Annotated in this window: 56 protein-coding genes (1 of these 56 running past the window's edge); 32 read left to right on the top strand and 24 right to left on the bottom strand. The window is 59.3% G+C overall.

Going from position 1 to position 55,505, the window contains the following annotated elements; all coding sequences use genetic code 11:
• Positions 1-215: hypothetical protein (locus J7394_RS16080; RefSeq protein WP_209254427.1), on the top strand; the 215-nt coding region annotated here is incomplete at its 5' end.
• Between the two features lie 216 nt (positions 216-431).
• Here the strand turns inward: J7394_RS16080 and J7394_RS16085 are convergent.
• A complete protein-coding gene (locus J7394_RS16085) occupies positions 432-1,007 on the bottom strand; it encodes a GcrA family cell cycle regulator (RefSeq protein ID WP_209254429.1) in 576 nt (191 codons plus the stop codon).
• Between the two features lie 125 nt (positions 1,008-1,132).
• On the opposite strand from J7394_RS16085, the gene J7394_RS16090 reads away from it, so the two are divergent.
• On the top strand, positions 1,133-1,936 hold the full coding sequence (locus J7394_RS16090; RefSeq protein WP_209254431.1) for an ABC transporter permease: 804 nt from the start codon (positions 1,133-1,135) through the stop codon (positions 1,934-1,936).
• Here J7394_RS16090 and J7394_RS16095 read toward each other — a convergent pair.
• Positions 1,918-2,808, bottom strand: a complete 891-nt coding sequence (locus tag J7394_RS16095; protein ID WP_209254433.1) for a DMT family transporter — start codon at positions 2,806-2,808, stop codon at positions 1,918-1,920. The two genes, J7394_RS16090 and J7394_RS16095, sit on opposite strands and share 19 nt — an antisense overlap.
• Positions 2,809-3,110: 302 nt before the next feature.
• On the opposite strand from J7394_RS16095, the gene J7394_RS16100 reads away from it, so the two are divergent.
• Together J7394_RS16100 and argF are read left to right on the top strand one after the other, a co-directional pair.
• Positions 3,111-4,298: an aspartate aminotransferase family protein gene (locus tag J7394_RS16100; RefSeq protein WP_209254435.1), complete on the top strand. Its 1,188-nt coding sequence runs from the start codon at positions 3,111-3,113 to the stop codon at positions 4,296-4,298.
• A 74-nt stretch (positions 4,299-4,372) separates the two neighbouring features.
• A complete protein-coding gene (gene argF, locus J7394_RS16105; protein ID WP_209254437.1) occupies positions 4,373-5,299 on the top strand; it encodes an ornithine carbamoyltransferase in 927 nt (308 codons plus the stop codon).
• On the opposite strand, the gene J7394_RS16110 is transcribed toward argF, so the two are convergent.
• Together J7394_RS16110 and J7394_RS16115 are read right to left on the bottom strand one after the other, a co-directional pair.
• Positions 5,296-5,892, bottom strand: a complete 597-nt coding sequence (locus J7394_RS16110; RefSeq protein ID WP_371812058.1) for a ferric reductase-like transmembrane domain-containing protein — start codon at positions 5,890-5,892, stop codon at positions 5,296-5,298. The two genes, argF and J7394_RS16110, sit on opposite strands and share 4 nt — an antisense overlap.
• Positions 5,893-5,900: 8 nt before the next feature.
• Positions 5,901-6,380 (bottom strand): twin-arginine translocation pathway signal, encoded by a 480-nt coding sequence (locus J7394_RS16115; protein WP_209254441.1) that lies wholly within the window; start codon positions 6,378-6,380, stop codon positions 5,901-5,903.
• Between the two features lie 283 nt (positions 6,381-6,663).
• Here J7394_RS16115 and J7394_RS16120 point away from each other — a divergent pair, with 283 nt between their 5' ends.
• Entirely contained in the window at positions 6,664-7,626 is a 963-nt protein-coding gene (locus tag J7394_RS16120; protein WP_209254443.1) for a pirin family protein, read from the top strand.
• 74 nt (positions 7,627-7,700) lie between these two features.
• Entirely contained in the window at positions 7,701-8,675 is a 975-nt protein-coding gene (locus tag J7394_RS16125; RefSeq protein ID WP_209254445.1) for a 2-dehydropantoate 2-reductase, read from the top strand.
• A 62-nt stretch (positions 8,676-8,737) separates the two neighbouring features.
• Here the strand turns inward: J7394_RS16125 and J7394_RS16130 are convergent, their stop codons facing one another.
• From J7394_RS16130 to hrpB, 3 genes are all read right to left on the bottom strand, one after another.
• Positions 8,738-10,216, bottom strand: coding sequence for an inorganic phosphate transporter (locus J7394_RS16130; RefSeq protein ID WP_209254447.1), 1,479 nt, complete (start codon positions 10,214-10,216; stop codon positions 8,738-8,740).
• A gap of 81 nt (positions 10,217-10,297) precedes the next feature.
• Positions 10,298-10,756, bottom strand: a complete 459-nt coding sequence (locus J7394_RS16135; RefSeq protein WP_209254449.1) for an NUDIX hydrolase — start codon at positions 10,754-10,756, stop codon at positions 10,298-10,300.
• Positions 10,757-10,919: 163 nt separating this feature from the next.
• Positions 10,920-13,370: an ATP-dependent helicase HrpB gene (gene hrpB, locus J7394_RS16140; protein WP_209254451.1), complete on the bottom strand. Its 2,451-nt coding sequence runs from the start codon at positions 13,368-13,370 to the stop codon at positions 10,920-10,922.
• A gap of 120 nt (positions 13,371-13,490) precedes the next feature.
• Between hrpB and meaB the strand changes: the two genes are divergently transcribed.
• The 4 genes from meaB to J7394_RS16160 all read left to right on the top strand — a co-directional run bounded on the left by meaB (position 13,491) and on the right by J7394_RS16160 (position 16,259).
• Positions 13,491-14,462, top strand: coding sequence for a methylmalonyl Co-A mutase-associated GTPase MeaB (gene meaB / locus J7394_RS16145; protein WP_209254453.1), 972 nt, complete (start codon positions 13,491-13,493; stop codon positions 14,460-14,462).
• Between the two features lie 221 nt (positions 14,463-14,683).
• Entirely contained in the window at positions 14,684-14,971 is a 288-nt protein-coding gene (rpmB, locus tag J7394_RS16150) for a 50S ribosomal protein L28 (protein ID WP_085794823.1), read from the top strand.
• Between the two features lie 409 nt (positions 14,972-15,380).
• Entirely contained in the window at positions 15,381-15,719 is a 339-nt protein-coding gene (locus tag J7394_RS16155) for a hypothetical protein (protein ID WP_371812051.1), read from the top strand.
• 45 nt (positions 15,720-15,764) lie between these two features.
• A complete protein-coding gene (locus J7394_RS16160; RefSeq protein WP_209254457.1) occupies positions 15,765-16,259 on the top strand; it encodes a copper chaperone PCu(A)C in 495 nt (164 codons plus the stop codon).
• A 97-nt stretch (positions 16,260-16,356) separates the two neighbouring features.
• Here the strand turns inward: J7394_RS16160 and J7394_RS16165 are convergent, their stop codons facing one another.
• The gene (locus J7394_RS16165; RefSeq protein ID WP_209254459.1) at positions 16,357-16,965 is read right to left on the bottom strand and encodes an HdeD family acid-resistance protein; all 609 of its coding nucleotides are present in this window, start codon (positions 16,963-16,965) and stop codon (positions 16,357-16,359) included.
• 67 nt (positions 16,966-17,032) lie between these two features.
• Positions 17,033-17,719 (bottom strand): NAD-dependent deacylase, encoded by a 687-nt coding sequence (locus J7394_RS16170; RefSeq protein WP_209254691.1) that lies wholly within the window; start codon positions 17,717-17,719, stop codon positions 17,033-17,035.
• A gap of 28 nt (positions 17,720-17,747) precedes the next feature.
• Between J7394_RS16170 and J7394_RS16175 the strand changes: the two genes are divergently transcribed.
• Entirely contained in the window at positions 17,748-18,191 is a 444-nt protein-coding gene (locus J7394_RS16175) for a low molecular weight protein-tyrosine-phosphatase (RefSeq protein ID WP_209254461.1), read from the top strand.
• Here the strand turns inward: J7394_RS16175 and J7394_RS16180 are convergent.
• Together J7394_RS16180 and J7394_RS16185 are read right to left on the bottom strand one after the other, a co-directional pair.
• A complete protein-coding gene (locus tag J7394_RS16180; protein ID WP_209254463.1) occupies positions 18,188-19,141 on the bottom strand; it encodes a LysR family transcriptional regulator in 954 nt (317 codons plus the stop codon). The two genes, J7394_RS16175 and J7394_RS16180, sit on opposite strands and share 4 nt — an antisense overlap.
• Before the next feature lie 66 nt (positions 19,142-19,207).
• The gene (locus J7394_RS16185) at positions 19,208-19,516 is read right to left on the bottom strand and encodes a hypothetical protein (protein ID WP_209254465.1); all 309 of its coding nucleotides are present in this window, start codon (positions 19,514-19,516) and stop codon (positions 19,208-19,210) included.
• 175 nt (positions 19,517-19,691) lie between these two features.
• Between J7394_RS16185 and J7394_RS16190 the strand changes: the two genes are divergently transcribed.
• Together J7394_RS16190 and lepA are read left to right on the top strand one after the other, a co-directional pair.
• Positions 19,692-20,315 carry an RNA ligase family protein gene (locus tag J7394_RS16190; protein WP_209254467.1) on the top strand — a complete coding sequence of 208 codons (624 nt, stop codon included), beginning with the start codon at positions 19,692-19,694 and terminating at the stop codon, positions 20,313-20,315.
• A gap of 87 nt (positions 20,316-20,402) precedes the next feature.
• Positions 20,403-22,202: a translation elongation factor 4 gene (gene lepA / locus J7394_RS16195; RefSeq protein ID WP_209254473.1), complete on the top strand. Its 1,800-nt coding sequence runs from the start codon at positions 20,403-20,405 to the stop codon at positions 22,200-22,202.
• 48 nt (positions 22,203-22,250) lie between these two features.
• On the opposite strand, the gene J7394_RS16200 is transcribed toward lepA, so the two are convergent.
• Positions 22,251-23,192, bottom strand: a complete 942-nt coding sequence (locus tag J7394_RS16200; protein ID WP_209254474.1) for a DUF2806 domain-containing protein — start codon at positions 23,190-23,192, stop codon at positions 22,251-22,253.
• 515 nt (positions 23,193-23,707) lie between these two features.
• On the opposite strand from J7394_RS16200, the gene J7394_RS16205 reads away from it, so the two are divergent.
• Positions 23,708-23,887: a CTP synthetase gene (locus J7394_RS16205; RefSeq protein ID WP_170377967.1), complete on the top strand. Its 180-nt coding sequence runs from the start codon at positions 23,708-23,710 to the stop codon at positions 23,885-23,887.
• Between the two features lie 114 nt (positions 23,888-24,001).
• On the opposite strand, the gene J7394_RS16210 is transcribed toward J7394_RS16205, so the two are convergent.
• Positions 24,002-24,778 (bottom strand): Bax inhibitor-1/YccA family protein, encoded by a 777-nt coding sequence (locus tag J7394_RS16210; protein ID WP_170377970.1) that lies wholly within the window; start codon positions 24,776-24,778, stop codon positions 24,002-24,004.
• A gap of 178 nt (positions 24,779-24,956) precedes the next feature.
• Positions 24,957-25,172, bottom strand: a complete 216-nt coding sequence (locus J7394_RS16215; RefSeq protein ID WP_170639372.1) for a DUF1127 domain-containing protein — start codon at positions 25,170-25,172, stop codon at positions 24,957-24,959.
• A gap of 123 nt (positions 25,173-25,295) precedes the next feature.
• On the opposite strand from J7394_RS16215, the gene J7394_RS16220 reads away from it, so the two are divergent.
• The gene (locus tag J7394_RS16220) at positions 25,296-26,177 is read left to right on the top strand and encodes a LysR family transcriptional regulator (protein ID WP_209254475.1); all 882 of its coding nucleotides are present in this window, start codon (positions 25,296-25,298) and stop codon (positions 26,175-26,177) included.
• Here J7394_RS16220 and J7394_RS16225 read toward each other — a convergent pair.
• Positions 26,174-27,130, bottom strand: a complete 957-nt coding sequence (locus tag J7394_RS16225; protein ID WP_209254476.1) for an NADPH:quinone oxidoreductase family protein — start codon at positions 27,128-27,130, stop codon at positions 26,174-26,176. The two genes, J7394_RS16220 and J7394_RS16225, sit on opposite strands and share 4 nt — an antisense overlap.
• Before the next feature lie 326 nt (positions 27,131-27,456).
• On the opposite strand from J7394_RS16225, the gene J7394_RS16230 reads away from it, so the two are divergent.
• The 3 genes from J7394_RS16230 (at position 27,457) to J7394_RS16240 (ending at position 30,117) form a co-directional block, all read left to right on the top strand.
• A complete protein-coding gene (locus J7394_RS16230; protein ID WP_170471837.1) occupies positions 27,457-27,828 on the top strand; it encodes a helix-turn-helix domain-containing protein in 372 nt (123 codons plus the stop codon).
• Between the two features lie 45 nt (positions 27,829-27,873).
• Positions 27,874-28,665 (top strand): histidinol-phosphatase, encoded by a 792-nt coding sequence (gene hisN / locus J7394_RS16235; RefSeq protein ID WP_209254477.1) that lies wholly within the window; start codon positions 27,874-27,876, stop codon positions 28,663-28,665.
• Positions 28,666-28,779: 114 nt separating this feature from the next.
• The gene (locus J7394_RS16240) at positions 28,780-30,117 is read left to right on the top strand and encodes an 8-oxoguanine deaminase (RefSeq protein ID WP_209254479.1); all 1,338 of its coding nucleotides are present in this window, start codon (positions 28,780-28,782) and stop codon (positions 30,115-30,117) included.
• Between the two features lie 48 nt (positions 30,118-30,165).
• On the opposite strand, the gene guaD is transcribed toward J7394_RS16240, so the two are convergent.
• On the bottom strand, positions 30,166-31,455 hold the full coding sequence (guaD, locus tag J7394_RS16245) for a guanine deaminase (RefSeq protein WP_209254481.1): 1,290 nt from the start codon (positions 31,453-31,455) through the stop codon (positions 30,166-30,168).
• A 143-nt stretch (positions 31,456-31,598) separates the two neighbouring features.
• Here guaD and mgtE point away from each other — a divergent pair, with 143 nt between their 5' ends.
• A complete protein-coding gene (mgtE, locus tag J7394_RS16250; RefSeq protein WP_209254483.1) occupies positions 31,599-32,990 on the top strand; it encodes a magnesium transporter in 1,392 nt (463 codons plus the stop codon).
• Positions 32,987-33,544, top strand: coding sequence for a 5-formyltetrahydrofolate cyclo-ligase (locus J7394_RS16255; RefSeq protein WP_209254486.1), 558 nt, complete (start codon positions 32,987-32,989; stop codon positions 33,542-33,544). Before mgtE ends, J7394_RS16255 begins: the two co-directional genes overlap by 4 nt.
• Positions 33,545-33,554: 10 nt before the next feature.
• Here J7394_RS16255 and J7394_RS16260 read toward each other — a convergent pair whose 3' ends face one another.
• A complete protein-coding gene (locus J7394_RS16260) occupies positions 33,555-33,788 on the bottom strand; it encodes a DUF333 domain-containing protein (protein WP_209254487.1) in 234 nt (77 codons plus the stop codon).
• 89 nt (positions 33,789-33,877) lie between these two features.
• Between J7394_RS16260 and J7394_RS16265 the strand changes: the two genes are divergently transcribed.
• The 3 genes from J7394_RS16265 to J7394_RS16275 all read left to right on the top strand — a co-directional run bounded on the left by J7394_RS16265 (position 33,878) and on the right by J7394_RS16275 (position 37,378).
• The gene (locus J7394_RS16265; protein ID WP_170377991.1) at positions 33,878-34,690 is read left to right on the top strand and encodes a TIGR00282 family metallophosphoesterase; all 813 of its coding nucleotides are present in this window, start codon (positions 33,878-33,880) and stop codon (positions 34,688-34,690) included.
• Positions 34,691-34,767: 77 nt separating this feature from the next.
• Positions 34,768-36,546 carry an SLC13 family permease gene (locus J7394_RS16270; RefSeq protein ID WP_209254488.1) on the top strand — a complete coding sequence of 593 codons (1,779 nt, stop codon included), beginning with the start codon at positions 34,768-34,770 and terminating at the stop codon, positions 36,544-36,546.
• A gap of 97 nt (positions 36,547-36,643) precedes the next feature.
• The gene (locus tag J7394_RS16275; RefSeq protein WP_209254490.1) at positions 36,644-37,378 is read left to right on the top strand and encodes a YbaY family lipoprotein; all 735 of its coding nucleotides are present in this window, start codon (positions 36,644-36,646) and stop codon (positions 37,376-37,378) included.
• A gap of 4 nt (positions 37,379-37,382) precedes the next feature.
• On the opposite strand, the gene J7394_RS16280 is transcribed toward J7394_RS16275, so the two are convergent.
• The 4 genes from J7394_RS16280 to J7394_RS16295 form a co-directional block, all read right to left on the bottom strand.
• Positions 37,383-39,044, bottom strand: coding sequence for an FAD-binding dehydrogenase (locus J7394_RS16280; protein WP_209254492.1), 1,662 nt, complete (start codon positions 39,042-39,044; stop codon positions 37,383-37,385).
• Positions 39,045-39,055: 11 nt separating this feature from the next.
• Entirely contained in the window at positions 39,056-39,913 is an 858-nt protein-coding gene (locus J7394_RS16285) for a bile acid:sodium symporter family protein (RefSeq protein ID WP_209254494.1), read from the bottom strand.
• A gap of 73 nt (positions 39,914-39,986) precedes the next feature.
• Positions 39,987-40,721: a glutamine amidotransferase gene (locus J7394_RS16290; protein WP_209254496.1), complete on the bottom strand. Its 735-nt coding sequence runs from the start codon at positions 40,719-40,721 to the stop codon at positions 39,987-39,989.
• 16 nt (positions 40,722-40,737) lie between these two features.
• Positions 40,738-42,510, bottom strand: a complete 1,773-nt coding sequence (locus J7394_RS16295) for an SLC13 family permease (RefSeq protein WP_209254498.1) — start codon at positions 42,508-42,510, stop codon at positions 40,738-40,740.
• Positions 42,511-42,620: 110 nt separating this feature from the next.
• On the opposite strand from J7394_RS16295, the gene J7394_RS16300 reads away from it, so the two are divergent.
• Complete coding sequence (locus tag J7394_RS16300) at positions 42,621-43,361, top strand: YebC/PmpR family DNA-binding transcriptional regulator (RefSeq protein WP_170352472.1); 741 nt, start codon at positions 42,621-42,623, stop codon at positions 43,359-43,361.
• A gap of 156 nt (positions 43,362-43,517) precedes the next feature.
• Positions 43,518-44,798, top strand: coding sequence for an MFS transporter (locus tag J7394_RS16305; RefSeq protein ID WP_209254500.1), 1,281 nt, complete (start codon positions 43,518-43,520; stop codon positions 44,796-44,798).
• A gap of 60 nt (positions 44,799-44,858) precedes the next feature.
• On the opposite strand, the gene J7394_RS16310 is transcribed toward J7394_RS16305, so the two are convergent.
• Complete coding sequence (locus J7394_RS16310) at positions 44,859-45,737, bottom strand: ArgP/LysG family DNA-binding transcriptional regulator (protein ID WP_209254501.1); 879 nt, start codon at positions 45,735-45,737, stop codon at positions 44,859-44,861.
• An 86-nt stretch (positions 45,738-45,823) separates the two neighbouring features.
• On the opposite strand from J7394_RS16310, the gene J7394_RS16315 reads away from it, so the two are divergent.
• The 6 genes from J7394_RS16315 to J7394_RS16340 all read left to right on the top strand — a co-directional run bounded on the left by J7394_RS16315 (position 45,824) and on the right by J7394_RS16340 (position 51,597).
• Positions 45,824-46,423, top strand: coding sequence for a LysE/ArgO family amino acid transporter (locus tag J7394_RS16315; RefSeq protein ID WP_209254503.1), 600 nt, complete (start codon positions 45,824-45,826; stop codon positions 46,421-46,423).
• Between the two features lie 79 nt (positions 46,424-46,502).
• The gene (locus J7394_RS16320) at positions 46,503-47,372 is read left to right on the top strand and encodes a DMT family transporter (protein WP_371812059.1); all 870 of its coding nucleotides are present in this window, start codon (positions 46,503-46,505) and stop codon (positions 47,370-47,372) included.
• Positions 47,373-47,459: 87 nt separating this feature from the next.
• Complete coding sequence (gene betI / locus J7394_RS16325; RefSeq protein WP_170462042.1) at positions 47,460-48,032, top strand: transcriptional regulator BetI; 573 nt, start codon at positions 47,460-47,462, stop codon at positions 48,030-48,032.
• Positions 48,029-49,537, top strand: a complete 1,509-nt coding sequence (gene betC, locus J7394_RS16330) for a choline-sulfatase (RefSeq protein ID WP_209254505.1) — start codon at positions 48,029-48,031, stop codon at positions 49,535-49,537. The genes betI and betC overlap by 4 nt, the downstream gene beginning before the upstream one ends.
• Before the next feature lie 82 nt (positions 49,538-49,619).
• Positions 49,620-51,278 carry a choline dehydrogenase gene (gene betA / locus J7394_RS16335; RefSeq protein ID WP_209254514.1) on the top strand — a complete coding sequence of 553 codons (1,659 nt, stop codon included), beginning with the start codon at positions 49,620-49,622 and terminating at the stop codon, positions 51,276-51,278.
• A 79-nt stretch (positions 51,279-51,357) separates the two neighbouring features.
• Positions 51,358-51,597 carry a YdcH family protein gene (locus J7394_RS16340; protein WP_170378021.1) on the top strand — a complete coding sequence of 80 codons (240 nt, stop codon included), beginning with the start codon at positions 51,358-51,360 and terminating at the stop codon, positions 51,595-51,597.
• 57 nt (positions 51,598-51,654) lie between these two features.
• Here J7394_RS16340 and J7394_RS16345 read toward each other — a convergent pair whose 3' ends face one another.
• Together J7394_RS16345 and J7394_RS16350 are read right to left on the bottom strand one after the other, a co-directional pair.
• The gene (locus J7394_RS16345) at positions 51,655-53,055 is read right to left on the bottom strand and encodes a short-chain fatty acyl-CoA regulator family protein (RefSeq protein ID WP_170378023.1); all 1,401 of its coding nucleotides are present in this window, start codon (positions 53,053-53,055) and stop codon (positions 51,655-51,657) included.
• A 67-nt stretch (positions 53,056-53,122) separates the two neighbouring features.
• On the bottom strand, positions 53,123-54,328 hold the full coding sequence (locus tag J7394_RS16350; protein ID WP_209254516.1) for a multidrug effflux MFS transporter: 1,206 nt from the start codon (positions 54,326-54,328) through the stop codon (positions 53,123-53,125).
• Positions 54,329-54,509: 181 nt separating this feature from the next.
• Between J7394_RS16350 and J7394_RS16355 the strand changes: the two genes are divergently transcribed.
• On the top strand, positions 54,510-55,505 hold the 5' portion of the coding sequence (locus J7394_RS16355) for an acyl-CoA carboxylase subunit beta (RefSeq protein ID WP_209254517.1). 537 nt of this gene lie beyond the right edge of the window; the window shows 996 of its 1,533 coding nt (coding positions 1-996); it begins with the start codon at positions 54,510-54,512; its stop codon lies beyond the right edge, outside the window.

Genomic DNA, 55,505 nt, shown 5'->3' on the forward strand with positions numbered 1-55,505 from the left:
AAGTCGTTGTTGTAGGCTTTGCTGACGCTACCAGTTTGTTGGATGTAGCGAGTTGGAGTGAGCTAGCGCGCACCCCTTCAAATCCGCCGCTCAACAGCAAGACGCAGTGGCTCGCAAGTCAAAACAAACAATTCATGATTGACCGAGATAGTCTTTCGATAACCGAACCAAGGTTCCTCCGTCCGTTACCCAAGAAACTGGTCTATTTGAGTTAGTGGCCATTCGCGCAATCGCCGCGAATTGACGCTCCTTCCGCACATCCGACGCTCTGATCTAAAACACCCTTGCAAAAAGCTGCGAGGGTGTTTTTCTCGTAAGTGTCCGTTACGCCAAGCGTTGTTTTGACTTCGCAAAACTTCCGATAAGAGGCTCGGAGAAACCCCGTACCCTTCCCACATTCCAGAATAGAAATATGGTTCTGGCGTTCCAAATCACCGACGGCGGTCGCGGCGAGAACTCATCGGCTGAAACGCCACTCCGACATGCGCCTCGCAATAGGGCTTGCCCGCTTCAACCGGCAGGCCGCAGAACCAGAAATCCTCGGTTGCGGGGTCGCCGACGGGCCATTTGCAGGTCTTTTCGGTCAGCTCCATCAGCGTCAGCTTTTTGGCTTTCTTCTCAACCTCATTGACCTTGGCCAACGCCTCGGGGCTGATCTCATTCGCCGAAGGCTGCGGCGGCAGAGGTTGACCCGCCGGGATAATCTGACGACGGGCGGGAACCGCGGGCTTCGTCTCCGCTGCCGGGGCAGGGGCGGGACGCGCGGGTTCGGTCTTGGGGGCGGGCTTTGGTTTCGCCTCGGCCTTGGGCGGGGGGGCTGGTTTTTCCTTGGGCTCGGCCTTGGCGGGCGTTGCTCCGGTTGCACGGTTGGACAGGCCCAGACGGTGGACCTTGCCGATCACCGCGTTGCGGGTCACGCCGCCCAGTTCCTTGGCGATCTGGCTGGCCGACTGGCCCTCGCCCCACATTTTCTTCAGCAGTTCTACGCGCTCGTCAGTCCAGGACATCGGTTGCCTTTCAAAAGCGGAAAGCGGCCCCGGATTCGGGCCGCCTTGGGAATTCGTCTCAGCGCCCTATTCTAATCACTGCGGGCCGAGTTACAAGCGGTCTTCGAATCAGTTAAGAGGCTCTCATGCAGAATCTTATGGATCAGGACGCGCGCCGGTTTGGCGCGGTCAATTGGATGGGCCTCTACACGCTGGCCAAACGCGAAACCCTGCGCTTTATGGCGGTGTGGACCCAGACCTTGCTGGCCCCGCTTGTGACGGCTGGATTGTTCCTGTTGATCTTCACCATAGCCATCGGCCCAAGTCGGCCTGATGTGATGGGTGTGCCGTTTCTGATCTTTCTGGCACCTGGCATCATGATGATGACGGTGATCCAGAATGCCTTCGCCAATACCTCGTCCTCAATGGTGATCTCGAAAGTTCAGGGGAACATCGTGGATACCCTGATGCCGCCGCTTTCCCCTCTGGAGATCCTGCTTGGCTATTTGGCAGGAGGCATCGCGCGCGGGGTTCTGATCGCTTGTGTTGTGGCCCTCGCGTTTCTGGTGTTTCTGTCGATTGCGCCGCAGAACCTGTTCATCACCCTGATATTCGTCATCTTGGGCGGTGCTTTCATGGGCGCCTTGGGCCTATTCGCCGGTATTTTTGCCAATAAATTCGACCAGATGGCCGCGATCACCAACTTCATCGTCACGCCTTTGGCCTTCCTGTCGGGGACCTTCTACTCGGTCGAGGCGCTGCCGCCGGTGCTGAACAAACTCAGCCACTTGAACCCAGTTTTCTATCTGATTGACGGTCTGCGCTATGGGATGATCGGAATGTCCGACAGCTCTCCGTGGCTGGGAATGGCAGTTTGCACCGGGGCGACGCTGTTCGTCGGTGCCGTGACCTGGCAGATGTTGCGGACGGGCTATCGGCTCAAGGCCTGACGGTGCAGGGTCTCGCGCCAGACCAGTATCAGCGCGCCTGTCAGGATGATGGATGAGCCGATGATGCTGATCCGATCCGGGATCACGCTAAAGATCGCAAAGTCGTAGAATGCCGCGAAGATCAATGTGGCATAGCTGATGGGTGCAACGAATGAGGCATCGGCGCGGGCCATTCCGTTGACGAAACAGGCCTGTGCGCAGGCCATCAGCCCCCCGATTCCGGCCAAAGCTGCCCATTGTGCAGGGGTCGGCGCCTGCCATACTGCAATCACCGCGACCGACGCGATGGATAGACCCAATCCGTTGTTCACCAAAAGAATCTGGATCGGAATCTCGCGGCCTGAGAGTTTTTTGATGAAAATCAGCTCCATCCCGATCACCGCGGCCGCCGTCAGGGCCAATAGGGCGGCTGGTTGGAAACTGGCAGGCGTTGGGCGCAACAGAATCAGTGCCCCGGTCAAAGCCACCGCTGCGGCCAGCCAACGCCAAGGGCCGACACCTTCTTTGAGCAGCGGGATGGCCAGAACCATCGCAAAAACCGGGTTCAGGAAGGAAATCGCCGTGGCGTCCGCGATCGGGATATAAGCAACGGATGCAAACATCAGCGTGATCCCCAGCCATCCAAAACTTGTTCGGCCAATATGCAACCCCCAATGAGGACGCCTTAGTACCGGGCGCAGAACGGCCGTGGCGGTCACGATCACCACAAAAGCAAACAGAAACCGCCCGTGGCTGATCTGCATCGGATGCAACGCAGGGCCAAGCGTATCTGTCCCCAACGCTTTGGCCAGCAATGTTGTCCCTGCCAGCAGGGCGCTGGCGGCAAAGATCAAAAGGGCCGCAAGGGGCGGATTCTGAGGTGTAGGCGTCATGGCCAAGCGGTGCGCCACAGGAGTTGAAATAGCAAGCGTGAAATGGCGGCTTCTCATCTCATTATGAGAATTCAGGGCTTTCCAATTATTGGTCTTCCCAGACAGATCGAACCTCGCTATACGAGCCGACATGATCAAAACCGCACATATCCTGCGCCTCCGACGCCGACGCCTGACCGCGTAACCGGCCCGTTTGATCTATTTGCGCTGTCCAAATCCGCGCATTCTCCACCAAATCAGTTGACGACCATGGCCCGGGTGTATCACTCACAGGGCTTAAGCTATCTTAAAAGGATGATCCGATGATCCCGTCCGTTCTGCCGACCTATAACCGTGCGCCCCTGACTTTCGTGAAGGGCGAAGGCGCCTGGCTGACCGAGGCGGATGGCCGACGTTTTCTGGACCTCGGAGCGGGCATCGCGGTGAACGCGCTGGGCCACGCGCATCCAGCGCTTGTGAACGCGCTGACCGAGCAGGCGCACGCGCTGTGGCATGTCTCGAACCTTTACCACATTCCGCAGCAGCAGGCGCTGGCCGACAAGCTGGTGGAACATACTTTTGCGGACACGGTGTTCTTTACCAACTCGGGCACCGAGTCCTGCGAACTGGCCGTGAAAATGGCCCGCAAGTATTTCTATGACAAAGGCCAGCCCGAGAAGGTCGAGATCATCACCTTCGATGGCTCGTTCCACGGACGGTCTTCGGCTGGTATCGCCGCCGCCGGGTCCGAGAAGATGACTAAAGGTTTCGGCCCCTTGTTGCCCGGCTTCGTGCATCTCACTTTCGGAGATTTGGACGGAGTCACCGATGCGATTACCGAAAAAACAGCGGCAATAATGATCGAGCCGGTGCAGGGCGAAGGCGGCATCCGCCCCGTTCCCGACGCCGAACTCAAAGCCCTGCGTCAAATCTGTGATGAAAATGGCCTCCTGCTGATCCTGGACGAGGTCCAGTGCGGCGTGGGCCGGACTGGTAAGCTTTTTGCCCATGAATGGGCGGGTATCACGCCAGATATCATGATGGTCGCCAAAGGCATCGGCGGAGGCTTCCCTCTGGGCGCGGTGCTGGCCACCGAAGAGGCCGCCAGCGGCATGACCGCAGGCACCCATGGCTCCACCTACGGGGGGAACCCGCTAGGCTGCGCCGTTGGCTGCGCCGTGATCGACCAAGTTGCCACGCCCGCCTTCCTCGAAGGTGTCAACCGTAAGGCAGGCCTGTTGCGCCAGAAACTCGAAGGCCTAGTCGCCGACCATCCCGAGGTTTTCGAAGAGGTGCGCGGCGCCGGCCTGATGCTGGGCCTGAAGTGCAAAGCGACCAATATCGACGTCGTCAACGCGGGCTATGACAACGAGGTCATCACAGTTCCCGCCGCCGACAACGTCATCCGCCTCTTGCCGCCACTGACCCTGACCGAGGACGATATTGCCCAGGCGATGATCCGCCTCGACAAGGCCGCGACGCAAATCGAAGCCAATCTGGCCACCGCCTGATTCTTCTTCTGTTCACAAATACCTCGGGGGTGTGGGGGCTGGCCCCCACGCACCACAGCCAAAAGCGAAACGATATGAACCATTTCCTTGATATCCACAAAACCGGCGCAGCCGACCTCCGCAACATGATTGATCAAGCGGGCGCGATGAAACACGCCCGCCTTGGACGGCCAAAAGCCGCGCTGGATGATGAACAGCCGCTCAAAGACCACATGGTCGCGTTGATCTTCGAAAAACCCTCGACCCGGACGCGCGTGTCGTTTGATGTCGGTGTGCGTCAGATGGGCGGTCAGACCATGGTCTTGTCCGGCAAGGACATGCAACTGGGCCATGGTGAAACCATCGCGGACACGGCCCGTGTCCTGTCACGCTATGTGGACATGATCATGATCCGCACTTTTGACGAAACCGTCCTGACCGAGATGGCCGAATACTCGGACGTACCTGTGATCAACGGCCTGACAGATCGCACCCATCCCTGTCAGATCATGGCCGATATCCTGACCTACGAGGAACACCGCGGCCCGATTGCGGGCAAAAAAGTGGCCTGGACCGGCGACGGCAACAATGTATGCGCCTCGTTCCTTCACGCGGCAGGGCAGTTTGGCTTTGACCTGACATTCACCGGCCCGGCACAGTTTGACCCCGAGGAAGAATTCATGGGTTTTGCCCGTCAGAAAGGTTCTCAAATCGTTGTCGAGCGTGATCCCTACAAGGCCGTTGAGGGCGCAGATCTGGTGGTTGCCGACACCTGGGTCTCGATGCATGACAGCCAATCTGCGAAAGAGCGTCGTCATAACATGCTGCGCCCATATCAGGTCAATACTGAGCTGATGTCCCATGCCAAGCCCGACGCGCTGTTCATGCACTGTCTGCCCGCCCACCGCGAGGAAGAGGCGACCTCTGAGGTCATGGACGGCCCGAACTCCGTGATCTTTGATGAGGCAGAAAACCGCCTTCATGCGCAAAAAGCAGTGATGCGGTGGTGTCTGGGCGTCTAAGCGCGTCTCCTCACGTCCCAAACACGCAGTTTGGCGAGCGCCCGCCCGCTCGCCAATAGCACCAAAACGCAGAGGGCTGTCTTGGTCATGATCTCCATCGTGCCCTCGATCAGCACAGCGTGCACAACGCTTCCGACGATTGTCACAGAAGCCAGCGTCGTATGCGTTAGCCGCCAGACACGAAACCGCAAGGCCATGCGTTGTCGATAGATACCCAGAAACGCCGCGAAAAAAGCCGCCCACATCGCGATCACTCCCCACGCGGAAAACGGGGTCGCCGAGACGAAGAGCAACGCATCCACCACATCCGGAGGGCTGGTAATCCAGAGGCCGCCAACATGGATGCAGATCGCCGCAATCAACGTAGTCCCGACCCATCTGTGCAGGCGACGGCTGGTCATCGGGGTAAGTCCCGGCAAAATTCTGGCCGCCAGCAGAGGTTGCAGCAAAAGCAACCCAAGGCTCAGAACCCCGGCAAACCCTGCCAGAATGTAGATGGGGTCACGCCAAGCGAGATACGGGCTGGTTGCAGCCGCGATCAACGGAACAAGCAACGCCGCCCCAATCCCCAGCCAAATCAGAGCGCTGCGGATCACGTGGCTCAGGCAGGTTGCAGCACGAAATGTGCGGCCAGCGTTTTGTCTTTCGCGCTAGACATCACGGGCCGCAGGAACACCGTCTGGAACTCACCGCTGTCATAGGCCAGATGCCCATGCGGTTGCCCGAAGGCAGGCACGATCTGCGGCATCTCCAGCCGAAACTCGCCATTGGCGTCGGTCAAGGTCGCTCCGTGACTGTGAGGATCGCGCTCGTGCCCTTCGGTCGTGTGTGCCCAGATCTGGATGCGTTGACCGGGCAGGGGCGCTCCGTCCCCGGCGCGCCGCACGGTGCCTGTCATCCAGAACCCTCCGCCACCGATCCGGTCGACGATCGGCGCGCCGGGGCGATAATTGTTGGATCCACCGCGCATAGACGGGGTCGCAGCAAGCCCGCTGGCATGCGTTCCGCCCGATAGACCCGTCGCGAGGGTGCCAATGCCGGCAACAATTAAAGACCGGCGGGTTATCTGAAGGCGCGTCATGGAAACTCTCCTGTCATCTGGCCCACATTCTAGCCCGACCTGACTAGCCGGGTTCGCCTACCACAAAATATAGCACGCTTGATTGGAAAACCGAGCGCGCGCCGTCCAAGCGTGGACGATTTAATGTTCACTGCTATGTGAGGGTGCATGGCCCACCGAGCTTTACCGAACCAGACGCCGCACCAAATATGTGCGCAGGTGCGCGATACATGTAGCGAACTCTGCGCTACAGTGCATCCAGGAACGTTAGAAAGTTAGCCCGTCCGACCAAAGGAGATCAGGCATGAGCTGGAACCCGACTCACACCCCCGACTGCGTCACGGAAAACCCGGCGCTTGAGACGTTGATCATCCCGCGTGCCCGCGATCTGGGCGGGTTCGAAGTGCGTCGGGCGCTGCCATCGGTCGAACGCCAACTGGTCGGGCCGTTCATCTTCTTCGATCAGATGGGTCCAGCCGAGTTCATCACCGAAGGCGGCATAGATGTCCGCCCGCATCCTCACATCGGGTTGGGGACCGTGACCTATCTGTATCAGGGCGAGTTTGAACATCGAGACAGTCTGGGCACCCACCAAATGATCTACCCCGGTGAGGTCAACTGGATGGTCGCCGGTCGCGGCGTGACCCACTCTGAACGCACAAGTGCTGAGACACGCGCCCGCGAAAATAAGCTTTTTGGTATCCAGACCTGGATCGCTTTGCCCGAAGCGCATGAGGATATGGCACCGGATTTCGAACATCACAAACAAGGCGCGCTGCCCCATATTCAGGACAAGGGCGTGAGCGCCCGCCTGATCCTCGGCTCGGCTTATGGTGAGACAAGCCCGGTTACCATGCTGTCCGAGACTTTCTATCTGGATGTCGAACTGGATCCTGGTGCCTCGTTCCCGCTGCCGGACGATCATGAGGATCGGGGCGTCTATGTCACCGAAGGCTCGGTCGAGATTGCGGGCGATAAATTCGAGGCCGGGCGCATGATGGTCTTCCGTCCGGGCGACAAGCTTTCGGTCACGGCCGGGCCAATGGGGGCGCGGCTTATGTTGCTCGGCGGCGCGACCCTCAACGAAGAGCGGTATATCTGGTGGAATTTCGTGTCTTCGTCGAAGGAAAAGATCGAACACGCAACGCGGGAATGGAAGAACGCCGACTGGGCGAACGGAGCCTTCCACCTGCCCCCCGGCGATGATCAGGAGTTTATTCCGATCTCGCCGGAACTGGAACGCACGAAACCCAGACTGGCCCGCTGAACGCCACGTTACCTCGCGCTGGGCTTGCCCCGACACGCTAACCCGGTGATCCTTCCCGCAACGGAGGGATCACTATGAAGATCGTCATTGCAGGTGCGGGTAGTATCGGCTGCTATTGCGGCGCGCTGTTGGCTGATGCCGGGCATATGGTCACTCTACTCGGCCGCGCCCGCGTTTTGGACCCGATCCGACAGCAGGGGCTGACGGTCACCGATTTCTCAGGTCTCAATCTCACGGTTCCGGCCACATCGCTAACGCTCAGCACAGATCCTAACTGTCTGGCCGAAGCCGATCTGATCATCGTCACTGTGAAATCTGGCGCGACCGAAGAAATGGCGGCGCTGATCGCGTCGCATGCGCCGCAGTCGACCCCGGTCCTTTCCTGGCAAAACGGGATGGGAAACACCCGAACCCTGCGCGCCGCATTGCCCAACCACGACGTCCGCGCAGGCATGGTACCTTTCAACGTGGTTCCAACCCGCCCAGCCGCCTATCACCGCGCCACTTCCGGGGATATCGTCATTCAAGCGGGCCCCGGGTCTTTGGCCGAACACCTGACCAGTGCCCATCTTCCAATCACCGAGAGCGACCAGATCGAGGCTGTTCAATGGGGCAAGCTTGTCATCAACCTCAACAACGCGCTGAATGCGCTATCTGGCCTTACGCTGGTCGAACAACTGACGGATCGAGATTGGCGTCGCCTGATGGCTGATCAGATGGCCGAAGCACATTCGGTTCTGAAAGCTGCCGGTCACCCGGTCGCCTCGACCACACCGCTGCCCGCGTGGATGACGCCGCATATCCTGCGCCTTCCGACACCTTTGTTCAAGCGCATCGCCGCTAAAATGCTGACCATCGACCCCAGTGCGCGAACCTCGATGGCCTATGATCTCAGCGCTGGTCGCCCTACGGAAATCGACAGTCTGCAAGGCGAGATCATCCGTCTTGGCCAGTCCCTGAACAAACCAACTCCAATCAACAGCCGGGTCGCCGAATTGATCCGCGAAACCCCCGCAGAACCTATGCGCCCGGCCCAGATCAGACCCTGATCCGCTCTTCATCTGGCTAAAAATATCCCGGAGCGCGAGGCAGAGCCTCGCAAATCCCCAGCTTACCCAAATGCAGTCAGCATCCAGAAAATCACAGCGGACAACACAGCCGCTGCCGGAACGGTCACCACCCAAGCGGCCACGATCGTCATGAAATGCGAGCGGCGAACCAGCTTGCGCCGCTGATGCTCTTCCCGCGCCAGTCGCTGCTCGGGCGGGCGTTGGCGGTTGGAGTGTGCCCAGCGTCGGTCAGAATGCCATTCACGATAGAAACCCACACCAAAAACGGCGCCCACGGTGATGTGGGTCGAACTTACTGGCAGGCCCAACCAGCTGGCCAGGATCACGGTGATGGCGGCAGACAGCGCGACGCAAAAGGCGCGCATCGGGTTCAACTTGGTGATCTGACTGCCCACCATTCTGATCAGTTTCGGCCCAAACAAGAACAGACCAAAGGAAATCCCAAAGGCTCCGATCACCATGACCCATGTGGGAATGGTGACTTTGGCGGCAAAATCTCCGAACTCGGCTGCGTGCACGATAGCGGCCAGAGGGCCGACCGCATTTGCCACGTCATTGGCTCCATGCGCAAAGCTGAGGAAGGTCGCTGAAATCACCAAAGGCAACCCGAACAGGGTTTTCAGCGACCGCGTTCGGTTCTCTAGCCCTTGCGAGCGGCGTCGCACCCATGGCACCGTCACGGCCCATGCAAGCAGACCAGCGCCGAGACCGATCAGAACGGCCGTGTTCAGATCAATCGCAACGATTTTCTTCAGCCCCTTCACCGCCAGATAGGTGGCGAAGGCACCAGCCATTAGCCCCACGAGGATGGGCACCCAGCGCTGCGCGGCTGCAATCTTGTCGTCCTGATACTGGATTTTGGCCTTGATCAGCGCCAGAAATACAGCTGCAATCACGCCACCCAGAACCGGAGAGATCACCCAGCTGGCCGCGATCGCCCCCATGGTGCCCCAGCTGACCGCGCTCAGCCCTGCCGCAGCGATGCCAGCACCCATGACCCCGCCCACGACAGAATGAGTGGTCGAAACAGGCGCGCCCAGCCAAGTCGCAAGGTTGACCCACATGGCCGAGGAGATCAGCGCCGCCATCATCGCCCATATGAACACATTGCTGTTCTGGACCGAGGCCGGATCAATGATCCCCTTGGAGATGGTTGAGACCACATCCCCACCCGCCAGCAACGCGCCTGCGCTTTCGGCGATGGCCGCGATGGCAATCGCGCCGCCCATAGTCAGGGCATTTGCACCCACGGCCGGGCCCATGTTGTTGGCCACGTCATTGGCGCCGATATTGATTGCCATATAAGCCCCGAACGCAGCCGCTGCGACGACGATCACGCCACCATCCGCCTGCCCAAACAGAACCGCCGCCGTCAGCCCGGCCAATGCCATGAAGGCCAGCGCGATGCCCGGCGCCAGCAAGGGGCGGGCGACATGCGCATTTGCCGTCTCGACCCGCGAGATGCGATGCAGGTCGCTGTCCAGCGCCTTCCAGCGCGGTTTGGAGTTCGTGTTCGACATGGGTGTGATAAGGTCCAAAAAGATTGACGCCGGTTCCTACAGGTTTCACGACCTGAGGGCAACCGTGACGCCACTTGACCTTTACAGATGCCTGAGTAGGGCCTTGAGTTCAGGCTCATCCACACGTTCAGCTGCTATCTTCGGCGTCACCCAGTTCCGCTGCCGCTGATCAACTTCGGGGAAGTCATCCAGCAGTTTCGTCACGCGCAGATGGTAGACGCTGGTCAACACTGCCTCGACCGAGCCGTCTTTGAGAACCTTGTCATAGGTGAAGTGACCCACCGGCTCTTTTTTGGCTTTGGCCTCGCGAACGCCGGCCTCTTCCCAGGCCTCTTGCAGGGCAGTTCCGGCGCCGTCCAGCCCGTCGATCGGCCAACCTTTGGGAATGATCCAGCGCCCAGTGTCGCGGCTGGTCACCAAAAGAACCTCGTGGCCCGATTTGGTCTGACGCGTACAGAGGGCGGCCACCTGCACGCGCTTGGGTCGCTGTATCATAGGTCGTCCGACCTCATCCCAGATTCTCTGCAACTGCGCTTTCATTGTTCTGCCGCTCGGGAAGCATTTTACCTCAATGTATGTTCAAATAGTGGCCGAGATTGTTTAATGCAACGTAACCCCGGAAAAATGGCTTTTCTTGGGGGTTTGGCGGCAATTTTGTCGCGATTTTGGGGAAATTCGACAGAACTTAGCGCTTGGTGATGCCTCAGCCGGGCCTTCGTTTGGCCCGCAACGTCGGATCGGCCTGCGTTGGATCTTCGGGCCAGGGATGTTTGGGGTATTGCGCGCGCATGTCTTTGCGGACATCCGCGTAAGAGCCAGCCCAGAACCCCGGCAGGTCGCGGGTGATCTGGATCGGGCGTTGTGCGGGAGACAGCAAGGTGATCTTCAACGGTGTGCCTCCGACCACCGGATGGCGCGTGACACCGAACAGTTCTTGCAGACGCACCGAGATTTCAGGCGCGTCGCCCCCGTAGTCGATGGGAACCTTGCGGCCCAGTGGGGTAACGAAGGATCCCGGAGCACGGCGGTCCAGCTCTTGCGTCTGCGCCCAGTCCAGACGGGCCCGCAGTGCGGGCAGCAGGTCAAAGCGCTTCCAGTCCTCCGCACTGCGCACGCCCGAGAGCATGGGAAACAGCCAATCTTCCCGCGTGTCGATCAGCCCTTGGTCCGAGAAGTCGGGCAGGTCCACCCCATCAGCGCGCACCAGTTCAACCCGTGCGGCCAGCCGGGCGGCTGCGCCCTCCAACCGCAGCCCTAGATCGCGCACGCCGTCCAACATGGCACGGGCGATCGCGTCCTCGGGGACGTCTTTCCAGATCCGGTCCTCGAGCGCGATTGCGCCGAGGCGTTCTTGCCGCCGTGCAATGACCCGTCGGTCGCGTTTTGACCAGACACAGCTAGTCTCCCATCCGATCTGATCTGCGAACAGGGCGCGAATTTCACTTTCGCTGATCTGAACGGCCATGCGCGCCTTCGCCTCGCGCGGGTTGCCGTCGGTATCTATGACCACCAAATAGGGCGCGCCTGCCAGCGTATCGCCACTGTCCAGCACAACGCCCTTGCCGCCGGACAGCACATAGCGCGGTGCTTCGCCCTTACGCCTTTGGCCAATGCGGTCGGGATAGGCCAGCGCGGCCATGGAGGCGGTGCTGAGGTTTTCAGCCACAGATCCGGCCTGCGTTCGCAGCCGTTTGGCCTCGGCCTTGACCCGGTCCAACACGCCCATATTGACCTGCCAGACCCGGTTGCGCTGAAACGCACGGGCGTCGCGCAGAGCTTCAAGCCGCAAGGACAGGTCAACCGGAGCGCCCTTTAGTGGGTCACGTTCCGCCATCAGTGCGGCCAGAGGGGCTGCCTGCGCCCCCGCCGTAACCAGCATATGACCCAAGCGGGGATGTAGGGGCAGGGCAGCCAGCGCGCGTCCATGATCCGTGATCCGTCCCTTGCCATCCAAAGCGCCCAGTAAGGTCAGCAGCGCCTGCGCCTCAGCCAGAGCGCCCTCGGGCGGAGCTGTCAGAAATGCCAGATCACCGGCTTCGGCCCCCCAGAGTGCCAGTTCCAGCGCAAGCCCGGTCAGATCGGCGGCCTCAATCTCGGCAGGCGGGTAGGCGGCCAATGCCCCCTCTTCGCCTTTCGACCATAGCCGATAGCACAGCCCGTCTGAAACCCGGCCCGCCCGGCCTGCGCGCTGGGTTGCTTCGGCGCGCGTGACTCGTTCCGTCACCAGCCGCGACATGCCCGAGCCGGGATCGAACCGCGCCCGCCGTGCCTGTCCCATATCAACCACGACGCGGATATCGGGGATCGTCAGCGAGGTTTCGGCAATCGAGGTTGCCAGCACCACCTTACGTCCGCTCTCAACCGGTGCAATTGCCGCGCGCTGGGCGGCAAAGGGCATGGCCCCAAAGAGAGGGCGCACAACGCAATCTTTTGGCAATCGCTCAATCAGCGCAGTTTCGGCGCGGCGAATCTCACCCTCGCCAGGAAGAAACACGAGGATACCGCCACCGATAGCGCGGCTGTCCCGCTGGGCTTTAACGACCAGATCAATCAACGCATCCAACCGCCGGGCCTGCGTACCCAATGGTTTCTCCAACCATCGCGTTTCAACCGGATAGCTGCGACCTTCCGAGGTCACCAGCGGGGCCTCCATCAACCTCCCCACGGGGTCTGCATCCAGCGTCGCCGACATGGCCAGCAGGATTAGATCATCGCGCAGGGCTCCGGTGACCTCAAGACACAGGGCCAGCCCCAGATCGGCGTTCAGCGAGCGTTCGTGGAACTCATCGAAAATCACTGCACCGACGCCGGGCAGGTCCGGCTCGGATTGCAACATGCGGGTCAGGATGCCTTCGGTGACCACCTCGATCCGGGTGGCTTTCGACACTTTCGCATCGCCCCGGACGCGGTAGCCGACCGTTTGCCCGGCGCGTTCGCCCAGCGTTTCGGCCATCCGCTCGGCCGCGGCGCGGGCAGCCAGCCGCCGGGGCTCCAACATCACAATCCGACCGGCGCATATTCCGGTCTCTAGCATCGCCAGAGGCACCCGCGTCGTCTTGCCCGCACCCGGCGGGGCCTGCAGCACGGCACGGCCATGGGTTCTCAGGGCCTCCAGGAGTTCCGGAAGGGCGTCATCTATCGGCAAACGGCTCATGCGGCCTTATCGCCAAAGCGGGACCCGACGTCCAGAAGCCGCGCAGTTAATCCCGCAGGGCCTCTGGACAAACCCCGCGCCGCACATTCATCTAGGGCGGATTCTAAAGGGACCGGACGGATGGACATAGCTGACTTGGGCGACAGGATTTTGCGGGGTGAGCGTCGGGCTTTGGCGCGTGCGATTACCTTGGTCGAAAGCCAGCGCGAAGATCACCGGGCGCAAGCGACTGAGTTGCTGTCCCATCTGGCGCAGTCCGGACGGCAATCCCTGCGGATTGGTCTGTCCGGTACGCCGGGTGTCGGCAAGTCTACATTCATCGAAAGCTTTGGTATGATGCTGATCGGGCAGGGGCTGCGCGTGGCGGTTCTGGCTGTTGACCCAAGCTCGGCCCGCTCGGGTGGGTCCATTCTAGGTGACAAAACCCGGATGGAGCGTCTGAGCCGCGAGAAAAACGCCTTTATCCGCCCCTCTCCCAGCCAGAGCCACCTTGGCGGGGTCGCCCGCCGCACCCGCGAGGCCATCGCCCTGTGCGAGGCAGCGGGCTACGATGTCGTCTTGATCGAAACCGTAGGGGTCGGTCAGTCCGAAACTGTGGTATCAGAACTGTCGGACCTGTTCCTGCTGCTGCTGGCCCCGGCAGGCGGAGATGAGTTGCAAGGCGTGAAGCGCGGTATCATGGAGATGGCCGACATCATCCTGATCAACAAGGCCGACGGAGACCTCAAGGCCACCGCAACCCGCACCTGCGCTGACTACGCCGGTGCTCTGCGCCTGTTGCGCAAAAGACCGCAAGATCCTGAAGGCTTCCCGAAGGCCATGGCCGTCTCCGCGGTTGAGGAACATGGGCTGGACAAAGCATGGACGGAAATCCAGAGTCTGACCGATTGGCGGCGCGAAGCAGGGCACTGGCAATCCAACCGCGCCGCACAAGCCCGCTATTGGTTCGATCAGGAGGTGCGGCATGCGCTGCTTGCACGCCTCGAAACGGCGCAGGCCAAAGCGCAAATGGCACAGCTTGATGCCGAGGTATCCCAAGGTCGCCTCAGCCCTGCCGCCGCGGCCGAGAAAATGCTGGCGAGCCTGGTCTGATGATACTTTCATCTTTTCAAAAATACTCACGCCGTAGGCACGGCCCGACGGGCCGTTCCGTTGCAAGAGGTTTCGGAAAAGAATCCGTCCGCCGTGTCTTGACCCTCCCAGCGATTCCCACTACACGCATCCAACCAGTTTTCGGGCGCGACTTCGGGTTGTGCCCCTTGTGATTTGGCCGCAGGCGTTTTGCCGGGCCTCCAGAAACAAAGGAAGAAACCATGTCGCGCCGTTGCGAACTGACCGGAAAAGGCCCGATGACTGGCAACAATGTCAGCCACGCCAAAAACAGAACTCGTCGTCGTTTTCTGCCTAACCTGAACGACGTTACCCTGCAGTCCGAGACCCTGGGTCGTGGCGTTAAGCTGCGCATCTCGGCAGCTGCCCTGCGCTCGGTCGACCACCGTGGTGGTCTGGACGCGTTCCTGGCGAAAGCCAAGGACGAAGAGCTGTCGGCAAACGCTCTGAAAGTGAAAAAGGAAATCGCCAAGGCTCAAGCCGCGGCCTAAATTCCTTCACTCATTAGAATTCCAAAGCCTCGAACCTAGCCGGTTCGGGGCTTTTTTGTGTGGAAACGATTGGCGGGAACTGTGGGGGCTTCGGAAACAAATTCTTCTTGAGTGATCTTGTTCACAGACCATGCCGCCCTATTTTTGACATTATTGGTTTATCAACAACGAGTGTTGTCCAATGTCATTTAAGAGTTTCTATTTCTTTCTCTTGCTGAGTAAGTTGGCAAGTAAGACGATATCTGCATGTTCCCGGATGCAGCGCCGGGTGAACCGGTCCCATACCAGTCTCACAAAGGGAACCGTAAAGCGGCGCGGCCTGGAATACTGAAGCGATTTCGGGCGCGACGGTTTGGCGCTTGAAGCCCGTTGGCTCAGCGGCCTATATCGAGGCCGAATGATACGTTTCGTGCCTCGAATCCTGCCCGTTGTGATGTGCCTGTTGGTTGTTCTGACAGGGCAGGGAGTGGCCGTTTCGCGCGGAGTTGACCGCGCCGTAGGCCAGATGGTGCTGTGTACGGGCACTGGACCCGTTGTCGTCTATATGGATGAGGACGGTCAGCCGACAGCGCCTCCGCACTATTGTCCGGACTATGCTTTGGCTCTGCTTGGGGCGGTTCATCCGCATCCTCCGGTCATGCCTGATGCGCCGCCGATGGGTGGTGTTCAGCCGCTTGGCCGCGATGAAAACCTGATCGCGCTGCCGTTGCCGCGGAAACCGGCGCGGGCCCCTCCGACAACGGTCTGATTTTCTTTCGATACAAATCAGACCAATTGAAATAGGAGAGGCGCGATGTCCCTCAAATCCACTCTGTTCGCAACACTGGCCGGTTGCGTATTGGCCGTTCCAGCCCTCGCTGCCGATATCATCGTTGTAGACGACGCTTATGCGAGGTCGTCTGGCAAGGCGGCCAAGGCGGGCGCGGCCTTTATGGTGATACAGAACACCAGTGATACCGACGATCGCCTGATCCGTGCGACTTCGGACGTATCGGCTCGGGTCGAGCTTCACACCCATATGATCGACGATGCGGGCGTGGCCAAGATGGTGCATGTCGAGGAAGGCTTTGTGATTCCAGCGGGCGAGAGCTTTGCGCTCAAGCGCGGGGGTGCCCATGTGATGTTCATGGGTCTGAAGGACCCGTTTGAGCAAGGCGAGATGCTGCCGGTCACGCTGGTTTTTGAAAATGCAGGTGAGGTCGTGGTTGAGATTCCGGTTGATCTGGAGCGTCAGGACAAGCATGGCCATGGGCATGGTCACGATAACCACGGGTCGCATTCGAACTAGGTGAACGCCTGTCTTCGGGCCGCGTTGCGGTCGTCATCCATGCGTAAGGCCGGGCACAGAGCCCGGCCTTTTGTGTCCCTGGGCTGGTGTTGGCGCTTTAACGGTTGATGGTTTTCATGCCGACCCGGTCGCTGGCGCTGCGCAGACGGGTAGCCAGCCAGAACATCACGGCTGCAATCGCAAGGGCCGAAAAGGCGATGGCCCATCCCAGTGCGATCAATGCAACGGCTGGCCATATCATCAGGACCAGGCCGATGATCAAAGCTGCGATCCCTGACCCACGCATCGAGCCGCGCTGAGGGTCGCGCTCATTCATTTGTTGTGAAGCGGCCAGTGAGCCGATGCCAATGATCAATGCCCAGGCGCCCAGCAGGAAGAAGGCCAGCTTGACGGTGCCTTCCGGCCAGATCAGCAGAACGAGGCCGATCAGAACAGCGCCAATGGCCGCCCCGCCCAACAGCCCGCGACGACCAACCCCCAATAGAGTCAACCCGCCGTCGATGATCAACAGTGCCCCAACCAGCCGTAGCAACAGCGCGATGCTGCCCGAGGGCCAGAACAGCGCGGCGATACCAACCGCACCCGCCAGCGCCCCACGTATCAGGAACGTCCACCACAGGCTTGAGAGCTGCGCGCTCAGCCTGTCTCGCTCGGTCATGCTGCCATCGTCCAGAATCTCGCCGGATTGGGGGTTTTGGTCGGTCATATTGCGGCCTCTTGAAAAACTTGTTGAAATAGAGCGGGGTCGTCCTGCCTTGTCGTTCGCACTAGGTTTAAATCTGTAGTAAGCGATCAACCCATTTTGGCACAGTTTCGGACGCTTTGCCCAGAAGATGGTCGTCGAATCCTCCGCCTGTCGGCTCCAGATTGATCTCAATTGTGTGCGCCCCAACCGCGTGGGCTTCGTGGACGAAAGCTGCCGCTGGATAGACTTGGCCTGATGTGCCGATCGCAGCGAAGATCGTGGCGGAGGCGAGGTGATCGAAAATCTCCTCCATATGATAGGGCATTTCGCCAAACCAGACCACGTCAGGGCGTGCGGTTGGGGCGTTGCAGGCCGGGCAGGGTTCGTCCACCTCCATCTCAGGCGGAGCTGTCCAGCGGTGACCGCAGGATGCGCAGAGCGCACCGGACAGTATTCCGTGCATGTGGATCACATCCTGTGCGCCGCCGGCCTCGTGCAGCCCGTCGACATTCTGTGTGACGATCACAACCTCGCCCGGAAAGTCCCGTTGCAGCCGGGCCAGCGCCCTATGCGCCGGGTTGGGTACCACCTTGGCGGCCTGCACGCGACGGGCGTTGTAGAACCCCTGAACCAAGGCAGGGTCGCGGGCGAAACCCTCGGGCGTTGCCACATCCTCGATCCGGTGTTGCGCCCATAGGCCGCCCTCATCGCGAAAGGTGCTGAGGCCGCTTTCGGCGGAAATCCCGGCCCCGGTCAGAATGACGATCTTTTCCATATGCCCCTCACGCGCTACAGATTGGCCCATGACACATCGTATCCTCTTTGTTTGCCTGGGCAATATCTGTCGGTCTCCTGCGGCCGAGGGAGTATTTCGCGCCCGAGCACCCCATCACGCAACCGACAGCGCCGGGACGGCAGGCTGGCATATCGGCAAGCCGCCTTATGGTCCGATGCAATCCGCAGCCAAAGCGCGGGATATCAAGCTGGACGATCTGCGGGCTCGGCAATTCGTCGTTGAGGATTTCGAGCGGTTCGACCTGATTTTGGGAATGGACGCCGAGAACATCGCGAATATTGAGGCCCTGCGCCCGATCGGCAATCAGACCCCTGTGCGTCTATTGACCGATTTCGCGCCTAATGCCGGCGCGGATCACGTACCCGACCCGTACTATACTCGGGATTTCGACGGCGCGCTGGATCTGATCGAAACCGCAGTTGAAGGGCTTGCCACGCATCTTGAGGGCTAGCTGTCCATCACCTTCAACTGCCCGCCGAGCCAGGGCAGCTTGGCAATGGCCGGGTCGATCATCTGGCTTTGCATCAGCCGTCGCATCATGCCCGAGACCTCTTGCGGGACCTGATCGGACCAGTCGGTGCGGGTGAACAGCGATATCGTGCGCGAAAACGCGCCAAGCGGGCAGGGATGGGCCTGCAGGGCCTCGTGGAACCGGGCCGCGCGCATATATCCCAGCGGTGTAGTGATCGCCCAGCCCAAGCCCCGCGCCACCATCGCCATCAGGGCCAGATGTGAGCCGATCTCGAACCGCTCTTCAAACTCGATCTGTTGTCTGGCGATATGGCTCTCAATCTGACGGCTGATCAGCTGCTCGCGCGCATATCGCAGGAAAGGCAGTTTCTCGATGGCCTCGGTTCCATTGCTGACGCTGCTCGGCGCGACCAGAATGAAGGGGTCCTGCACCAGAGGATACTCTACCACACCCTCCAGCACCTCGCCGCTATGGGCCGAGACGGCCATATGCAGGCGCTGTGCTTCAAGCTCGGTAAACAGGTCAAGGCTGGGCAGGGTGATCAGTTTGAATTTCGAGCGAGTCAGGCTGTCGGCCAATAGGGTCGCAAGCCGCGGCGTCAGGTCGTTGTCGAAATCGTCGATCAATCCGATGGACAGGGTCGAGAGATGCCCCAGATCCATCACGGTCAACTCGCTCTGGGCCATCTGCAGCTCGGACAGAACCGCCTGCGCGCGGGTCAGAAAGCTGCGCCCGGCCTGCGTCAGCCGCATGGGCCTGCGCCCGTGATCCACCAGATCGGTGCCGAGGGCTTTTTCCAGATTGCGCAATTGCTGAGAAACCGAGGGCTGGCTCAGCCCAGTAATCTCGGCCGCTTGCGCCACCGATCCTGTCCGGGCCAGCGCCTCAAATACCTCAAGGCCCCGCAGGGTCAGCCCTTTCATCACCATAAGATACACCTTTCGCTGCGCCTTTTCTGGGGCGCAGCAGGCATCAGGTCAAGGTTTCAGAACGGCTTAGCTGCAGATCGCCTGCGCCATCTGACCAAAGTTCTGATACCGATCCCACAGCGCGTCATCTCGCGCCGTCTGAGACATCTTCAATTGCTGCGCCTGATGTGGGTCTTTGAACCATTTCGAGACGGTCTTCTGATCACTTCGCGTCAACGCCTGATCTGCCACGCGCTGGATGCAAGAACACCGCGACCGCGTTGCCGCCTGACGATCCGACGCCAAACACGCCCGCTTGATCTGCGATGCATCCGCAACTGGAGCCACTGTCGTCAGCGACGCCGCACAAAATGCGATAAGGAGGAACTTTTTCATGCTCATGCCTCGTTTTTGCCTGCTTGGAGGAGTCTTCTGCCCCTCTCAGTCTGCGCGGGAGTATGAATCAAAGTGGATTCGGGATCAATCGGGTGGTTCGAAAAAGTGATTGCACGCAGCTGAGATGTCGCGTTTTTTTAGGCGGCACTGTTTCGATCTCTTTCGTGAGGCCAAAATGCTAAAGAAATACGGGCGCACGTTCCACCTGCCGGACTCTCCCGGGGCCACCAGCGATGACAAGATCATGTCCAGCGTAGATGCATTGGCTTCGGCCGATGAGGTGGTATTCACCGAAAAAATGGACGGTGAGAATACAACGATCCATAGCCAAGGCTGTCACCCCCGCAGTATCGACGCGCGATACCACCCGTCTCGAGATTGGATGAAGGCTTTCGCTGCCGGAATTGCGCCACGGCTTGCTGAAGACGAGCGCATTGTCGGTGAGTATCTGTTTGCGCGCCACTCCATAGCGTACTCGGCGTTGCCGACTTACTTCCTGGGTTTCGCTTGGATAAAGGCAAAGCGCGTGCAATCTTGGGACGCGACGCTTTCACGCTTTCTCGAATTGGGGATCACCGCCGTTCCTGAACTCTATCGCGGACGGTTCTCTGCCAAGGTTGTTGCGGATGTGATTGCAGACCTGAATTTGGATGCGCAGGAGGGTTTTGTCGTTCGCACAACTGCTGGGTTCAACCAAGAAGACATGTCCACTCACCTGGCGAAATACGTGCGCGAGGGTCACGTGCAAAGTGAGACGCATTGGATGAACGCGGAGCTGGTCAAAAACAGGTTGCTCTGAACGGTCAGAGACCTCGCAATAAAAGGGCTTCGCTGCGGTCTCGTCCCACCTTGACCGCAGCCCATTTCCGACGCATATCCCCAACCCATGACAGACCTCGCTCATATCCGCAATTTCTCCATCGTCGCGCATATCGACCATGGCAAATCCACCCTTGCTGACCGGCTCATCCAAGAGACTGGAACGGTCAAGGATCGCGACATGAAGGAACAGCTGCTCGACAGTATGGATATCGAGCGTGAGCGCGGCATCACTATCAAGGCTAACACGGTCCGCATCGACTATACTGCCGATGATGGCGAGCAATATGTGCTGAACCTGATCGACACCCCCGGCCACGTGGACTTTGCTTATGAGGTCAGCCGCTCCATGCGGGCGGTTGAGGGCTCTTTGCTGGTTGTGGACTCGACCCAAGGGGTCGAGGCGCAGACGCTGGCGAATGTGTATCAGGCCATCGACGCCGATCATGAGATCGTGCCGGTGCTGAACAAGATCGACCTGCCCGCCTCCGATTGTGACCGCGTGGCTGAACAGATCGAGGATGTGATCGGTATCGACGCGACTGATGCCATTCAGGTCAGCGCCAAGACGGGGCAGGGCATCCATGAGACGCTCGAAGCCATCGTGCAGCAACTGCCCGCGCCACAAGGCACTCTGGATGCGCCGCTCAAGGCGATGCTGGTGGATTCGTGGTACGACGCTTATCTCGGCGTCATCGTTCTGGTCCGTATCATGGACGGCACGCTGAAAAAAGGGATGCGGGTCAAGTTCATGTCGAACAATACCCTGCACCATGTCGACCGCGTCGGTGTCTTCCGGCCCGAGATGGAGATGGTCGACAGCCTCGGCCCCGGTGAGATCGGCTTTCTCACCGCCTCGATCAAACAGGTCCGCGACACTCGCGTCGGTGACACCATCACCAATGACCGCAACGGGACAGAAGACGCGCTGGACGGCTTCAAACCCGCGCAGCCGGTGGTGTTCTGTGGCCTCTTCCCCGTAGACAGCTCCGAATTCGAAGACCTGCGCGAGGCGATCGACAAACTGGCGCTGAACGACGCCTCATTCTCGTTCGAAATGGAAACCTCGGCCGCGCTGGGCTTTGGTTTCCGCTGCGGCTTCCTTGGCCTGCTGCACCTTGAAGTCATCCGCGACCGCATCGAACGCGAATATGATATCGAGCTGATCACCACCGCGCCGTCGGTGATCTATCACGTCTACATGAAAGACGGCGAGATGATCGAGCTGCACAACCCCGCCGACATGCCCGATCCGTCGAAGGTCGACCATATCGAGGAGCCGCGCATCAAGGCGACCATTCTGGTGCCGGACGAATACCTGGGCGACGTGCTGAAACTCTGCCAGGACCGCCGCGGTATCCAGCTGGACCTGACCTATGCGGGCAGCCGCGCCATGGTCGTCTATGACCTGCCGCTGAACGAGGTTGTCTTTGACTTCTACGACCGGCTGAAATCGGTGACCAAGGGCTATGCCTCGTTCGACTACCAGATGACCGGTTATACCGAGGACAATCTGGTCAAGATGTCGGTGCTGGTGAATGATGAGCCGGTCGATGCGCTGTCGACCATGGTGCATCGCGACCGGGCCGAGATGCGGGGCCGGGCGATGTGCGAAAAGCTCAAGGACCTGATCCCGCGCCACATGTTCAAAATCCCGATCCAGGCCGCCATCGGAGGCAAGGTCATCGCCCGCGAGACCCTCTCGGCCCTGCGCAAGGACGTGACCGCGAAATGCTACGGAGGCGACGCCACGCGGAAACGCAAACTGCTGGACAAGCAGAAGGCGGGTAAGAAGAAGATGCGTCAGTTCGGGAAGGTCGATATCCCGCAGGAGGCGTTTATTTCAGCATTAAAAATGGACAGCTAAGGCTGTCCATTTTTAGTGACAGTGGGCAAAAGCGACTTCTACAAGAGGTTAGCTTTCCGCATCTTCGTATTGCCTACGTGGCCATGGAGAGACGACCGACCTTTTGTCGGCAATGAGATCCGATGAAAGTGCTTCAAAAACACCATCTACGACCTTGGGTCTAGCCGAGCGAGCCAGTTGCTCGCCTGCTCGAGTGAGAAGGGTATCACCAACCTGTACCTGGCGGGGAGCGTCATCGTGAAAAATGACAATGAGTTCTCCTTCCACCCCCACAATTCTCAGAACCTGATCACCTTTTTGATTGTCGCCAAAAGTGAAGTGATATCCCATAGTGTTAAAATTAATTAGACCCAGTGAAGATAGGTGTTGCAACTCTTCGAATTTTAAACCGGTTCCTTCAAGAATGGGCTTAACGCTAGGAGTCAGAAAGGGATAAATGGCCATCCCGCCCGGTGTCTTTATTCCAAAACAAAAGCTCAGGTAGCTGTTAAAAAGCCGTGCGTCTTCGGTGTCTAGACTAGAGAGTATATCTATCGTTTTTTGTGAGATGGATTTTGGGGAGTTAGCTTCGCTGGCAATTAACTTACCCCACAACTCTTGAAGCTCCTCCTCTTCGACGGTTTTGCAGTTTTCGAATACTTTGGATACAAATTGATTTGAGATATTTCCCGGATCGGAGCTTTTCGACACTGATTCAATCGCAATACTGAGAATTGACTCCATGTTTATTTGGTTTCGAATTTCCTGATCCACTAGCCTGGAGATCGCTCTTTGACCTATCTCGGTTTGTGCCATCTCTGATGCTTGGGCTAGCTTTTGCTTTTCGAGTTCACCTTTGGCCTTTGTGATTTCCGCGTCTGCTTCTGCCTTGGCAATCCTCCTGATTTGCCAAGGTTTGAAAACACCGCCTACTCCATCGCAAAATCTTTCCACCAATATCTCGGCAGGTTTGGATACGTCGCCTAAGTTAATTAGATTGTTTTCGCTCATATTTCAAAATCTTGCCTGCGCATAACTCTGAAGAATCTATGCTTGGGAAGGGGGTTCCGCAACCCTGCAGTAGCGAGCTTGGAGTGGGTGTTCACATCCATCACCCCATCGAACTCTCCATTACAATCAACCCACCCGCCCGGCGGCACCGCCGGGCCGCGCCGACCCGCCCCCTTCAAACCGAAGGTTTGCCTCCGGCAAAACGGGCGGCGCGTTTGCGCCACCCCTCGGGCCGGCGCTGCCCTCCGTTCTGTTGATCGACGGTTGCGAACGCGTTTGCGCTCCGGGGCTCCGCGCGTTTGCGGTTGAGTTCGTATACTGGACGAGCCGCTCATCCCCTCGGGTCGTTCGCGGCACTTCCATCCTCCATTCAACCGCTCCGCACGTTTCCTCGAACAGATACCCACCGACCGATGCGAGTGATTTGTGACCCCAAACCTCTGACCCAGATCAAGGACCGAATTCGATCAACGCGCTAGTGTTTCCGCACTGTTGAATATCTGAATGAGGTCGCAATGCTCCCCCTGATGTTGATCGTTCATATCTTCCTTGGCTCTACCCTCGCAGGCACAGCCGTGATTGCTGTTCTGGTGATGGGATACACCGCAGTCCTTCCAATCGTGCTAGCGGCAGCAGTGGGGTTTGTGGCGGCCTTTCCGGCCTCGTATCTGGTGGCGCGCAAGCTGGAGGGGTGACGCCCGACCATCGCTTGCGAGTTGCAGGGGGCGTCACGCATATTCCGGAAACAAAAAAACCTGCCAAGATCGGGTCCTGGCAGGTTTGAATGGTTTCTGCAGTGGGGGAGAGGTTTACTCTCGGTTCCCCAGCAGTTGCAGCAGGAACATGAACATGTTGATGAAGTCCAGGTACAGGCTCAGCGCGCCCATGATGGCGGCTTTGCCCAGCCATTCCTGATCACCGGCATGTGCCATCTGCAGATAGGTGTTCTTGATCTGCTGCGTGTCATAGGCGGTCAGGCCGGCGAAGATCAGAACGCCGATGACCGAGATCGCGAAGGCCATTGCCGACGAGGCCAGGAAGATGTTGACCACCATCGCGACGATCAGGCCGATAACGCCCATGATCAGGAAGGTGCCCATGCCCGAAAGGTCTTTCTTGGTCGTGTAGCCGTAAAGCGACAGTCCCGCGAAGGCGATCGAGGTGATCAGGAAGACCTGAATGATCGACTGACCGGTGAAGGCGATGAAAATCCAGCTGATCGACAGGCCCATCACGGCGGCGAACGAGTAGAACACCAGCTGTGCAGCCGCAGCCGACATGCGGTTGATCATGGCGCTGAAGCCGAACACAAAGGCCAGGGGTGCGAACATGATCACCCATTTCAGCGGCGAGACATAGATCGAATGACCTAGCGCGGTCAGGTAAGTGTTCGCGTTCAGTTGCGCCACGGCTGCCGACGGATCGGTGGTGATCGACAGACCCGAGATCGCCCAGGCTGCGAGGAAGGTGATGAACATGCCCACGGACATCGTGCCGTAGACTTTGTTCATATGGGCGCGAAGGCCCTCATCAATCTCGGCGGCGCGTGCGCCTGCGGCCGTCCGAATCGTATCGAATTGTGCCATTTACAAAGGTCTCCCTAAACGTATCTGCGTGCGGCCCATGAGTATTGGCCACTTTCCTGCTGAATATCGGCAACTGCAGGCTGTGTTTCAAGAGTTTCTGCAGTATTTCCGCCTAAAATACGCAACAAAAACGGCGACCTGCTGCCGCAGATCGCCTATCGCTGAAAAAACATGAGTATTAAAGACAGCTTTTCCAGAACTGCGGGGCATCCCAGATGGGGCGGCGGGCCTCGGCGTCGGCCTCGGCACGGGTGATGCCGATGTCGTTCAGGGCGCGGGCATCCAGCCGAGCCAGTTGTTGGCGTTGACGTCGTACGGACAGGACGGACCGTATCCGCGCAGACAGGGATTGTTTGTGTTGGGGGCAGGGGCGGTTCAGTGCGATCGAGTTCATGGTCTATCCTTTCGTTTTTCAGATGGTTTAAATTAGTCTCATCAACTTCCTTGATTTATATGGCGGGATGGGGCACATTTTAAAAACGAATATTTTTGATTGGATGCATAAGGATTCGTGAACATGAGAAATCTGGACATCACCACATTGCGATCCTTTGTGGCTGTGGCCGATCAAGGCGGCGTTACGCGGGCGGCGGGGTTTCTGCATCTGACGCAATCGGCGGTCTCCATGCAGTTGAAACGCCTGGAAGAGCTTTTGGATCTAGAGCTTCTGGATCGCAGCGGGCGGACCATCGCACTGACCGCCTCGGGCGAGCAGTTGCTGGCCTATGCCCGTCGGATGATCGCTTTGAACGATGAGGTAGTCTCGAAACTCACGGATCAGGCCTTTGAGGGTGAGGTGGTTCTGGGTGTCCCTCATGACATTGTCTACCCTGCGATCCCGCGTGTTCTTCAGCGGTTCAACGCCGATTTCCCACGTGTGCGCGTGCAGTTGATCTCGTCCTATTCGCTGCAGCTTAAGGATATGTTCAAGCGCGGGGAATGTGACCTGATCCTGACGACCGAACCCTCGTCATCCGACGGCTCTGAGACCATTGCCGAGTTGCCCCTGCGCTGGATCGGGGCACCGGGTGGGTCCGCCTGGCGCAAGAATCCGTTGCCGATTGCGCTGGGGCGGCGCTGTATGTTCCGCCCACAGGTTATCGCGGCGCTGGATGCCGCAGGTATCCCGTGGGAGCTTTCGGTCGAAACCGAGAATGACCGCACCATCGAAGCGACCGTCAGTGCTGATCTGGCGATTCACGCGATGCTGGACGGCACCGAGGCCGCGCATCTTGAAAAGATCGACTCAGGAGGAGCGTTGCCCGAGCTGCCTGCGCATATGATCAACCTCTACGGAGGAGAGCCGGGGCGCGATGCAGTCATCGAAGCGTTGGCGCAACTGGTGCGCCAGAATTTCCGCATGCTGGGCAGCACGCCTTTGCGGGCCGTGGTGGGCTAGGGCGTAATCACGATCTTGCCGGTGGATTTGCGCTCCTTCAGCAGGCGCAGGCCGTGTTCGACTTGGTTCAACGGCAGGGTATGGCTGATATGAGGGGTAATCTTCCCTTCGGTATGCCATTGGAACAAGGTTTGAAAACTGTTGCGCACGATGTCAGGGCGGAACCTCAAATAACCGCCGATATAGAAGCCGATCACCGTCAGGTTCTTGACCAGCAGGTGATTGGCCGGGATTTGAGGGACATCGCCACCGGCGAAGCCGATGGGCAGCAGACGACCTTCGGGGTTGGTGGCGCGGAAGGCGGCTTTGAACACGTCGCCGCCAATCGCGTCATAGACCACATCAGCGCCTCCCAACTCTTTGACGCGGGCGCGCAGGTCTTCGGAGGCGTCGATCAGGTGATCTGCCCCGGCGGCCTGTGCAACCGCTAGCTTATCCGCACCGCGCGCCTGCGCGATCACGGTCGCGCCCATCAGTTTGCCGATCTCCACCGCGGTTAGCCCGACGCCACCGGCTGCTCCGGTCACGAGAAGGGTCTCACCCGGCTGCAACCGGGCGCGATGGTCCAGGGCAAGGTGACTGGTCCCGTAGGCGATCTGAATGGCGGCGGCCTCTTCAAAACGGGTCTCTTCCGGGATGGGGATGGCCCGATCCGCGTCGAACACGCCGTACTCGGCCAACCCGTCCTGGCCCGAGTACACGGCGACGCGGTCACCAACCTTCAAGCCAGAGACTTCTGGCCCCAGTTCGTCAATAACGCCGGCGATTTCCATGCCTAAAGTGAACGGAGGATTAGGTGTATCCTGGTATGTGCCCTTCTGCATCAGTAAATCGGCAAAGTTCAGGCCACATGCTTTGATGGCGATTCTGACCTGTCCCTCGGCAGGTGTCGGCGTGGGCACTTCGACAATTCGCGCGTCGGCGCCTTTGGATTCTATGCGATATGCAAGCATGGTGGTTCATCTCGGTTTTCAGGGAATAGGTCGCGGTATCAGTGAAATTGTCAATGCATTCAGTTGATTGTGCGCGCTAACAAAGACAGTTTGGCTTGACCAAGCCGCCAAAACTTCAGACATGCACAACCATAAACCAATGTACAGAGTTTCCAATTCAACCAACTTGAAAAAAAAGTCAAAAGCGGCAATATTGGGCGGCAGTGCTGTATCGGGGGATCGCACATGTCTGGTTAGGGGAAGCTTAAGGGGGCTCTTCTAACTTCTGTTTATGTGAACAGCGCGAAATCCCGCGACAGAAGTGTGTGTAGTAGAGGAGAATACCAATGACTCATCACGTGGATGTCCATGTGGGCAAGCGTGTCCGGCATCGCCGCTGGCTGATTGGCATGACCCAACAGCAATTGGCGCAGCAAGTTGGTATCAAGTTTCAGCAAATCCAGAAATATGAAACCGGCGCGAACCGAATCAGTGCCTCCCGCCTATGGGACATTGCCGACGCGCTGGACGTACCGGTCAGTTTTTTCTTTGAGGGTCTTGAAGACGGCCAGAAGGAGAAATCCGACAAAAACGCGCTTCCTGCTGACCTGATGGGTGACAAGGAAGCCTTGGATCTGGTGCGCTCTTACTACGCGATTCCGGAAAACCAGCGTCGCCGCCTGTTTGAACTGGCACGCGTTCTCAGCGACGTTGCCTGATCACCACGGCTTGACACTGGACTTTGTTCGCAGCACCAGTGCTGCATGAGCCAGACCGACCTGACCGACCTTGAAGTTGCCGAAGAAATGGCTGACGCCGCGCGCGCAGCCATTCTTCCGTATTTCAGACAAACTGACCTCGAAACCGACAACAAGCTGGCTGGCGGGTATGACCCCGTAACTGTGGCTGATCGTGCAGCGGAACAAGCCATGCGGGCGGTTCTGGCGCAGCGTCGGCCAGAAGATGGCATTCTGGGTGAAGAGTTCGGTCAGGTTGAGGGGTCTTCGGGCCGGATCTGGGTGCTTGATCCGATCGACGGCACCCGAGGGTTCGTCAGCGGTACACCGACCTGGGGCGTTCTCATCGCTCTGTCAACGCAGGACGGCCCAATCATGGGCGTGGTGGATCAGCCTTACATCGGTGAACGGTTTGTGGGCGGTGCGGGCATAGCTCAACTGACTGGGCCTTTGGGCACAACTCCGTTAAAAACGCGTGGCACACAGGCGTTGGAGCAGGCAACCCTGTTCACGACATTCCCTGAGGTCGGCACACCCGAGGATCGTGCGGGTTTTCAAGCCGTCGCTGGGCAAGTTCAGCTCACCCGCTATGGCATGGACTGCTATGCCTACGCCCTGCTTTCTGCCGGTCAGGCAGATCTGGTGATCGAGGCCGGGTTGAACGCCTATGACATTCAGGCACCGATTGCAGTGATCGAGGCCGCAGGCGGTATTGTCACCAATTGGCAGGGTGGCCCGGCCCACAATGGCGGAAGGGCATTGGCAGCCGCCAACGCTGAAATTCACGCCGCGGCGTTGGAAATCCTGCGTAACTATTGAATGTCATTGCCGCAATGGTCGCGCGTGAGTAAACTGGACTGAGCCGGTTCTTGCGCCCGTTTTCCGCTGGCTAATGCACTCCTTGCTTGAGACGGGCAGAAGCAGGAGCGTTAAATGCCCGAAATACTGATCAAAAACGCCGACACCATCCTGACAATGGATGATGATCGCCAAGAGTTGCACGGCGCGGATATCCTGATCCGGGGCGGCCAGATCGCCGAAATCGGCCAGGGTCTGACAACAAATGGAGAGGTCCACGATGCCTCGGGCTGCGTCATCACACCCGGGTTGGTGAATACGCATCACCACCTCTACCAAACGCTGACACGGGCGGTTCCCGGCGGGCAGGATGCGTTGCTGTTCGGCTGGCTGCAGACGCTCTACCCGATCTGGGCGCGGTTCGGACCGGATGAGATGTTCACTTCGGCGCAGATCGGTCTGGCCGAACTTGCCTTGTCGGGCTGCACACTCAGTTCCGATCACCTGTACCTCTACCCGAACGGAGCACGGCTCGAGGACACGATTGCCGCCGCCTCGGAATTGGGGATGCGCTTTCACCCCACGCGCGGGGCGATGAGTATCGGTGAAAGCGACGGAGGCTTGCCGCCCGACAGTCTTGTCGAGCGTGAACAGGATATTCTCAACGACATGATCCGCGTGGTGGATGCGTTTCACGATCCTTCGGAAGGGTCTATGTGCCGTGTAGGCTTGGCGCCCTGCTCGCCCTTTTCCGTCAGCCGCGACTTGATGCGAGACGCAGTACTGCTGGCACGTGACAAGGGGGTGATGCTGCATACCCATCTGGCCGAGAATGACGAAGATATCGCCTATTCCAAAGCCCAATTCGGCTGTCGTCCCGGCCAATACGCCGAAGAGCTGGGCTGGACCGGCGCAGATGTCTGGCATGCCCATTGCGTCAAACTGGATGGGGTCGAGATCGACCTGTTCGCAAGAACGGGAACCGGAGTGGCCCATTGCCCCTGCTCGAACTGCCGCCTCGGGTCCGGCATCGCGCCAGTAAGGACAATGCGGGATCAGGGCGTAAAAGTAGGACTGGGCGCGGACGGCTCGGCCAGCAATGACAACGGAAACCTGATGCTCGAGGCGCGGCAAGCTATGTTGCTGCAGCGCGTGGTGAATGGCGCAGACGCAATGTCCGCCCGCGAAGCGCTTGAGATCGCGACACGGGGAGGAGCCGACGTGCTAGGACGTCCTGATTGCGGGCGGCTGATGCCAGGTAAACGGGCCGATATTGCTGTCTGGGATACCCGCACAAGCCTCGAAAGCGCGGGCAGCTGGGACCCGGCGGCCCTCCTTCTGGCGGGACCAATGCAGGTCAAACATCTGTTCGCCGAAGGCCGCCAGATCGTGCGCGGCGGTCAGATCACGACGATTGACCTCCCGCGCGTCATCGAGACCCAAAACCGTCTGGCTCGCGCGCTTGCCGAATAGCGGGATCCGCCCTTCATCTGGCTAATAATATCCCCGCCGAAGGCACATTCAATTGGCGACCCGCACCCCTCCGATCCAGACATCGGCAATAGCGCGGTCGTCTCCCATCATGATGGTGGGGAACACGGCCTCCCACATATCATCGGCATGTACCTCGCGCTGGGCGATAGCCGGGGTCGAGGCGAGGTCGATCACCACCAGATCGGCCTCCATCCCCGGGACGACATTCCCAATGCTGTCGTCCATCCGCAGTGTTCGCGCCGACCCGACTGTACCCAGCCAGAGCAATTGCGCCGGGTGCAGGGGGCGGCCACGCAGCTGGCCGATCTCATAAGCTGCGGCCATGGTGCGCAGCATCGAAAAGCTGGATCCGCCACCAGTATCGGTGGCCAGTCCAACGCGGTGGCCGTCCCGGATCAGCCCGTTCATATCGAACAGACCCGACCCGATAAAGGTGTTCGAGGTCGGGCAATGCACCAAACCAGCGTCCACCTCGCGCAGCCGATCCCGCTCGCGATCTTCCAAATGGATGACGTGACCATAGAGACCATTCTGTCCCAGCAAGCCGAACTTCTCATAGGTATCCAGATAGTCGCGCGCATCCGGGAACAGGGACCGGACCCATTCGATCTCATCGGTTTGCTCGCTCAGATGGGTTTGCATCAGGCAATGCGGATGCTCTGCCCAGAGCGCGCCCAAAGCCTCAAGCTGTTCGGGTGTCGAGGTGGGCGAGAACCGCGGCGTGATCGCATAGGACAGACGATCCACGTGGTGCCATTTCTCCAACAGGGCCTGAGACTGATCATAGGCCGTTTGCGCTGTATCCTGCAGCCCTTCTGGCGCGTTGCGGTCCATGCAGGTCTTGCCTGCAACAACCCGTTGCCCGCGCTGTTGGGCGACCGAGAAAAAGGCATCGACGCTTTCAGGGTGAATCGTGCAGAAACTGCACATGGTCGTCGTTCCATGCGCGGCTGTTAGATCGAGGTACCGGTTGGCGATTTCGGTGGCGTAATCGATATCGCCGAACTTCATCTCTTCGGGGAAGGTATAGGTGTTCAGCCAGTCGATCAGCCGCTTGCCCCAACTCGCGATCATGGCGGTCTGCGGGAAATGCACATGCGGGTCGACAAACCCGGCCATGATCAAGTGAGATCCGTAGTCCGTAACCTCGGCATCCGGATGCGCGGCACGCAAGCGATTCAGCGCACCGACGGCCTGGACGCGCCCATCCTCGATCACGACCGCTTCGTCGAGTTTGGTGCAGTCCGTTGGCTCTCCCTCAAAAGGGGAGCCGTCAAAACTCAGAACGCGCCCTTTCAAAAGCGTCTTTTGCGCCATTCGCCTTGTTCCTTAGCTGTTTGAGCCCGTTCATCAGCATATGCGTGCGAAAGATGAGGGTAAATCGGCGCATTGTCATTGTTTTCCGGTAGCTGCTTCTTCTAATTAGGGGCCAATGGCGTGACAAAGAACGGGAGCAGCACATGACCACAGGCATTGATGATCCCGTAACCGAGGCTGCTGACGAAAATGTCTATGCGCTGGACCGCCGCACCGTTGCGGCGATCCTGTTTGCCGTTGACGTGGATGATCGCGACAAGCTGGTCGCGTTGATGGAACCGCTGCACGCAGCCGACATCGCCGACCTTCTGGAACAGATCAATCCCTACGACCGTGCCCGCCTGATCCGTCTCTATGACAAAGAGTTCGATGGCGACATCCTGTCGGAACTGGATGAGGCCGTCCGGGAAGAGGTCATAGGAGTTCTAAAGCCTGATGTTCTGGCCGAAGCCGTACGGGACATGGAAAGCGACGATGTCGTCGACTTGTTAGAGGATCTGGAAGAGCCACAACAGGAGACGATTCTGGACGCGCTCGAGGATTCCGAGCGGGTCGCGGCAGAGCAGGCGCTCTCATACCCCGAAAACTCGGCTGGTCGTTTGATGCAGCGCGAGGTCGTCATGGCGCCCGAGCATTGGACGGTGGGGCAGGCCATTGATTTCATGCGCGCCAATGATGATCTACCGGAACAGTTCTATCACGTCGTGCTGGTTGATCCGCGCCTGAAACCGGTTGCGCAGATCACCTTGGGCAAACTGATGGCCGCGCGGCGCGAGGTGCCGCTGAGGGACCTGGCGGAAGAGGAATTCCACATCATCCCCGTCGATCAGGACGAAGAGGATGTGGCCTATGCTTTCAACCAGTACCACCTGATCTCGGCCCCCGTTGTCGATGCCGATGGCCGTCTGGTCGGTGTTATCACCATCGATGACGCCATGGTGGTTCTGGACGAAGAACACGAGGAAGACATTCTGCGTCTGGCGGGTGTGAGCGACGAAAGCTCGATCTCGGACAGTGTCGCCGCGACCAGCCGTCGGCGTTTGCCGTGGCTTGCGGTGAACCTGTGTACGGCGATCTGTGCGTCACTGGTGATTTCGCAATTCGAGGCCGCGATTGATCAGCTGGTGGCGCTTGCGATCCTGATGCCGATTGTCGCCTCGATGGGGGGCAATGCGGGGACACAATCACTGACGGTTGCGGTGCGGGCCTTGGCCACGCGCGACCTGACCGCCTCGAACGTCATGCGCGTGATCCGGCGAGAGCTGTTGGTCGGCATGCTGAACGGCCTGTGCTTTGCGATCGTTCTGGGCACGGTTGGAATGCTCTGGTTCGATTCGCCTCTGCTTGGGGTCGTGATTGGGTCAGCTTTGGTCGTGAACATGATCATCGCGGGCTTTGCAGGTACGGTAGTACCGGTCTTGCTGGACCGAATGGGCATTGACCCGGCGCTGGCATCGGGGACGTTTGTGACAACCACAACGGATGTCATGGGCTTCTTCATCTTCTTGGGACTTGCCAGCGTGGTGCTTCTGTGACCGATCTGACTGAAATCAAAGCGATGGCGCGCAAGGCTGCGTTTGCCCGTCGCAAAGCGGCGTTTGATGCCTCTGTGCCGGGCTCTGCGGGCCGTTTGTCCGAGATACTGGCAGGTCACCGGGGCGTGCCCATGTCAGGCTATATGCCAATCCGGACAGAGATCGACCCGCTGCCTGCAATGGCTGAGGCCACAGCCTACGGTCCCGTTGGTGTGCCGGTGATTCAGGCCGCGGGGCAGCCGCTGAAATTCTCGCGTTGGACGCCTGAGGGCGCTTTGAAGGACGGACCGTTCGGGGCGAAAGTGCCCGAGATCGATGACTACTTCGACCCCGAAATCCTGATTGTCCCGTTGGTGGCTTTTGACGCCAAGGGCGGCCGCCTTGGCTACGGTGGCGGGTTCTACGACCGCACCTTGGAAGGGCTACGCGCCAAACGCCCAACCCTGGCGATCGGCTTTGCCTTCGATGGGCAAGAGGCCGAAGGGCTGCCGTTGGAGTCCACCGATCAGCCACTGGATATGGTTGTCACGGAAAGCCGTGTTCTGACGTTCTAAGGCTGCCTTGTTAGATCGAGTGGTTTTCGCGGAAGTATTCCCAAGCGTCTACCTCGCGGCCACTAGCCAATATGCAAACGCCGGTTTGCCCGTCGGCACCGTCGCGGATTTCATACTTGCCACCGCTTTCCACGCAGAATGTGGCCGCAGGGTTGGCAATCTGCGTGTTGGAATCGCTCGTGGCCGCTTGATCGCAAGCGGCAAGCGCAGTGAGGCCAAGGACAGACAATAGGATACGCGACATAAAGTTTCTCCGCTCTAAAGGGCTTTGACGGTTTATTACGGCAGCATAACCACTTGTGCTTCGCGTTGACCAGACTTACGACCGTTGGGATGAGGATACTTTTTCTGGGTGACGTCATGGGCCGCGCGGGACGCACGGCCATCCAACAGCATCTGCCGCGTCTGCGCGACGAATGGCGGTTGGATTTTGTTGTGGTCAATGGCGAAAACGCCTCGAACGGGATGGGGCTGTCGGGGGATCATGCCAAACTGCTGCTTGATGCGGGCGCGGATTGCGTGACGCTGGGCGATCATGCTTTCGACCAGAAAGACATGCTGCAACACATCGAGAAAGAGTCGCGCATCGTGCGCCCGGTGAACTTTGCCAAAGGCGCACCGGGGCGGGGTCATCGCCTGTTCAACGCACCCGGAGGGCGCAAGGTTCTGGTGGTTCAGGTTCTGGGCCAGGTTTTCATGAAGCGGCCCTTTGATGATCCGTTCTCGGCGGTCGAGCCGATCCTGAAGTCCCACCCACGCGGCGGGCAGGCCAACGCCATCATCGTCGATATGCATTGTGAGGCGACCTCTGAGAAAATGGCGATGGGCCACTATTGCGACAAGCGCGCCAGCCTTGTGGTGGGCACGCACACGCACGTACCGACGGCGGATTCGCAGATCCTGCCCGGCGGCACCGCTTATCTGACGGATGCGGGGATGTGCGGTGACTATGACTCGGTCATTGGTATGGACAAGGTCGAACCGATGCGTCGGTTCATCACCGGTATGCCCAAGGCGCGCTTTTCTCCGGCCAACGGTGAGGCAACCCTCAGCGGAGTGTTCGTCGAGACCAATGATCAGGATGGCAGCGCAAAATCAGTGCGCATGGTCCGCGTGGGCGGTCGGCTGGAGCAGGCCGGGCCGTAAATGCTTGCCCTGACCCGCGCAATGCGGGAAACTGGATGTCAGGCGCTTGGGCCTAAGGTTCGGACTGAAAACCACGAATGCAATTCCTCTCATTGACAGACACGGGCAGCGCGATACTGGCGCTTTTGGTTGTCGCGGGCATGTTCGTCATGTTCCTGCGCGAGGTCTACCCGACCGAGGTCGTGGCCATTGGCGGCGTCGCACTGATGCTGGTGACGGGCATTCTGCCCTATCAAAGCGCGCTGGCCGTGCTGTCCAACCCCGCGCCTTGGACGATTGCCGCGATGTTCATTATCATGGGGGCCTTGGTGCGGACCGGAGCGCTGGATGCGTTCACCTCAACGGCCCAGAAGCAGGCGCAAGTAAACCCGCGCATAGCGATTGCCTTGCTGATGGGGTTTGTGGTGGTGGCGTCCGCGGTGGTGTCGAATACGCCGGTGGTTGTTGTAATGATTCCGGTCTTTGTTCAGATCGCCCGCACGCTGAATGTGCCTGCCTCGAAGCTACTGATCCCGCTCAGCTATGCCGCCATTCTGGGCGGTACGCTGACCCTGATCGGGACCTCGACCAACCTGTTGGTGGACGGTGTGGCCCGGGCGCAGGGCATGCAGGCGTTTACGATTTTCGAAGTCACGCCGCTGGGGATCGTGCTGGTGATCTATGGCATGGTCTACCTGCGCTTCATCGCGCCGCGCCTGTTGCCGGACCGGGACAGCATGGCCTCGATGCTGAGCGACCGGTCCAAAATGAAGTTCTTTACCGAGGCCGTCATTCCTCCGGAAAGTAACCTGATCGGGCGTGAGGTCACCGGCGTGCAGCTGTTCAAGCGCCCCGGTGTGCGCCTGATCGACGTACTGCGCGGCGATGACTCGTTGCGGCGCAACCTCAAAGGGGTGACGTTGAATGTCGGCGACCGGGTGGTTCTGCGCACCGAAATGACCGAGCTTTTGAGCCTGCAGAGCAACAAGGAGCTCAAGCGAGTCGATCAGGTCTCGGCAGTTGAAACCAAAACGGTCGAGGTTCTGATCACTCCGGGTTGTCGTATGGTGGGGCGTGCGCTGGGTACGATGCGTCTGCGCCGCCGCTATGGTGTCTATGTGTTGGCGGTGCATCGGCGGAACCAGAATATCGGATTGCAGCTCGATGAACTTGTTGTGCGGGTGGGGGATACTCTGTTGCTCGAAGGGTCTCCGGCTGACATCCAGAAGCTGGCCGCCGATATGGACATGGTCGATGTCACCCAACCCTCGGCGCGGGCCTTCCGTCGAAGCCATGCGCCGATTGCGATTGGTTCTCTGATCGGGATCGTGGTTCTGGCGGCGCTGGGTGTTGCACCGATCCTGCTTCTGTCCATCCTAGCCGTCGCTGCCGTTCTTCTGACGCGCTGCATCGACGCGGATGAGGCATTTTCGTTTGTCGAGGGCCGCCTGCTAGCGCTGATCTTTGCCATGCTGGCCATCGGGGCCGCCTTGGACGCGTCGGGCGCAGTGTCCCTGATTGTCGAAGCGATTGCACCGTCGCTGAGTGTTTTGCCGCCGTTCCTGATCATCTGGGCAGTGTACCTGCTGACCTCGGTTCTGACCGAGCTGGTTTCAAACAACGCGGTCGCCGTGGTTGTCACGCCGATTGCAATTGGTCTGGCGCAAGCCGTTGGGATGGACCCGCGTCCACTTGTGGTTGCTGTCATGGTCGCGGCTTCGGCTTCTTTCGCGACGCCGATCGGGTATCAGACCAACATGATGGTATATGGTCCCGGCGGCTATCGGTTCACGGATTTCATGAAGGTCGGTATTCCACTGAACCTGACCGTTGGACTGTTGGCATCGCTTCTCATTCCGCTGTTCTGGCCTCTGTAAGATCGGCACTGACCCGCCGTCATTTTGCGGTGCCTCTTGCAAATCTTGGCCGATACACAAAGCTTTATGAATGTGTTTATGACAAGAGGATTGGACCATGCCTGCAAAAGGAACCGCAGTGGCCGCGATCGCCTGCGCGATGATGGCGAGCACCGGCTTTGCCGGAACAGTCGAAGGCTCGGCCAGCTATCGCGAAAGGATCGCCGTTCCGACCGATGCAACCCTGTTTGTTGAGCTTCAGGATGTCTCGCTTGCCGATGCGCCAGCCGTGACGCTGGCGGCACAGCGCTACGCTCTGTCTGCCGTTCCCGCGCCCTTCAAGCTGAGCTATGACGACGCTCTGATCAAGGACGGGCACCGGTACTCCGTGAGGGCGACGATTACTCAGGGGCAAAAGCTGCTGTTCACTACGGACACGGCCTATCCGGTAATTTCAGATGAGGCCGGGAACTCCGTCGATTTGCTGCTCGTGCAAGTTCAGGCGCAGGGGGCGACAATGCTGGAGAATTCGGACTGGATCGCGGCATCGCTAAACGGTGAGCCCATTGAAACGGAGAGACGGCCGGAGCTGATCTTTGGCCAAGGCGGCGTGTTCTCGGGCACCGGCGGATGCAATCGGTTCACCGGTCAGGCCGAGATCTCAGGCAACCGGATCGAGTTTCCCGACAATATGGCGGCGACCCTCATGGCTTGCCCGCCACCTTTGGATGAGATCGAACGCGCCTTCCTAAAAACAATGCAGAGCGTCACCACCTTCGCCATACAGGGCGACGCGTTGGCCCTATTGGATGAGGCGGGCGAACCCGTCATCAAACTGGTCCGCAAGCAGTGACGCGTCAGGCCACAGCGCGGGATCGCCCTGCGTTGCGGCCTGAGAAGATGCAGCCGCCAAGGAAGGTGCCTTCAAGCGCGTTGTAGCCATGATAGCCTCCGCCGCCGAAACCGGCGACCTCGCCGGCGGCAAACAGGCCGGGCACCACTTGTCCGTCCTCTCCGATCATCTGACTATCCAGATTGGTCTGCAGCCCGCCAAGCGTCTTACGGGTGAGCACGTGCAGCTTGACCGCAATCAACGGGCCGTTTGAGGGATCGAGGAACTTGTGCGGCTTGGCCGTCCGTATCAGCTTGTCACCGCGATAATTGCGCGCCGCCAGAATCGCCATCATCTGAGCGTCTTTCGAGAACGGATTGTCGACCTGGGAATCCCGCGCCTCGATCTGCGCCCTCAGATGGGCCTCATCAATCAGACCTCCGCCCAACTGGTTCATCCCACTGACCAGCTCGGTCAGAGTGTTCGCGACGATGAAATCCTCGCCCTTTTCCTTGAACGCCTCAACGGGGGCCGTGGCTTTGCTGCCTGACAGGATTCGTTGGCGGATCACCTCTTTCCAACTGCCCGAGGTGAAATCGGGGTTCTGTTCCGACCCCGACAGGGCAAATTCCTTTTTGATGATCTTCTGAGTTAGAACGAACCAGCTGTACTCGTGTCCTGTTTTCAGAATTTCGCGCAGCGTCCCTAGCGTGTCGAACCCAGGCAAGCAGGGCGGTTGCAAGCGGTTGCCCTTGGCATCGAACCACATCGAGCTTGGACCGGGCAGGATACGAATCCCGTGCGAGGGCCAGATCGGATCCCAGTTTCGCACGCCTTCCGTATAGTGCCACATGCGGTCGCCGTTGATTACATGGCCGCCTGCCTTTTCGCTGATCGGGATCATGCGCCCATCGACGTGGAACGGGACACCTGCGACCATGTCTTGCGGAGGTTCGCCCAGTCGGTCGCGGGGCCAGTTCTTGCGGACCATCTCAAAATTCCCGCCGATCCCGCCCGAGGTGACGATGACCGAAGGGGCGTAATATTCGAACTCGCCCAGCTCTTCGCGGTTGGTTTTGGCGCCGCGCTGGGCTGTATCCTCGGCCAGAACTTCGCCCGAGACACCTTTGGCGCAGCCGTTTTGCATGATGATGTGGCTGACCTGATGGCGGAACTTCAGCTGGATCAGCCCGGCGCTGACATGTTCTTTCACGCGGCGGATGAAATGCTCCAGCACGCCTGGGCCGGTGCCCCAGGTGATGTGAAACCGCGGGACCGAGTTGCCATGCCCGTCCGCATAGGAGCCTCCACGCTCGGCCCAACCGACCACCGGGAACCAGCGCAGACCCATGTCATGCAGCCAAGGACGCATTTCCCCTGCGGCGAATTCAACATAGGCTTCGGCCCATTTCCGGGGCCACAGATCGTCGTCGCGATCAAATTGCGCGCTGCCCATCCAATCCCGCAGGGCCAGGTCGTGGCTGTCCTTAATGCCCATCCGGCGCTGCTCGGGCGTGTCGACCATGAACAGGCCGCCGAGGCTCCAGAACGCTTGCCCTCCCAGGAAGCTCTCGGGTTCCTGATCCACAACGATCACCGACTTGCCCCGGTCGCCCAGCTCAGCCGCAGCTGCCAGCCCGGCCAATCCGCCTCCGACAACGATCGCATCTGCCGTGTTATTGGCCATGTCAGGTCCTTTCAGCGTTTGCGAAACCAAAGGAGGAAGGGGAACACAACGACATACATAGTGACGCCATAAACCGCCGAGGGCAAAGCCAGAGTGCTGAACCCGGTCTCGGTCCCCGTGATCAGCGCCGCCAAGGTCAGCCCAAGGGTCGAGTTCTGGATGCCGGTGTCAATCGAGATGCTTTTGCACTCGGCCCAGGACAGGTTCGCGGCGCGCGAGACACCCAGACCGATCAGAAGCAGGGCGATATTCAAAGACACCAACCCGGTGCCCATGATGCCAAGGTTCTCAATGAAGAGCTGCCAGTTCCCAGCCACGGCGGCGATGACGATCAGCAGGAACAGAGCGCCAGCCAGTTTGGACAACCCGCCCTCGATCCGGTTTGCAAACCCCGTTGCAAATCTGCGAACTGAGATGCCGATGGCGACGGGCAGGGTCGTGATCAGGAACATGGCAATCGCCAGCCCGGTGATCGACACTTCGGGCGCGTCCTCGCCCATGAAATGCGCGATTGTCCAGGCGGCCAGGATTGGCACAGTCAGGATCGACAGGATACTGATCACCGCCGTCAGGCTGACCGAAAGCGCCACATCGCCCTTGGCAAATTTCGTCAGGATGTTGCTGGTTACACCACCCGGGCAAAAACTGAGCAGCATGAAGCCGACGGCAATCTCCGGCGGCAGACCTAGCAGTTTGACGGTTGCAAACGCGGCGATTGGCAGCAGCACGACCTGACACAGCGCTCCGATTGCAAACGGGTACTTGCGGGTCAGGACGCGTCGAAAATCGGCGATCTCAAGCCCGATACCCAACGACAGCATGATGATGGCCAGCGAAACAGGCAGGCCGACATTGATTAGAAAATCCAAGAACAACTCCTCCCAAAGTCGTTTCAATGCAGACTAAGCGAGGGGGAAACCGTCAGGCAACCGCGTCGTTAGGTCATCTATAACGTTCTACAAACCGGCGCAGGATTTCGCCCGGCTGTGTGACGTCGGCGGCGTTGCAGATATCGATCAGGCGCTGGGCGTCCTCGGGCGGGAAATATCCGTGGTGTTTGTAGATGTTGATGCGCTGCTCAAAGTCTTTGGCGTCAGCTTCCGGATGGAACTGAGTCGCATAGACGTTCTGCCCCCAACGGATCATCTGAAACGGGCAGGGGTCTGAGGCGACAAGATGCACGCATCCATCAGGCAGGGTCTGGACGGCCTCTTTGTGGCCGACGAAGGCGTCGAACTTGGGCGAAAGGCCCGCAGTCAAGGGATCAGCGGCGCCGTCCTCTGTCAGATGGCATGCCGAGGGGCCAACCGGTTCGCCGAACTTGGCCTTGCTGACGTCGCCACCCAGATGCGCGGCCAGAACGCCTAACCCATAGCAGCAACCCATAAAGGGGTGATCCTGTGCCGTGATCTGAGGCATCAGCCCCATGACCGCGTTTTCGATCTTTGTGTCCAACTCGGATTTCGTTGCTGGATCGTCGCTGACGCAACCCGGACCTCCGCCGACGATGACACCCGCGTAGTCGGTGACATTCAAGCCTTTGGGCAGGTCTTCGCAATCCAGCCGGATGCGGTGGGTTTGCTCGGGCGTCAGGCCGGTTTTGTCGAGGATCGAGGCATATTCGGCATCCGATGCATCAGCTTCGGGGCGCAATTGTAGGATCAGAAAGCGTTTCATGAGAAGGCTTTACCTGTCAAAGCGGCCAGAAGACAAGGATCGCGGGGATTGAGACCGCGATGATCAGGATCTCAAGCGGCAGACCCATGCGCCAATAGTCACCAAACCGATAGCCTCCGGGGCCCAGAACCAGTGTGTTGTTTTTGTGCCCGATCGGCGTGAGGAACGCGGCCGAGGCCGCAACCGCCACTGTCATCAGGAACGGATCGGGAGAGACCTCGAGCGTGCGGGCCATCTGAATGCCGACGGGGGCGGCGACAATGGCCGTGGCCGTGTTGTTCAGTACGTCCGACAGCGTCATCGTCACGACCATCAGCACGGTGAGGATCGCCCAGGCGGGTAGGCCATTTGTCAGTTGGATCAGGGCATTGGCGATCAATTCGGTGCCGCCTGAGGTCTCTAACGCGCTGCCCAGTGGGATCATCGACCCAAGCAGCACCACAACGGGCCATTCGATGTGGTTATAGATGTCACTGATCGGCATAATCTTGGTCAGAACGTAGGTCACGACAACAAAACCCAACGCGATGGGCAGGTAGATCAACCCAATGCTGGCTGCCAGAACCGCAGTTGCGAACAGACCGATGGCGAGCCACGCTTTTTCGTTTGCCGTTACGTTCAGGCCCCGCTGCGCCAGTGGAAGGCAGCCCAGCCATTCTGTCACGTCGGCACCCCGGTCGCGGGGGCAGAGCAGAAGCAGGATGTCGCCGGCCTCGACCTCGGTCTTGCGGACCTGTTCGGTGATGCGGCGGCCCTGACGCGAAATACCCATCAGAACCGTACTTTGGCGCCAAGCAAGACCCAGCCCTTGCGCGGTACGGCCGGTGATGCGTGCGCCCTCGGTGGCGACAACTTCGATCACCTCAAGCCCGTCGCCGTCCGCCGTCAGCACCTCTTGCCGGCGGGTGTCCGAGAAATCCAGCTTGAGCGCCGCGCGGAACTCATCCAGCGCTTCGGGTTGCGCCTCCAGCACCAGCGCGTCGCCTTCTTTCAGGGTGGCGTGGGCGGACCGGCCATAGCGCCGTTGGCCGTCGCGGATCAGGCCAATGATTGCCACGTCGGACTTCTCGGCATCCTCGTACAGCTCGCTCACGCGCTTGCCTATATGGGGCGACTCGGGGGGGAGGGTGAGTTCAGCGATGTATTCCGCCAGCGATTCAGAAGCTTCCTCCTGTGCGCCTCGGTTTGGGATCAACCTCCAGCCAATCAGCGACACGAACGCCAAACCGGCGATGGCCGCAATCCCGCCAACGGGCGCGAAGTCAAACATCTTGAACGGCTCGCCCAAGGTCTCGGCTCGGATCGATGCGATGATGATATTGGGCGGTGTCCCGATCAGGGTCGCCATGCCACCCAGTATCGTCGCAAAGCTGAGCGGCATGAGCGTCAGCCCTACAGCGCGCCCCGCCTTGCGCGCGGTCTGTATGTCGACCGGCATCAGTAGGGCTAGTGCAGCGACGTTGTTCATAAACGCCGACAGAACCGCGCCGATCCCGCCCATCAGTGCGATATGGGCGCCAAGACCGCGCGAGGCATCCACGAGGGTGCGCGTGATCAGGAACACGGCCCCGGATCGGACCAGCCCAGCTGAGACCACCAGCACCAAGGCGACGATGATCGTTGCGGGGTGCCCGAACCCGGCAAAGGCGTTTTCGACTGGCACAACGCCCAGCGTGACCCCGATCATCAGGGCGGTGAAAGCCACAAGGTCATACCGGAAACGTCCCCAAAGGAGCATTCCAAAGACTGTAATGAAAAGCGCAAACAGAATGATTTGATCGGTCGTCATGCGGCCACCTTACCCTCAGATGGGCGTCCCGCAAGCCGCTCTCTTGATCCTTTGCCCCGCAAACGTCTATATGAGCGCCGAATACGCTAACATGATGACGAGGACGCACCATGGCAGGCCACTCCAAATGGGCCAATATCCAGCACCGCAAGGGACGTCAGGACGCCGCGCGGTCCAAACTGTTTTCCAAACTGTCGAAAGAGATCACCGTTGCCGCCAAGATGGGCGACCCTGATCCCGACAAGAACCCGCGCCTGCGTCTGGCGGTGAAAGAGGCCAAGTCGAACTCGGTCCCCAAGGACGTGATTGACCGCGCGATCAAGAAATCGGTTGCGGGCGAAGGCGACGAATACGAAGAAATCCGGTACGAGGGCTACGGCCCCAACGGTGTTGCCGTGATCGTCGAGACCATGACGGATAACCGCAACCGAACGGCCTCGACCGTGCGCTCGACTTTTTCCAAGAACGGTGGAAACCTGGGCGAAACCGGCTCGGTCGGGTTCATGTTCGACCGCAAGGGTGAGGTGGTTTATCAGGCGGATGCAGGCGATGCGGATACCATCTTTGAAGCCGCGATCGAGGCAGGGGCCGAGGATGTCGAAAGTTCGGAAGATGGTCACATCATCTGGTGCGCCGATACCGACCTGAACGACGTATCGAATGCGCTAGAAGAGGCGTTAGGCGAATCCGAATCCACCAAGCTGGTCTGGAAACCCACCACGACCACTGAGCTGGGTCTGGAAGACATGCAGAAGCTGATGAAGCTGGTCGATGCGCTGGAAGATGACGATGACGTTCAGCGCGTGACAACCAACTTTGAAGCGACTGATGAGGTCATGGCGCAGCTCTGATTGCACTCGAAAACTGGTACCTGAAAGCCCGGCCCGTTTGGTCGGGCTTTTGTTTTTTTGCTTCCGAAGTGTTGCTTGGCTGATCCGGCTCAAGCGATTACGCTTTGAAATGTGGGCGAGAAAACAAAAGGGCTGGCTTTGAAGCCAGAGTGATTTATGGCGCGCGACCCGTCAGATTTGGCAAAACGCAATGTCCCGGTTCTCGCCGGGCAGAGCATTCTGTCTCAGGTCGCGTGGACCTTAGGCAGCCCCTCGGTGGTTTTGCCGTTTCTGGCGGTCTCATTCGAGTTGCCGATGTTCATCGCCGGGGCGTTGGTCTCGGTACGCATGGTCGGCAGCATGATCGCGGATTTCTTTCTTGCCCGTTCGATTGCCGCGCGGCCCGAGAAAAAACGAGGGATTGCGATGACCGAAATCGCAATTGGAACCTGCCTTTTGGTCGCCATGGGGGTAGCCGCCACAGGCATCGTGCCGCTGATCGCCATTGTCTTCATCGCAGTCTTTTTCCTGATCGGGCTTATCGATGAGGTGCAGAACCTCATGTTAACCGATCTACTGGGCGATCATGTGCATTCGAAATCGCGAATGATGATGCAGTATTTGCAATTGGGGGCCGGTGGGCTGGGCGCCATAGGGTTGGCGCTTTTGTTGCATGAGTTGACCAAGGACAATCCGCCGTTTTCGCGCCATTCGGTTGTCATCGCGGTGTCCGCCACGTTCTTTTTACTGTCTGCCCTGTCAATCCTTGCGATGTTTGAGATCCGCAAAGCCAACAGTTCAGAAGCCAATAAAACGAAACACTTGGGCCTGTCTCTGAAAGCCAATATCAAGTCCATTTTCAGCATGTTCGAACATGCCTGGTTTCGCCGCTACCTGGTCATGCGCATGCCGCTTGTCGTGGTGTCCTTGTCGGTGCCTTTCTTTGCCCTGATTGCGGCCGAGGCGCATCATAGCTCGGCCAAGGGGCTGACCGCGATGATCGTGTCTTCGGCGTCCGGCTATCTGGTCTCGGCCCCGCTGTGGCAGCTGTTAAACATGAAATCCCATCGGACCGTCATGGTCGCAGGGACTTTGATGGTGGCGATCACAGGGATCGTCCTTTTGGCGTTTCACTATCTGGGCATCGACCACGAGGTTCATCTGCACGCAATTGCTCTGTTCATCGCAACGGTTGCCGTCACGGGGATCAGCAGCGCGCGCAAGCTCTACTTTCTTGACGTCGCCCCGAAAGAGCAGCGGATTCAGGCCTCTGCCGCGATCAAGAGCATTGCGCGCCTGACGGCAGTTGCCATGTCAGCCGCTTTGGCAGCGGTCGCGCATATGCATGAGGTGTCCTTGGCGGTCGCGTTCATTGTGCTGTGCAGTCTGGTTGCAGCTGCGGCCTGCTATCTGGTCGTTCTGCCCAAACCCGCGACACCTGATTTGCAGGGCGGCTGATATCGTCCTTGGTTGCTTCGGAAAACCGAGCGACCAGCTCAAACCGGGTGGGCAGGAGGGCTATATCAAGGCTTTCGCCGCCGAGTGTTTTACGGCCTTGGTCAGTGGGGTCAGGGCCGAGGCCAACACGCGACCAACCTGCCAATTGAGCGGTACGTCCAAAGGCGCGTTGGGCGCGATTTCACATAGTCTGCCGTCCTGCAAAGCGTCGCGCACCAGGGGCTCGGGGTTCATGCCCCAGCCCAATCCTGCAACAGCTGCGTCGACAAACCCGTGGGAGGACGGGACGAAATGCGAAGGCGGCGACAGTCGCTGCCCGGTTTGGGCCGATATCCAGACCCGCTGAAGGCTGTCCTTGCGGTTGAATACAAGGCAGGGCGCTTGTGCCAGCGACCGCGCGGTCAATCCCTCACTGAACCAGCGCTTGGTAAACTCCGGGCTGGCCGTCGCGAGATACCGCATCGCGCCAAGGGCATGGGTATCACATCCAGTGACTGGTTGCCCTCCGACGGTGATCGCGGCGCTGACCTCGCCCCGGCGCAGCCAGTCTGCTGAATGCTCCTGATCGTCGATCACGAGATCGAACAGCAGGTCCGGCACCTGCGTCATCACATCGATGAACCACGCGGCCAGAACATCGGCCGGAAGGGCGATGCGCACGCGCGCCGGACCGGGGCCGCTCTCTAGGGTCAGGTCGCGTGCAAGTTGGGACTCTAGCAGCCCGATATCCTCGGCATGTTTGGCAATCCGCAGCCCGGCAGGCGTGGCGGTGCAGGGAGGGCCGCGATTGATCAGGCTGGTGCCGATGCGATCCTCCAACGCTTTGATCCGTTGGGATATTGCCGAGGGGGTGACGGACAGCTCGGACGCAGCCGCGTCAAAGCTCCCGTACCGCAGAATCGCGGCCAGCGCATTCAGGTGATGTGGATCTATCAGCATTAGCCAGGCTTAATTCTGTTCAGTATCTTTAATTTGATAGGCCGAGGCGAAGCCGCTAGTCAAACCCTCAAACGACAGGAGGTTTCATGTCCGCCCCCCTCATCGCTGGCTTTGTCCTTAGCTTCAGTCTGATTCTGGCCATTGGTGCGCAGAATGCGTTCATCCTACGGCAGGGTCTGCGGCGCGAGCATGTGTTTATCCTTTGCCTGACCTGCGCTGTATCCGATGCGATCCTAATTACCGCCGGGATCGCCGGGTTTGGCACGCTGGCACAGGCCGCGCCATGGTTCGAGACGGTGATGCGCTTTGGCGGCGCCGCGTTTCTGACATGGTACGGGCTGCGCAGCCTGTGGTCGGCCTGGCAGGGTGGCGCGGCGATGGAATTGGGCGAGAGCCAACGCACAAGCCAGCGGTCCGCGATGCTGACCGTGCTGGCCTTCACCTGGCTGAACCCGCATGTTTATCTGGATACCGTGGTGCTGATCGGCTCGATCTCGGCCCAGTATGAGGACCGGTTCAGCTTTGCCATTGGGGCTGTGACCTCAAGCTTTGTTTTCTTCTTCACGCTGGGCTACGGGGCCAGGATACTATCGCCGTTTTTTGCACGCCCACGCGCATGGCAGGTGCTGGACGCTTTGATCGGGATTGTGATGCTGGGAATTGCGTGGAAGTTACTTGTCATGTGAAGGGTTGTTCTGCCGGTGAATTCGGTGTTCAACCGGGAACATGACAACAGCTTCCGCCCCTTCGCGCCCCGTAGTAGGAATGTTCTGGATGTTCGCCGCGGGTCTGGCCTTTGTAGTCATGACGGCGCTGGTGAAATCACTCGGCTCGACCATGGACCCGATTCAGGCCGCGTTTTTGCGTTACGTTCTTGGGTTGGTGTTTCTGTTGCCTGCTCTGCGGTCGATCCTGGCAACACGGTTGAGCAAGCGCGATCTCTCACTATTCGGGCTAAGAGGGGTCATCCACGGGGTGGCGGTCATGCTGTGGTTCTACGCGATGACACGCATTCCTTTGGCCGAGGTGACGGCCATGAACTACATGACCCCGGTCTATGTCACGCTGGGGGCGGCCCTGTTTCTGGGCGAGAAGCTGGCCTTTCGCCGATTGGCCGCCATTCTGGTCGCCCTGATCGGCGTGCTGATCATTCTGCGCCCCGGCTTTCGCGAGGTCTCCAGCGGGCATCTGGCTATGCTGGGAACGGCGCTGACACTGGGTGGGTCCTACCTGCTGGCCAAACTGCTGGTGCGGGATATCCCGCCCTCGGTCGTGGTGGCTCATCTGTCGATCTGGGTAACGCTGGCCTTGATCCCCTTTGCAATCGCGGTCTGGTCGCCGCCTACTCTGCGGGACATCGGGGTGCTGTTTCTGGTCGCAAGCTTTGCAACAGCAGGGCACTATTTCATGACATTGGCGCTGCAGGCCGCCCCGGTTGCGGTGACGCAGCCGGTCACCTTCTTGCAGCTTATCTGGGCGACGATTGTCGGTGCCTTGGTGTTTCACGAAAGCGTTGACATCTGGGTCGTGGCTGGCGGTACGCTGATCCTGACCGCCGTCAGCTTTATTTCCTGGCGCGAAGCCATGCTGAACAAGCGCGATGTGACACCATCGGCTTTTGCGCCCAAAGCATGAAAACACCCGTCCGAAAACGAGATTGATTGACGAGTCAATAAAAAGCGCCTAGCGTCGTCGGGAAATCCTGTTGCCCAGGGGGACGCGATGCCAAAAGTCGGAATGGAGCCTATACGCCGTGATGCGATCGTACGTGCGACGATTGCCGAATTGGGCGTGCAGAAATCTCTGGACGTGACCGTCAGCCAGATCGCCAAACGCGCGGGCATGTCCAGCGCGCTGGCGCATCATTATTTTGGCGGTAAGGATCAGATCTTTCTGGCCGCCATGCGGCAAATCCTGACAGATTTCGGCAAGGAAGCCCGGACCGAGCTGGCCGCCGCGGCCCCCGACCAACGGGCGCAAGCCATCATCCGTGCCTGTTTTGCCCATTCGTGTTTTACCCCGGACGTGATTGCGGCCTGGATGACATTCTATGTCCTTGCGCAGACCAATGACGATGCGCTGCGGCTGTGGAAGGTCTATCAGGCGCGCATCCGCTCGAACCTGATCCACGCGCTGCGCCCGCAAATTGCCGAACCGGTCAACGCGGCCGAGACCATGATTGCCTTGATCGACGGGCTGTATATCCATTCGGCGCTGAGCGCCCCGGAAGAGCCTCAGCTGGCTGCCAATCACGCCTTGCGCGTCCTGAATACTCTGCTCGAGGGCGAAAAATGACAAAACCTAACATTCTGATCCTGATGGTGGATCAGCTGAACGGCACCTTATTTCCTGACGGTCCGGCCGACTGGTTGCACGCGCCGAACCTGAAGAAACTGGCCGAACGCTCGACCCGTTTTGCCAATGCCTACACGGCCTCACCGCTTTGCGCGCCGGGGCGGGCGAGTTTCATGTCGGGTCAGTTGCCCTCACGCACGGGCGTTTACGACAATGCGGCCGAGTTCCGCAGCGATATCCCGACCTATGCACACCACCTGCGCCGCGCGGGGTACTACACCTGTCTGTCGGGCAAGATGCATTTTGTCGGGCCAGACCAGCTACATGGGTTCGAAGACCGCCTGACCACCGATATCTACCCCGCCGACTTTGGCTGGACCCCGGATTACCGCAAACCGGGTGAGCGGATCGACTGGTGGTATCACAACATGGGGTCCGTCACAGGCGCGGGTGTGGCCGAAATCTCGAACCAGATGGAATATGACGACGAGGTCGCTTACCATGCCAAGGCCAAGCTCTATGATCTGGCGCGCGGCAAGGACGATCGTCCATGGGCTATGACGGTCAGCTTCACGCATCCTCATGACCCCTATGTTGCGCGCCGCAAGTATTGGGATCTTTATGAGGATTGCGAGCATCTGCTGCCCGAGATCTCTGATCTCGGCTATGACAATCAGGACCCGCATTCCAAGCGTATTTTTGATGCCAACGACTGGCGCAGCTTCGACATCACCGAGGAAGATATCCGCAAGTCGCGCCGCGCGTATTTCGCCAATATTTCATATCTGGATGACAAGATCGGTGAGATCCTCGAAGTGCTTGAGGCGACGCGCCAAGAGGCGATCATCCTGTTTGTCTCGGACCATGGCGACATGCTGGGCGAACGCGGGTTGTGGTTCAAGATGACGTTCTTCGAGGGCTCCTCGCGCGTGCCACTTATGATCTCCGCTCCGGATTTACCTGCAGGCCTGATCGAAACGCCTGTGTCCACCATCGACGTGACCCCGACGCTGGGCGCTCTGGCCGGTGTTGACATGGCCGAGATTGCCCCGTGGACGGATGGCGAGGACCTCGTACCTCTGGCCAAAGGGCAGGAGCGGACAGCCCCGGTGGCGATGGAGTACGCGGCCGAGGCCTCCTATGCGCCGCTGGTTTCGTTGCGCTATGGCAAGTGGAAATACAATCGTTGCGCTCTGGACCCCGATCAGCTGTTTGATCTTGAGGCCGACCCGCATGAACAGAACAACCTCGCCGATGATCCCGCGCATGCCGGAACCTTGCAAACCCTGCGCGCCAAGTCCGAGGCGCGCTGGGACCTGGATCGCTTCGATGCGGATGTCCGCGCCAGTCAGGCGCGCCGCTGGGTTGTCTACGAGGCGTTGCGGCAGGGTGGGTATTACCCGTGGGACTACCAGCCGCTGCAAAAGGCATCCGAGCGCTACATGCGCAACCACATGGACCTGAATATCGTCGAGGAAAGCCAGCGGTTCCCGCGCGGCGAGTGACCTCTTCATCTTTTTGAAAATACTCCCGCCGGAGGCAGAGCAGGTTTCGAAACCTGCCGCGGCGGATCTATGGAGACGTGAAATGGAAGCAGATTTTGTCATTGTGGGTGCTGGCTCCGCCGGCTGTGCGATGGCCTATCGCCTGAGCGAGGCCGGGGCCTCGGTCCTGGTGATCGAACATGGGGGCACCGATGCCGGGCCCTTCATTCAGATGCCTGCGGCGCTGAGCTACCCGATGAACATGTCGCGCTATGACTGGGGATACAGCTCGGAACCCGAACCCAACATGAACAACCGCCGGATGGCCTGTCCGCGCGGTAAGGTGCTCGGTGGATCGTCCTCGATCAACGGGATGGTCTATGTGCGCGGCCATGCGCGCGACTTTGATACATGGGCCGAAATGGGGGCGGATGGCTGGTCCTATGCGGATGTGCTGCCCTACTACAAACGCATGGAAACCTGGCATGATGGCGGCCATGGCGGTGACCCCGAATGGCGCGGCAAGGATGGCCCGCTGCATGTGTCCCGCGGTCCGCGCAAAAACCCTCTGTTCCAAGCCTTTGTCGATGCCGGTCAGCAAGCGGGCTATGAGGTCACGGGCGACTATAACGGCGAAAAGCAGGAAGGCTTCGGCCCGATGGAACAGACCGTCTGGAAAGGACGGCGCTGGTCGGCGGCAAATGCCTATCTGCGACCTGCTCTGAAACGTCCCAACTGCGACCTCGTCAAAGGTTTGGCGTCGCGCGTTGTGATGGAAGAGGGTCGCGCGGTCGGCGTCGAACTGGTGCGTGGCGGCAAGAAAGAGGTCATTCGTGCCCGGCGTGAGGTTATTCTGGCGGCCTCGTCGATCAACTCGCCCAAACTTCTGATGCTCTCGGGGATCGGGTCGGCGTCGCATCTGGCGGAGCATGGCATTGACGTGATCGCTGATCGCCCCGGCGTGGGCGCAAACCTGCAGGACCATCTGGAGCTGTATATCCAGCAAGCCTCGTTGCAGCCGATCACGCTGTACAAACACTGGAACCTGTTTAGCAAAGGTCTGATCGGCGCGCAGTGGCTGTTCACCAAAACCGGTCTTGGAGCGTCGAACCAGTTCGAGAGCGCGGCCTTCATCCGGTCGAACCCGGGTGTTGAATACCCCGACATCCAGTACCACTTCCTGCCGATCGCAGTGCGCTATGACGGGCAGGCTGCGGCCGAGGGGCATGGGTTCCAGGCGCATGTGGGGCCGATGCGGTCTCCGTCGCGTGGGGCTGTGACTTTGCGGTCGAATAAGGCTGAGGACGCGCCGGTGATCCGGTTCAACTACATGAGCCATGAAAAAGACTGGGAAGACTTCCGCAAATGTATCCGCCTCACCCGTGAGATCTTTGGTCAGGACGCCTTCAAACCCTATGCGGGCAAGGAGATCCAGCCCGGTGCCTCGGTGCAGACGGATGAGGAACTGAATGCCTTCATCGCAGAGCATGCCGAGAGCGCCTATCACCCCTGTGGTACCTGCCGGATGGGGCGCGCGGATGACAAGAACGCCGTGGTCGACCCCGAAGGCCGTGTCATCGGTGTGGATGGCTTGCGCGTGGCTGACAGCTCGATCTTCCCGCAGATCACCAATGGCAACCTCAACGCGCCGTCGATCATGGTGGGTGAGAAGATGTCGGACCACATATTGGGCAAGGATGCGCTGCCAAAGACCAATGACCGCCCGTGGATTCACCCGCAATGGGAGGTGGCGCAGCGCTGATTTGATCCGCGTCAAAGTGGGGTGGGACGACATCCGATAAACCTGAATCGCAACGACATTTATTCAGGAGCGAACAGGAATGTCCCACACCCCGCATGAACTGGCCGAAGAGTTTCCGGACAAAGTTGAGGTGATGAGCCAGCTCAAGCAGACGGACGCTCATTTTGCGCGGCTGGCTGATGAGTATCACGAAATCAACCGCCGCGTTCACCGCGCCGAAACCAATATCGAGCCGGTGGAAGAGCTGGCCGAGGGCGAGATGCGCAAGAAACGCGCCGCGCTCAAGGACGAGATCTGGGCTATCGTGTCCAAGGCTTAATGCCAACAGCGGGGGCTCTGCCCCCGCACCCCCGGGATATTTTTAGCCAGATGAAGATCAAGTGACCTCGTAGGGCAGTGTGCCTCGTGTATGAGTGTCGATGGCCAAGCGCCGTTCCAGTGGCGGAACCGAGCGTTGGTGGCAGTTGGCGCGCTCGCAGATGCGGCAGGAAATGCCGATCGGTTCGTAGGCGCTGGCGTTGTTGATATCCAGATTGTCGGCGTAAACCAATGCTTCGGCGTGGCGGGTTTCGCAGCCTAGTGCGATGGCATAGCGGCGCACCGGCGCACCGAATGAGCCACCCGGTTTTGAGACATCCCTTGCCAGTGAAATGTAGCGGACGCCGTCCGGTGTTTCCGCCAGTTGCCGCAGGAAATGCCCCGGTGTTTCAAAGGCGCGGTGGACGTTCCACAACGGGCAGGCACCGCCAAAGCGGGCAAACTGCAGCCGCGTGGCCGAGTGGCGCTTGGTAATCGTTCCGGCCTGATCTACGCGGACGAAGAAGAACGGGATGCCTTTTGCGCCGGGGCGCTGCAATGTGGACAGGCGGTGCGCGACTTGTTCGATTGATGCTCCAAACCGGTTGCTGAGCATTTCCAGATCATGCCGGTCCTCTTGCGCGGCGGCCAGAAACGCGCTGTAGGGCATCAGGGACGCGCCGGCAAAGTAGTTGGCAAGGCCGATTTTGGCGATGGCGCGGGCTTCTTCGCTCTGGAATTTTGCGAAATCGAGCGTGGCCTCTAATAGTTTATCCTGACTGATCAGGGCAACCTGAAGCAGCAGCTGAAAGACCTGTGTTTGCGGCGCAGCGCGCGAGGACAGGCGCAGGGTTCTGCTTTCCTTGTCGTAGCTGCGCAATGGGTTGATGTCTGAGAAGATCACTTGAATGCCGCGTTCTTCCAGGCTTTGCAGGGCGGCCTGACGGATACCGCCCGGGCCGTCGGCGCGTTTGGCGAACAGTTCGGCTGCGCGGTCAACCGCGTCGATATAGTTGTCGCAATAGTGGAAGAAGTCGCGAACTTCCTCCCATGGGCTGGCTTGGGTGCGGGAGTCTTCGCGGCCTAGCGCTTCGTCTAGTGAGGCGAGGCGTTCGTGGGTTTGGCGATAGCTTCGGTGCAACTCGATAAAAGCACGGGCAAGGGCAGGGGCGTTCGACGCGGTTAGGCGCAGATCAGCTAGTGGGGGGATATCGTCGGCAAAGACCGGATCGGCCAGCGCCTCACGCATATCCGAGACCAGTCGTTCGCTATCGCCCGTACTCAGTTCGGTCACGTCCATGCCGAACTCCTGCGCCAAAGCCAAAACAACCGTGGTCGAAATCGGCCGGTTGTTGTTCTCCATCTGGTTCAGGTAGGGCAGGGAAACACCCAGTTTTGTGGCAAATTCCTTCTGGGTCAGTGTTAGGCGCGTGCGCATTTCGCGCAATTTAGCGCCGGCATAGAGTTTTTGGGTGGCCATGGGCGTGCCTTTGCAAATTTTCTATTTTGACATGTTAGCTTTGCAAACCCCCCGGGGGCAAGGCGGCTTAGAGGCCCAATTGTCGTTCGCGCCAAATAACTGAAGCAATGGCGGCGATAGCAAGGATCGCCGTGACCAACATAAGCCAGAGCAGGGGCATTGCGCCCGTTTCAACGGTTAGCAGGGCTCCTGCCAATGCGCTCAGGCCTGCTCCTCCGCCCAGCATGATTGCTCCGCTGAGGCCTGAGGCGGTGGCGGCCAGATGTGGCCGCACAGACAAGGCGCCAGATGTTGCATTTGGAATCGTCATGCCATTGCCCAGTCCGACGAACGTCATGAAACCGAAAAAGCTGAGCGCTGTTCCGAGGCCCGTCAGGAACAAAGCGGCAGACAGGGCGACGCCGGCGGCGTTCAGCCAGGTTCCCCAAAGTACCATGCGGTTGATACCGAACCTGACCGAATACCGCCCGCTGAAGAAGTTGCCCAGAAAATAGCCCAATGCAGGCGCGCCAAAATAGATCCCGACTTCGGCGGCGCTCATCCCGAAGACTTCGGTTCCGATGAAGGGCGCTCCGCCCAGATAGGCAAAGAACGCGCCTGATGAGCAGGCCGAGGAGAGCGAATAGCCCCAGAACCTGGGAGACATCAGCAGCTCGGGGTATTCCCGAAATTGCTGTAGCAGGGTTTTGCCGCTTTTGGCTGAGGTTTCCCCGAAATCGAAATAGGTCAGGGCAAGGGTTAGGGCGCCCAAAGCGAAGGGCAGCCAGAAATTCGCTTTCCAGCCAAAGCTCTCTTCCAGCAACCCGCCTATGGCCGGGCCAATCATCGGGACAACGGCCATTCCCATGGTGACATAACCGATCATAGAGGCGGCCTGATCCTGATCATACATGTCCCGCACCGCGGCCCGGCTGAGGACCATCCCGACCACCACGACTGCCTGACACATGCGGAAAAGCAGGAAAACTTCGGCTGTTGGTGCGTAGATGCAGCCAAGTGTTGCTAGCAGAAAGAGTGCGAGGCCCCAAAGCAGAACGGGGCGTCGTCCCGCCTTGTCTGCAAACGGTCCGATGATGATCTGCAGGACTGCGTTTACCAGCAGGTAAAGGGCGATCGACAGTTGCATGACCTTGTAGTCCGTGTCGAAATGCAGGGCCATGTTCGGCAGGCTTGGCAGAAATAGATTCATGCTCAGCGCCGACAGTCCCGAGAGAAGAACTAAAGTGCCGATTGTGGGTGGTGTGCGATAAGCCGACGACGTTCTGAACTGCATGGTTCGCTTGTATAGCTGTTGAGTAGGCAAAGGCCAGACGCTTGATGCAACTGGTTAAAATTCGCAAATTTACAGTTTGAGCAAATAAGATTTACAAAACTTTGCAAATTTGCCGAATATTTCTTTGGCTGAAGGATCGCTCGCTGTAGGGTCCGGTCAGATTTCACAGGGGACTATCGCCATGAAAGACATCCTTTCCGAGCTTGAAGAACGCCGCAGCGCGGCCCGTCTGGGTGGTGGGCAAAAACGGATCGACGCGCAGCATGGGCGGGGCAAACTGACCGCGCGCGAGCGGGTCGAGTTGCTGCTGGACGAAGGCAGTTTTGAAGAATTCGACATGTTTGTCAGCCACCGTTGCACCGAATTCGGGATGGAAAAACAGCAGCCTGCCGGGGACGGTGTGGTGACGGGCTGGGGCACGATCAATGGCCGCATGGTCTATGTGTTCAGCCAGGATTTCACCGTGTTTGGAGGCTCTCTGTCCGAAACGCACGCGCAGAAGATCTGCAAGATCATGGATATGGCCGTGCAGAATGGTGCGCCGATCATCGGGATCAACGATTCGGGCGGCGCGCGAATCCAGGAAGGCGTCGCCTCGCTTGCTGGTTATGCCGAAGTGTTTCAGCGCAACGTCACCGCATCAGGCGTGGTGCCTCAGATCAGCGTGATCATGGGCCCCTGTGCGGGTGGCGCGGTGTACAGCCCGGCGATGACCGACTTTATCTTCATGGTGAAGGACTCGTCCTATATGTTCGTCACCGGTCCGGACGTGGTGAAGACCGTCACGAATGAGGTCGTCACAGCTGAGGAACTGGGTGGGGCTTCTACGCATACCAAGAAGTCCTCGGTCGCGGATGGCGCTTTTGAAAACGATGTCGAAGCTTTGGCCGAGGTGCGCCGACTGGTCGACTTCCTGCCGCTCAACAACCAGGAAAAACCTCCGGTTCGGCCTTTCTTTGACGATCCCAACCGTGTCGAAACCTCATTGGATACATTGGTTCCGGACAATCCAAACACTCCGTATGACATGAAGGAACTGATAACGAAGATCGCGGATGAAGGCGATTTCTACGAGATTCAGGAAGACTTCGCCAAGAACATCGTCACCGGCTTCATCCGTCTTGAAGGTCAGACTGTTGGTGTCGTGGCCAACCAGCCCATGGTTCTGGCCGGATGT

The sequence above is a fragment of the Ruegeria sp. R13_0 genome (assembly GCF_017743995.1).
Lineage (GTDB): Bacteria > Pseudomonadota > Alphaproteobacteria > Rhodobacterales > Rhodobacteraceae > Ruegeria.

What these genes read in the sequence shown, in the direction of transcription:
- J7394_RS16085 (WP_209254429.1), bottom strand. Translation starts at nt 1,007, where the DNA reads ATGTCCTGGACTGACGAGCGCGTAGAACTGCTGAAGAAAATGTGGGGC.
- J7394_RS16090 (WP_209254431.1), top strand. Translation starts at nt 1,133, where the DNA reads ATGCAGAATCTTATGGATCAGGACGCGCGCCGGTTTGGCGCGGTCAAT.
- J7394_RS16095 (WP_209254433.1), bottom strand. Translation starts at nt 2,808, where the DNA reads ATGACGCCTACACCTCAGAATCCGCCCCTTGCGGCCCTTTTGATCTTT.
- J7394_RS16100 (WP_209254435.1), top strand. Translation starts at nt 3,111, where the DNA reads ATGATCCCGTCCGTTCTGCCGACCTATAACCGTGCGCCCCTGACTTTC.
- argF (WP_209254437.1), top strand. Translation starts at nt 4,373, where the DNA reads ATGAACCATTTCCTTGATATCCACAAAACCGGCGCAGCCGACCTCCGC.
- J7394_RS16115 (WP_209254441.1), bottom strand. Translation starts at nt 6,380, where the DNA reads ATGACGCGCCTTCAGATAACCCGCCGGTCTTTAATTGTTGCCGGCATT.
- J7394_RS16120 (WP_209254443.1), top strand. Translation starts at nt 6,664, where the DNA reads ATGAGCTGGAACCCGACTCACACCCCCGACTGCGTCACGGAAAACCCG.
- J7394_RS16125 (WP_209254445.1), top strand. Translation starts at nt 7,701, where the DNA reads ATGAAGATCGTCATTGCAGGTGCGGGTAGTATCGGCTGCTATTGCGGC.
- J7394_RS16130 (WP_209254447.1), bottom strand. Translation starts at nt 10,216, where the DNA reads ATGTCGAACACGAACTCCAAACCGCGCTGGAAGGCGCTGGACAGCGAC.
- J7394_RS16135 (WP_209254449.1), bottom strand. Translation starts at nt 10,756, where the DNA reads ATGAAAGCGCAGTTGCAGAGAATCTGGGATGAGGTCGGACGACCTATG.
- hrpB (WP_209254451.1), bottom strand. Translation starts at nt 13,370, where the DNA reads ATGAGCCGTTTGCCGATAGATGACGCCCTTCCGGAACTCCTGGAGGCC.
- meaB (WP_209254453.1), top strand. Translation starts at nt 13,491, where the DNA reads ATGGACATAGCTGACTTGGGCGACAGGATTTTGCGGGGTGAGCGTCGG.
- rpmB (WP_085794823.1), top strand. Translation starts at nt 14,684, where the DNA reads ATGTCGCGCCGTTGCGAACTGACCGGAAAAGGCCCGATGACTGGCAAC.
- J7394_RS16160 (WP_209254457.1), top strand. Translation starts at nt 15,765, where the DNA reads ATGTCCCTCAAATCCACTCTGTTCGCAACACTGGCCGGTTGCGTATTG.
- J7394_RS16165 (WP_209254459.1), bottom strand. Translation starts at nt 16,965, where the DNA reads ATGACCGACCAAAACCCCCAATCCGGCGAGATTCTGGACGATGGCAGC.
- J7394_RS16170 (WP_209254691.1), bottom strand. Translation starts at nt 17,719, where the DNA reads ATGGAAAAGATCGTCATTCTGACCGGGGCCGGGATTTCCGCCGAAAGC.
- J7394_RS16175 (WP_209254461.1), top strand. Translation starts at nt 17,748, where the DNA reads ATGACACATCGTATCCTCTTTGTTTGCCTGGGCAATATCTGTCGGTCT.
- J7394_RS16180 (WP_209254463.1), bottom strand. Translation starts at nt 19,141, where the DNA reads ATGGTGATGAAAGGGCTGACCCTGCGGGGCCTTGAGGTATTTGAGGCG.
- J7394_RS16185 (WP_209254465.1), bottom strand. Translation starts at nt 19,516, where the DNA reads ATGAAAAAGTTCCTCCTTATCGCATTTTGTGCGGCGTCGCTGACGACA.
- J7394_RS16190 (WP_209254467.1), top strand. Translation starts at nt 19,692, where the DNA reads ATGCTAAAGAAATACGGGCGCACGTTCCACCTGCCGGACTCTCCCGGG.
- lepA (WP_209254473.1), top strand. Translation starts at nt 20,403, where the DNA reads ATGACAGACCTCGCTCATATCCGCAATTTCTCCATCGTCGCGCATATC.
- J7394_RS16200 (WP_209254474.1), bottom strand. Translation starts at nt 23,192, where the DNA reads ATGAGCGAAAACAATCTAATTAACTTAGGCGACGTATCCAAACCTGCC.
- J7394_RS16205 (WP_170377967.1), top strand. Translation starts at nt 23,708, where the DNA reads ATGCTCCCCCTGATGTTGATCGTTCATATCTTCCTTGGCTCTACCCTC.
- J7394_RS16210 (WP_170377970.1), bottom strand. Translation starts at nt 24,778, where the DNA reads ATGGCACAATTCGATACGATTCGGACGGCCGCAGGCGCACGCGCCGCC.
- J7394_RS16215 (WP_170639372.1), bottom strand. Translation starts at nt 25,172, where the DNA reads ATGAACTCGATCGCACTGAACCGCCCCTGCCCCCAACACAAACAATCC.
- J7394_RS16220 (WP_209254475.1), top strand. Translation starts at nt 25,296, where the DNA reads ATGAGAAATCTGGACATCACCACATTGCGATCCTTTGTGGCTGTGGCC.
- J7394_RS16225 (WP_209254476.1), bottom strand. Translation starts at nt 27,130, where the DNA reads ATGCTTGCATATCGCATAGAATCCAAAGGCGCCGACGCGCGAATTGTC.
- J7394_RS16230 (WP_170471837.1), top strand. Translation starts at nt 27,457, where the DNA reads ATGACTCATCACGTGGATGTCCATGTGGGCAAGCGTGTCCGGCATCGC.
- hisN (WP_209254477.1), top strand. Translation starts at nt 27,874, where the DNA reads ATGAGCCAGACCGACCTGACCGACCTTGAAGTTGCCGAAGAAATGGCT.
- J7394_RS16240 (WP_209254479.1), top strand. Translation starts at nt 28,780, where the DNA reads ATGCCCGAAATACTGATCAAAAACGCCGACACCATCCTGACAATGGAT.
- guaD (WP_209254481.1), bottom strand. Translation starts at nt 31,455, where the DNA reads ATGGCGCAAAAGACGCTTTTGAAAGGGCGCGTTCTGAGTTTTGACGGC.
- mgtE (WP_209254483.1), top strand. Translation starts at nt 31,599, where the DNA reads ATGACCACAGGCATTGATGATCCCGTAACCGAGGCTGCTGACGAAAAT.
- J7394_RS16260 (WP_209254487.1), bottom strand. Translation starts at nt 33,788, where the DNA reads ATGTCGCGTATCCTATTGTCTGTCCTTGGCCTCACTGCGCTTGCCGCT.
- J7394_RS16265 (WP_170377991.1), top strand. Translation starts at nt 33,878, where the DNA reads ATGAGGATACTTTTTCTGGGTGACGTCATGGGCCGCGCGGGACGCACG.
- J7394_RS16270 (WP_209254488.1), top strand. Translation starts at nt 34,768, where the DNA reads ATGCAATTCCTCTCATTGACAGACACGGGCAGCGCGATACTGGCGCTT.
- J7394_RS16275 (WP_209254490.1), top strand. Translation starts at nt 36,644, where the DNA reads ATGCCTGCAAAAGGAACCGCAGTGGCCGCGATCGCCTGCGCGATGATG.
- J7394_RS16280 (WP_209254492.1), bottom strand. Translation starts at nt 39,044, where the DNA reads ATGGCCAATAACACGGCAGATGCGATCGTTGTCGGAGGCGGATTGGCC.
- J7394_RS16290 (WP_209254496.1), bottom strand. Translation starts at nt 40,721, where the DNA reads ATGAAACGCTTTCTGATCCTACAATTGCGCCCCGAAGCTGATGCATCG.
- J7394_RS16295 (WP_209254498.1), bottom strand. Translation starts at nt 42,510, where the DNA reads ATGACGACCGATCAAATCATTCTGTTTGCGCTTTTCATTACAGTCTTT.
- J7394_RS16300 (WP_170352472.1), top strand. Translation starts at nt 42,621, where the DNA reads ATGGCAGGCCACTCCAAATGGGCCAATATCCAGCACCGCAAGGGACGT.
- J7394_RS16305 (WP_209254500.1), top strand. Translation starts at nt 43,518, where the DNA reads ATGGCGCGCGACCCGTCAGATTTGGCAAAACGCAATGTCCCGGTTCTC.
- J7394_RS16310 (WP_209254501.1), bottom strand. Translation starts at nt 45,737, where the DNA reads ATGCTGATAGATCCACATCACCTGAATGCGCTGGCCGCGATTCTGCGG.
- J7394_RS16315 (WP_209254503.1), top strand. Translation starts at nt 45,824, where the DNA reads ATGTCCGCCCCCCTCATCGCTGGCTTTGTCCTTAGCTTCAGTCTGATT.
- J7394_RS16320 (WP_371812059.1), top strand. Translation starts at nt 46,503, where the DNA reads ATGTTCTGGATGTTCGCCGCGGGTCTGGCCTTTGTAGTCATGACGGCG.
- betI (WP_170462042.1), top strand. Translation starts at nt 47,460, where the DNA reads ATGCCAAAAGTCGGAATGGAGCCTATACGCCGTGATGCGATCGTACGT.
- betC (WP_209254505.1), top strand. Translation starts at nt 48,029, where the DNA reads ATGACAAAACCTAACATTCTGATCCTGATGGTGGATCAGCTGAACGGC.
- betA (WP_209254514.1), top strand. Translation starts at nt 49,620, where the DNA reads ATGGAAGCAGATTTTGTCATTGTGGGTGCTGGCTCCGCCGGCTGTGCG.
- J7394_RS16340 (WP_170378021.1), top strand. Translation starts at nt 51,358, where the DNA reads ATGTCCCACACCCCGCATGAACTGGCCGAAGAGTTTCCGGACAAAGTT.
- J7394_RS16345 (WP_170378023.1), bottom strand. Translation starts at nt 53,055, where the DNA reads ATGGCCACCCAAAAACTCTATGCCGGCGCTAAATTGCGCGAAATGCGC.
- J7394_RS16350 (WP_209254516.1), bottom strand. Translation starts at nt 54,328, where the DNA reads ATGCAGTTCAGAACGTCGTCGGCTTATCGCACACCACCCACAATCGGC.